Raw genomic sequence first — 54,615 nt, forward strand, 5'->3', positions numbered from 1 at the left:
GTCCCCGATGAGAATGCTGTCTTTCAGCTGCCTTGGACTATCGAGGCTACCGCTCAAGTCATCCATGATACTTACGACAAGATGGGTAACCCTATCGAATTGTCACCTCGAAATCTGCTGAAGAAAGTCTTGAAACTCTATGAAGATAAGGGCTGGAAGCCTGTCGTTGCGCCTGAGATGGAGTTTTATCTCACTCGTCGTAACGAAGATCCGGATCAGCCACTTATCCCACCGGTTGGACGCTCCGGACGTCAAGAGTCGGGCAGACAATCATTCTCGATAGATGCGGCAAATGAGTACGATCCTCTGTTTGAAGATATGTACGATTGGTGTGAAGTGCAGGGATTGGATATCGATACGTTAATCCATGAAGAGGGCACTGCCCAGATGGAGATTAACTTCAGCCACGGCGATGCACTCTCTATGGCGGATCAGGTATTCGTTTTCAAGCGTACGCTCAAAGAAGCCGCACTTAAGCATGGTGTCTGTGCCACCTTTATGGCTAAGCCTGTCGCAGATGAGCCGGGCAGCGCGATGCACCTGCATCAGAGTATTGTCGATGTGAAGTCAGGGCAGAATATCTTCTCGATGAAAGACGGCACTAAGAGTCCGCTCTTCTTCAGTTATATCGGTGGATTACAGAAATTTATCCCGGAACTCTTGCCTCTGTTAGCCCCGAATGTGAACTCATTCAGACGTTTCCTACCCGGCACATCGGCACCGATTAACCTCGAGTGGGGTGAAGAGAACCGTACCTGTGGCCTGCGTATTCCAGAGTCTTCACCGCAGAACCTTCGTGTTGAAAACCGTATTGCCGGCGCCGATTCGAACAGTTATCTGTCGATCGCCTCGAGCCTGTTATGTGGCTATATCGGTATGGTCGAAGATGTAAAACCATCGACGCCGGTTCAGGGAAGAGCCAACGAGTCACGTCAGAGTATTAGTCTTCCTCTGACATTAGAGGAAGCGTTAGGCGTCATGTCTGAAAGCGCTGCGTGTCGAGAGTATCTGGGAGAAGCATTTACCATGGGTTATATCGCGGTGAAGCAGGCAGACCTTGCCAGCTATAAACGCGTGATCAGTTCATGGGAGCGAGAGTACCTGTTACTCACCGTCTAATTTTCAGAAGGAGCACGCTAGTCGTGCTCCTTTATATTGAAAGTTAAAGATTAAAGAGAGTGTGACTGAAGATTCAATTGGGGTTGGATCGCAGGTTGATAATTGGAGGAATTGTTAGATTTCGTATCGGGATGCTTGTTGCCATTTATACGAGTGTACAAGGATACGTTAGCTGTAGAGCAGTAGCACACTGCCGATGCGGTTTTAAGGTGTAGCATTGGTTAAAAATTAAAACTAAATCCGGATATTACCGGTAACACAATGACAGACAGCGGTGATGTGACTCACGGCTGCTACGCTAAATCAAGGAGATAGCATGAAGCTTTTAAAGAAGATGACGACAATAGCACTATTGGGTGCGGGTGTGTTGGCAAGCAGTAATCTAATGGCACAAGAGGAGGTTCGGGTCTATAACTGGTCCGATTATATCGCCGAAGATACCTTGGCTAATTTTGAAAAAGAGACCGGCATTCGTGTGGTTTATGATGTGTTTGACAGTAATGAGGTCGTGGAAGCTAAGTTACTCTCTGGCCGCTCCGGCTATGATATTGTCGTCCCCTCTAATAGCTTCCTGGCCAAGCAAATTAAAGCCGGTGCATTTCAGAAGCTGGACTCAAACCTTCTGCCTAACCATAAAAACCTGAATTCAGATCTGATGACACAGCTTCAAACTGCCGATCCGGGTAACCAATATGCCGTGCCATACCTTTGGGGAACAAATGGTATCGGTTATAACGAGGCGAAAGTGAAAGAGGTGTTGGGTGAAGATGCACCGGTCGACTCTTTAGAGCTTATCTTTAACCCTAAGTATGCTTCAAAGCTCTCTAAGTGTGGTCTGTCGTTCCTCGACTCCGCCGATGAGATGGTACCTATGGCGCTTATCTACTTAGGTCTGGATCCTAACAGCAGCAATAAAGCTGATTTTAAGCGTGCCGGTGAAGTGTTAGAAGCCATTCGTCCACATATCACCTATTTCCACTCATCGCGTTACATCACAGATCTTGCCAATGGCGATCTCTGTGTCGCGGTCGGTTATTCAGGCGATATCTTGCAGGCTGCAACCCGTGCAGAAGAAGCTGAAAACGGCCATGTTATCGGTTACTCAATACCAAAAGAGGGCGCAAACCTCTGGTTTGATATGTTGGCCATTCCAGCCGATGCCGCTAACGTGAGCAATGCTCATACCTTTATCAACTATCTGCTTCGTCCTGAGGTGATAGCCCCTATCTCGAACTATGTCTCTTATGCCAATCCTAATGCTGCGGCTCAAGAGTTGGTCGATGAAGAGATCCGTAACGACCCGGGTATCTATCCGACTGATGAGGTATTGAAGCGTCTTTATGTGGGTGAGGTTCGTGCCTTAAAGGCACAACGTGCACTGACTCGAGTATGGACTAAGGTCAAGTCAGGTTACTAACACTCCTCGAGGGGCAAGTCACTCTTGCCTCTGTTTCACCTTTCAACACGTTTAAATTGCCGTAGGTGCCTGTAGATGAGGCGCCTTTTGTGGAGAAGTTATATGGCTAGTACCTCGGGCGTCACCAATAAACCAACAACAAAGACGCAAGGAAAAGTCCTGCTTAAGATTGAGCGGGTCAGTAAATTATTCGATGAAGTTCGCGCCGTCGATGATGTTTCATTAAACATCAATCAGGGGGAGATCTTTGCGTTATTAGGCGGTTCAGGCTCCGGTAAGTCGACACTGCTGCGCATATTGGCTGGATTTGAGAAGCCCTCAGAGGGCCGTATCTATCTGGACGGTGAAGATATTACCGATATGCCACCCCACAAACGTCCAATCAACATGATGTTTCAATCCTATGCCCTGTTCCCCCATATGTCGGTGGAACAAAATATCGCATTTGGTTTAAAACAGGATAAATTGCCTAAGGATGAGATAGCCGCCCGTGTTAAAGAGATGCTTAAGCTGGTGCATATGGAGCAGTATGCCAAGCGTAAGCCGGCTCAGCTCTCCGGTGGTCAACGTCAACGTGTCGCCTTAGCCCGTTCGCTGGCGAAGCGCCCTAAGTTACTCTTGCTCGATGAGCCGATGGGGGCATTGGATAAGAAGCTGCGAACTCAGATGCAGTTAGAAGTGGTCGATATTCTTGAAGCGGTGGGGGTAACCTGTGTGATGGTGACGCACGATCAAGAAGAGGCGATGACCATGGCCGAACGCATCTCCATCATGAACGAGGGCTGGATAGCCCAAACCGGCTCTCCTATGGATATCTATGAGAGTCCGTCATCTCGAATGGTGGCCGAATTTATCGGGTCTGTTAACCTGTTCGAAGGTGAGATTGTTGTCGATGAAGCGGATCATGCCATCATCGAGTCCCCAAGATTGGAACAGCAATTCTATATTGGTCACGGCGTATCGACCAACGTGGAAGATAAGAAGGTCTGGTTAGCCGTGAGACCCGAAAAAGCCCGCATCAGTCGTGAGCAGCCGCAACATGAATATAACTGGTGCAGTGGTGAGGTTGAGGATATTGCCTACCTTGGCGGCATCTCTGTCTATTATATCCGCCTCGCTAACGATCAGGTTATTCAGTCGGTGATGACTAACCGGGATAGGCGCTCCGATCCCCCCACATGGAAAGATAAGGTCTTCATCAGTTGGGAGGCCACCAGCGGTGTGGTCCTCAGATCATAGGAGGACATATCATGAAAAAACCACTGAAGTTTAGATTGCCAAAAGGCCAATGCTGGACGATAGGAGTGCCCTATTTCTGGTTATTACTCTTCTTCGCCCTGCCATTCGCTATCGTTCTGAAAATTAGTTTTTCGACGGCCGCCATCTCCATTCCGCCCTATGAGTCACTGTTCAATTACGCCGATGAATCTCTGCAGATCCTGCTGAACATAGGTAATTACCTGCTCATTTTCGATGACAGCCTCTACATCTATGCTTATCTGGGCTCATTGAAAATGGCCTGCATAACGACCTTAGGTTGCCTCTTGATTGGCTACCCTATGGCTTATGCGATTGCCAGGGCGCCGAAACAACAGCAAACCTTGCTGATCCTCTTGGTGATGTTGCCCTCCTGGACCTCTTTTCTTATTCGGGTTTACGCCTGGATGGGGATCTTGAGCAATAACGGCTTGATCAATAATTTACTGCTCTGGCTGGGGGTTATCTCCGAGCCCATTCAGATGCTGAACACTAATTTTGCGGTCTATATCGGCATCATCTACAGCTACCTTCCGTTTATGATCTTGCCTCTGTATGCCACCCTTTCTCAGCTCGATGGCAGCCTGTTAGAGGCGGCATCGGATCTGGGATCGAGAAGTATGAATACGTTTTGGAAGGTCACCCTTCCCCTGTCTAAAGGGGGCGTGATTGCCGGCTCTATGTTGGTCTTTATTCCTGTGGTCGGTGAGTTTGTTATTCCTGAACTGCTCGGCGGTCCGGATTCCCTGATGATAGGTAAGGTGTTATGGCAGGAGTTCTTCAATAACCGGGATTGGCCGGTCGCATCTGCGCTCGCCATTGTGATGTTGGGTCTGTTGATTATTCCGATAACCTTGTTTCACCGTTATCAGTCCAGAAGTATGGAGAAAGACGCATGAGTAGCCTAAAGGATAAGTTAAGTTTTTCTACCATCATGCTTTGGGCTGGAATGTTCTTCCTCTACATTCCTATGTTTATCTTAATATTCTACTCCTTTAACGAGTCGAAATTGGTGACCGTGTGGGGCGGGTTCTCCGCTAAATGGTACGGTGAGCTGTTTCGTGATCAGCAGATATTAGATGCGGTGTGGACCAGTTTACGGGTGGCATTTTTTGCCTCATGTATGGCTGTGGTACTCGGGACTATGGCGGCATTTGTGATGACGCGCTTCTCCCGCTCATGGGGCAAGACGACACTGTCGAGCATGATCACTGCGCCACTGGTTATGCCTGAGGTGATCACGGGTTTGTCACTGCTGTTGCTGTTTGTGCATATGGCCGACACCTTTGGTTGGCCGGCCGAGCGAGGGATGTTGACGGTATGGCTTGCCCATTCGACCTTCTGTGCCGCTTACGTAGCTGTGGTGGTATCGGCGCGTCTTCGGGAGCTGGATCAATCCATCGAAGAAGCGGCTCAAGATCTGGGGGCGACCCCGCTTAAGACGTTTTTCTATATCACGGTACCTATGATCTCTCCCTCTTTGATGGCGGGCTGGTTACTGTCATTTAGCCTCTCATTGGATGACTTAGTGATAGCCAGCTTTACATCGGGACCGGGTGCGACGACGTTACCTATGGTGGTGTTCTCCTCCGTTCGTATGGGGGTTTCACCTAAGATTAATGCCTTGGCGACGCTGATTATTTTAACCGTTTCCCTGATTGCATTTATCTCCTGGTACTTCGCTCGTCGAAGTGACAAGAAGAGCCTTCCGCCAGCCATGTAACGGGCTTAGAGGGTGAGAAAGAAGTTCAATAAGAGTAAAGATGTGTGTCGTCATGTGAACAGTCAGTGGTTCGACACACTTATCCATATAACTTGGTCTCAATAGCAAAGCCTCAGGTAAGAAGATAGAGGCAGACTGTATGGCCAAACAGATAAGAAGGTAGGGCAGAGAAATGAGCAGTGTACCTCACGCAGAATCCTATTATGCAGCTTCTGCAAACGATAAAGTTGAACGTCCTCAATTAGCAGACAATATTGAGGCCGATATTTGTATCATAGGCGCCGGTTATACCGGGTTATCGACGGCGATACACCTGTTAGAGCTTGGCTTTAGTGTCACAGTCTTGGAAGCCGCACGTATTGGCTGGGGCGCATCGGGCCGCAACGGCGGTCAGATAGTGAATAGCTTCAGCCGTGATATTGACTCGATTGAAAAAACCGTCGGTAAAGAGAACGGCAAGTTGTTTGGCGAGATGGCTTTTGAAGGCTCGCGCATCATCAAAGGGTTGATCCACAAATATAATATTCAATGCGATCTTAAAGATGGTGGTGTATTTGCCGCGATAAACCCCAAGCAGATGGGCCATCTCGAGGCACAAAAAACGCTGTGGGAGAAGCATGGCCATATGGGGCACCTGGAGCTGCTCGACGGCAAAGGGATCCGTTCCGTCGTCGACTCTGAGCGCTATGTCGGTGGTTTGCTCGACAAGAGTGGTGGACATATTCACCCGTTAAATCTTGCCTTAGGGGAAGCGCATGCGGTCGAGTCACTGGGCGGCAAGATATTTGAAGATTCGGCGGTGATTAAGGTCGAGCAGGGTGATAGCCCGGTGGTACACACGGCTAAAGGCTCGGTTAAGGCTAAGTTTGTGGTAGTGGCGGGTAATGCCTATCTGAATGGATTAATGCCACAGCTGCAGGCTAAGTCTATGCCTTGTGGCACTCAGGTGGTGACCACTGAGCCACTCAGTGATGAGTTGGCGGCGAGCTTGTTACCTCAAGATTATTGTGTCGAGGATTGTAACTATCTACTCGATTATTTCAGGCTGTCGGGTGATAAGCGCCTCATCTATGGTGGTGGCGTGGTATATGGTGCGCGGGATCCGGCCGATATTGAGGCCATAATCCGCCCTAAGATGTTGGAGACCTTCCCTCAGCTTAAAGATGTGAAGATAGACTACACCTGGACGGGGAACTTCCTGCTGACTCTGTCACGCCTGCCACAGGTAGGGCGTATTGGAGATAACGTCTACTACTCACAGGGCTGCAGTGGACATGGCGTGACCTATACTCATCTGGCAGGAAAGATATTGGCCGAGGCGATACATGGACAGGCGACCCGGTTCGATGCCTTTGCCAGTCTGCCTCACTATCCATTCCCCGGCGGCCATATGTTCAAGATCCCTTTCAGTGCCGTAGGTGCCTGGTACTACACCATGAGGGATAAACTGGGGATCTGATAAATACCGACCATGTCAAAATCAATCTGCCTCGAGCCTCTGTCGAGGCAGATCCTTCCATCAAAAAATCAAAAGCTTGCTAATTCATTTAATAAAATAGGCTTAGTGATGGCACTCGTCCTCAAGCCTGCTATTTTTAATATTATTGTATATAACTTCTCTCATTTTTTCGTATGCCATTTTGCCTGAACTTATCTGGCTTGAATAAAGCACCCTCTTGGAGAAACCGATGAAACATCTGCCCATCAGTACCAAGTTACTCTGGATCACCTCAGCGCTGTTTCTGGCAATTGTGACTATTTTATCCGTCACCTTGTGGTGGGCCTTGAGTGACAAAAATGCTGAGATTGCCAGCGAGGTGCAGGACGTGCTTCATCAAGAGACCAGAGCGAAACTGGAAGCCAGAGCCGGTGAGTATGGTGAGATGATTGCGGGGTTTATTAATGAAGCTTACCGCATTCCATACTCGTTTGCGGCAACAATAGAGCAGTCCTCGGGTACCGAGCATTTAACTCGGGAAGGGCTGGAGGTTAGTGTCGCTGCCGTGCTACAGAAGAACAGTCAGTTGTCATCCATGTATGCGCAATTTGAAGCCAATGGCTTCGATGGCAATGACGCTCAATATCTCTCGGGAGCGAGTCACAGTGTGGCGGGCGCAGGCAGTTTAGAGCTGTATTTCGTACGTAACGACGATGGCAGTGTCTCTCAGGAAGCCGTCGATGATGCCGCTGAGAAATATGTCACGACACTGAATGAGTTCGGCATTCGCGAAGCCGAATGGTATCTGTGCGCTAAGGACAGTAAGCGTCCCTGTTTAATGGAACCTTATCTGTATGAAGTGACACCGGGCCATAACGCCTTGATGACATCACTGACGGTACCGGTTCTGAAAAATGGTCAATTTATCGGGTTAGTGGGTATCGACCTTAACCTGCCGATATTTCAAAAATTGATAAAAGAGCTATCGGATGAGCTGTATCAGGGCAAGGCTAAGGTGACACTACTGAGCAGCAAGGGGTTAATCGTTGCGGCGAGTCACTATGACAAGAAAGCCAGACCGATTAAGGAGGCGATGAAGGCCGATTTAGCCGAGCAGTTGCAGAGTCTCCACAAGGGGGAGAGATATTTTGAAAATATGGATGAGATCGCGGTCGCCTATCCCATCGATATTCCGCTGTCTGGCAGTACCTGGTCGCTGGTGATCGAGGTACCCAGAGAGGAGGCATTTAAGACCGCCATGGCGCTCGATAACAAGATGCAGGCGATGGCCCAATCACTGGGAAGTCTACAGCTCACATTAGGCGCGATCGTGTCTGTTATCGCCGTTTTCAGTATCTGGCTGGTGATCCGCAGCATCATATCACCACTGAGGATGATCCAATCCAGAGTCGAAAACCTGGCCAGTGCCGAGGGGGATCTGACCCAATCTATCGAAGTCGAATCCCACGCCGAATTGATAGCCTTAGGCAAAGGGTTTAATGCATTTCTCACTAAACTCAGATTGTTAATCGTCGAGCTCAAACAGCTTGCAAGCCAATCACAACAGGAAAGCCTAACCGTGGCTAACATTGCGCAGCAAACCCGGGACAGTGTTAATGGTCAATACGGTGAGATTGAAAGTGTGGTGACTGCGGTGAATCAGATGAGCGCTACGGCACTGGAAGTGGCTAAAGCCTCGGAGCAGACCGCGACGGAAACCGATGCGATGTCGCGGAATGTGAAGCAGAGTGAGCATAGCTTAATTACTGCGATGGACTATGTGACCACTATGTCTGATGAGTCTATAGAGGCAAAAGATGCAGTTGGCCGAGTCTCAACAAGCAGCGATAATATCAGCTCTATTGTTGATGTGATCCGTTCTATTGCAGAGCAGACCAATCTACTCGCGCTCAATGCAGCCATCGAAGCTGCCAGAGCCGGCGAACAGGGGCGGGGCTTCGCGGTTGTGGCCGATGAGGTGAGGGCTCTGGCGTCAAAGACACAGACATCGACAGACGATATTACTCAGTTGATTAGTTCGCTGCAGATGGAGGTCAGCAGTGCCTCCGATGTGATAGACAGTGGTGCAGTAAAAGCCCAGCAGGCCGTGGCTCAAACAGAGGAGGCGCTGGCTTCGATCAACGCCATGGTTGCACAGATAGATGAGGTCTCGAGCCAGGTTACCCATATCGCCACAGCGGCGGAGGAGCAAAGTGCCGTCACCGAAGAGGTGAATAAGAATATAACCGGGATCTCTGATTCCGCTTCTGAACTCGCCAGGCTTGCCGGTGAAGCGCTGGATAGCAGTACTAATCTGGCCGGTTTAGTGAAGTCACAGCATGAGCAGCTGGGTCGATTGAAGACTTAAGCTTGATTCTGTACAAGGCTGGAAAATAACAAAAAAACCTTCTTTGTTGGTGATTATGATGTACATTAAATGTACAGGAAAACTTTACTCTCATTAAACAAGTCTGTCATTAACTAAGTCTGTCATTAACCAAGGTTGTTACTTTGAAAAAAACAGATACTTCCCACTACCGACACTTTCTCAAAGTGGTTGACTGCCAACAAGCCTGCCCTGCCCACACGCCGGTGCCCGAATATATTCGTCTTATCGCCGACAGAAAATACACCCAAGCCTATATGCTCAACTGGGAGTCAAATGTCTTTCCCGGCATTTTGGGACGGGTCTGTGATCGTCCCTGTGAGCCTGCATGCCGCCGAGGACGGGTCGAAGATGACCCGGTAGCCATCTGTCGCTTGAAGCGGGTTGCGGCCGATTATAAGGGGGATATACAGGCTCTGTTGCCGGAGATCCCCAGAACTAAGAATGGTAAACATATCGCCCTGATAGGCGCTGGTCCCGCCTCACTAACGGTCGCCCGGGATCTACTGCCGCTGGGTTACAAGATCACACTATTCGAACGTGATCTCCAGGCTGGTGGCATGATGCGAAGTCAAATTCCGGCGTTTCGCCTACCGGAAACTGTTCTCGATGAAGAGCTGGATTTGATTCTGCAAATGGGACTCAAGGTTCGTTTTGGTGTTGCCATAAATAGCATGAAAGCCATGCTTGAGGAGATATTTGATGTGGTCTTTGTGGGGACCGGGGCGCCGAAAGGTAGGGATGTCAGGATCCCGGGTCGCCAGGAGGCAAAGGATCATCTGACTCTGGGGATTGACTGGTTAGCCAGTGTTGCCTTTGGTCATACCCGAAGTATCGGTGAGCGGGTTATCGTTCTGGGGGGCGGCAACACAGCCATGGACTGTTGTAGAACCGCTAAACGCCTGGGAGGCAAACAGGTAAAGGTGGTGGTACGTTCGACCTTCGAAGCGATGAAGGCTTCCCCCTGGGAGAAAAGCGATGCTGCCGGGGAAAACATTGAGATCATCCCAAATCACACGCCCATAGAGTTCGTCATGGAAAAGGGGAAGTTTAAGGGCGTGCTGTTCGAGGAGCTGAAGTCCAGTTATGACGAGAAGGGCAAGCGTACGTTAACTCCAACGGGTAATACTGTGATGATGGAGTGCGATGAAGTATTGATCGCCATAGGCCAGGATACCGCCTTCCCCTGGATAGAGCGTGACATTGGCATCGAGTTCAATGAATGGCAACAGCCGGTGCTCGATGAGACCTCATTGCAATCGAGCTTACCAACGGTATTTTTTGGTGGCGATGCCGCCTTTGGTCCAAAGAATATAATTACCGCAGTGGCTCACGGTCACAAGGCTGCCATCTCTATCGATCTGCTATGCCATGGTAAAGACCCGGTCTTAGAAAGACCTGTCACTGATTTCAACCTTGTCAGCCAGAAGATGGGTATTCATGAGTGGAGTTACCATAATAAGATAAAGCTGGACTCACGCTATCCTGTGCCGCGTCTCGATTGGCAGGAGGCGATAGAGAAACTGACGAGTGAGGTCGAATTAGGCTATGACGAGAAGCTTGCCCTTGACGAAGCTCATCGTTGTTTTAACTGTGATGTTCATACCATCTTCAGTGAAGATATCTGCATCGAATGCTCCGCCTGTGAAGATGTCTGCCCGGTGGACTGCATTAACTTTATCCCGGCTCAGGCCGAGGAGACAGAGGTAAGAGATCCTATCGTCGTGAACAGGCTTAGGGTCAGTGATATAAATCCTGAGCAGGAACTTTTTGTATCAGCCCCCCTGAAGACGGGCCATTTGATGATCAAGGACGAAGATGTGTGTCTTCACTGCGGTTTGTGTGCCGAGCGTTGTCCTACCGGCGCCTGGGATATGAAAAAGTTTATCTTAAACAATGCGAAGGCCGCGATCGAATGACTGGGTGTGAGTCAATCTGCGGGGGATGTGCCGAGCGTTGCTGCCTCAAGAGGTGCCAGGGAGATGAAAAAGTTAATCTTGAATAATGTAAAGGCTACGATCAAATGACCCAATGTCAATCAATCAATGAATTTGTGGTGCGCTTTGCCAATACCAACGGTACCGGTTCTGCCAGTGCTAACAACATGTTCGCCAAGGCCATCATGCGAATGGGGCTCCCGGTAAGCGCTAAGAATATATTTCCATCCAATATTCAGGGTATGCCCACCTGGTTTGAGGTGAGGATCAGTGAGAAAGGCTATCTGGGGCGTCGCGGCGGAGCGCCAGAGATGGTGGTGGCCATGAATGCTCAGACCTTGAGTGAAGATATCGACTCGGTACGAGCCGGAGGCTATCTGCTGTATGACTCCAGCTGTATGTTACCTAAGCGTCTGGAACGGGAGGATATTATCTTTTTGGGGATGCCTATCTCCGAGATCTGTCGCACCGAGTACAGCGATCAACGTCAGCGACAGCTATTTAAGAATGTGATCTATGTGGGAGCCATGGCTGCTCTGCTTGGCCTCGATTTTCAGGTACTCAGGCAGCTGGTGTCGGAACAGTTTAAGGGAAAAGATAAGCTTATCCGTCCAAATCTGTATGCCCTGGAGCTTGGCTTTCAATTTGCGGCTAAACAGTTTAGCTGTCCGTTAGCCATACACCTTGAACGTCGGGATCTGGTGGGCGACAAAATTATGGTCGACGGTAACACCGCCTGCGCCTTAGGGGCGGTTTATGGTGGTGCTACTGTGGTTGGCTGGTACCCGATCACTCCCTCTACCTCGGTTATTGAGAAGTTTTCATCTTACTGTCAGCGATTGCGTATCGATCCCGCCAGCGGGCAAAAAAACTACGCCATAGTCCAGGCCGAAGATGAGCCCGCAGCCATAGGTATTGCCATGGGAGCCGGCTGGAGTGGCGCGCGGGCCTTTACCGCCACCAGTGGCCCCGGGATTTCACTGATGACCGAGTTTTTAGGCTTGGCCTATTTTGCCGAAGTCCCTCTGGTGCTTATCGATGTACAAAGGGCGGGGCCTTCGACCGGCATGCCAACCCGTACCCAGCAGTCGGATATGCTCACCTGCGCCTACGCCTCTCATGGCGATAGTAAGCAGGTACTCTTAATTCCATCGTCGCCATATGAATGCTTTGAATTTAGTGCCTTAGCCTTCGATCTGGCCGACCGATTACAAACGCCAATCATATTGATGACAGACCTCGATACCGGTATGAATCATCACATGAGCCGGCCTTTCGGGTGGGATGACGCCCATAAGTACGACTTGGGTAAGGTACTCGATGCCCAAGAACTGGACGAGATCACCGATTTTGCTCGTTATGCCGACATCGATGGCGATGGGATCTGTTATCGCACCCTGCCGGGGACCCACCCTAAGAAAGGTGCCTTCTTTACCCGTGGCACCTCACGTAATGAACACGCTGCATATTCAGAGAAGGCAGAAGATTACATCAATAATATGGAACGTTTGAATCATAAATTTGCCACCGCAGCCACACTTCTACCTGAGCCTGTTATTCAACTTAACGCTAAGTCAGCATCGGTGGGGTTAATTTTTTACGGCTCGACTCTGGAAGCGATTCCTGAGGCTGTAGCACTACTGATGGAGCAGGGCGTGAAGGCCAACACCATGCGTGTAAGAGGATTTCCTTTTGGTGCGCAGGTTCTCGACTTTATCGATAGCCATGATCAGGTGTTTGTTATCGAACAGAACAGAGACGGACAGCTCAGGACACTACTGTGCAATGAGTTGACGATAGACCCGGCGGCTATGACACCGGTACTCCATTACGATGGCTTAGCCATCACGGGTGAGTTTATTGCCGATTCGGTGCAAGAACAGTTATCGGCGCAAACCAATCGAGTAGCCGGCTAATGGAAAGGGATAGGGTATCGGAATAACTGAAATGGAAAGGGATAAAGTATGAGTTTTCAAAAGCCCCAGTTCAGACATCCACGTCTGGAGGTGAACGATCTAGGTTTAACTCACAGGGATTATGAGGGATCCTTGTCGACCCTATGTGCCGGATGTGGACACGACGCGATCACCGCCGCGGTGACTCAGGCCTGCGCCGAGTTATCACTCCCGCCTCATCGCATTGCAAAAATATCCGGTATTGGCTGCTCCTCCAAGGCGCCTAACTACTTTCTCAATCACGCTCATGGTTTTAATACCGTACATGGCCGCATGCCGTCGGTGGCAACGGGGGCGAATATGGCCAACAGAGACCTTATCTATCTGGGCATGTCGGGCGACGGAGACAGTGCCTCAATCGGCTTTGGTCAGTTTGCCCATGTGGTTCGCAGAAGACTCAATATGCTCTATATGGTCGCCAATAATGGAGTCTATGGTTTGACTAAGGGTCAGCTTGCTGCGACGGCGGAGCAGGGGATGAAAAATAAGGCCGGAGAGGCCTGTCTGTTTACCGATATCGACCTGTGCGTCAGTGCGCTGCAGTTTGGTGCCACCTTTGTCGCTCGCAGCTTTTCAGGTGATAAGGCTCAACTCGTGCCTCTTATCAAGGCGGCGATAAGCCATAAGGGCTTTGCCTTTATCGATATCATCTCCCCTTGCGTTACCTTCAATAACACCCCTGAGTCGACGCGCTCCTATGACTACGTCCACGACCATATAGTCACGGCGGCGATAGCCGATTTTGTGCCGGTGAAACAGGAGATCCGCTGTGAGAATGGTGATGCAGATAGCGAAGATATCTGTTTGCATGACGGCTCAATATTACGCCTCTCTCGAATTCAGCCGGATTATGATGCCCATGACCGTTTACACGCCATGGCCAGAATTGAACAGGTGAAGGCCGAAGGAAAGATATTAACGGGGTTAATGTATATAGATCCGGAAGCCGATGATTATCATGAAATTAACCAGACTACCGATACTCCCCTCAATGCCCTGAAGCAGGAGACACTCTGCCCGGGCAATCATGTTCTGCAGACGATAAATGAGAGCTTCAGATAAGAGGGAGCTGGAGAGCAGAGAAAGCCTTTAGCTTAAAGTGAGCGTCATTAGCTAAAGTGACAGGTTATAAGCTTGCGTTAGAGATAAGCCCACAGTCGGTGGGCTTATCTCATTACTGAGCATCGATTAATTTTCAATGGCATCTATTTTTTAACGGCAACCTTTTGCTTGATGCTTCCTTTAACGGGGCGGGCTATAATCGTTCGGATGACTAAGCCGAATGAAAAATTCTCACTGCTGTTCCAGGGCAGTAGTGAAACGAAGCGCGCCATGGCGCAGTAGCCAAAGACTACCTGAGCCCATGTGCCTATTGCCGGGATCCAATATATCCATCCAAGCCCCTCGACCTGCGCTAGCAACAGAAGCGACAGATACCAAAATCGAACCTGTATCGGAAATGCGGTAACACTTCGTTTCATAATGACAAAGTGAAGCAGATGAACCAAGGTAAGGGCTATGGCAAGCACAAAACCTATGGGGTCAGCGACAACTCCGTAGGTAAGCAGTGCAGCCGTTATCAGCCAATACCGCCAGCCGGTATCATTTAACTCAATCATGAACATCTGTAACTTCTCCATTAAATCCGTTGTTAGATAAGGTTTTTCTTATGGATGGTGATGTTACATTAGTTTTATCTTTTGAATAGTGGGTTATGTCACTAAAATTAGAATCTTAGCAATGCAAAAGAGCGGGAGGGGGGCCTGAATTGGATGGGGTAACTTTAAACAAGGGTGGCTTTGTAGGATCTATTGTATTTTATTTAGGCTGATTGAAATTAGAGCTTCAAAATATGGTGCTACCTTTGCTGATTGTATCAAAGGTGAAGAACACTGGTATTTTGTGATGCTCAACAAAGTAATGTAGCTCTTTCGTTAGCGCCATAATCAACGGGTTATTCTTCGCTATGAATGACCATGCAGCCATTTGTCTCGTCTAAGTTTGATTATGACGGCTTAATCACAGGCGTTAACTTCTCAATTTCTTGTCGCTTCACGGTTAAGATTCGATAGCGTCTATTTAGCTCCCATATCTCGCTGTCCTTGACTTTATTGCTTTTGATTGCATTGTCGAGCCGATGTTCAAGACGAGCTTTCGTTAGCGTCAGCGTTGCCAGTTTTTCAAAACACTCTTCGAGTTGGGACTCAAGTAAGGCCCGTGAAGCTTCGATGGTTGCAATGTTAGAAAGCTCTATCTCATTGTTCGGTTTGCGAGAGAATATCCACACCAACCAGTTTAGGTTGAACACTATAAATATTGCTGCAATGGCTTCTATGCTCATGTGTTTGCTTCTCGTCTTTTTTCTAAATGAAATTTTAGCTTGTTACAGTGCTGAAATTTATACAGTTTTACGTGTGATGCCTGTTGCTCAGTTGGGTTAGAGTCTATCTGCAATTTTCTTACATTTTTTGAGTGACAGTTTCCATGCTTTCTTCTTGGCTTTATCAAGCGCCTTTAGGTATCCGCCGTCACCAATTTGATCGATATGAATGCTGTTGGCCTCGGCCTTAAGCCTTCCAGCTTTGAGTTTATATCCAGGCTTATTGCCTAAACGCTTGGCGCAAACTTCGTACTTTCCGGCGAATGATGCCGCTACCTTCTCATCAAAGCCTGCTGTAGTACTCAATGATGCCATTCCAATAACAGCGACTAATAATTTTCTCATTTGGTGCTCCAACTCTTGATTTCTATGTTATTCCAGCGTGATTTCTCTCTTTAGGAAGGAGTAATGACTAGAAAATTCAATCTGGTGTTTACCTATGGGCTGAGCAATATAGACAGATATTGCAGCAAGAACTGTCCGCTATGAGACACTTGATGTATATTAGATATATCTTAGTGATAACACCGCATGATTAACTAACAGTGGTGTAGCAGAAGGGCATAAGCATTTGATTGACTCCAAATTGGCAAGCAAACTCCACTGGGCAACAGAACTGTCGTCAGACTTAACCAATAAACTCCTTTCTATTGCTCAGTTCAAAAATAAGATGAAACCGAGTGACTTGGATGACTCAAGTATTGCTCATCAAGGGATCAGCTTTATCTTAGAGGGCACAGTAACCATCTGCATGCAGACTCCTAACTTAAAAACGGTCAATAACATCGTTATGGGTCAAGGTGATTGGTTTGGCAGTTATGATATTGAAAGCGCGAGTTACACCCCATTTTTTCTAAACGAAATAGTCCCGCTCAGCCTTATCCATTTTAAAAACTCAGATATGCAGCTCTTGGCTAAGGACAATGTGGAGATGTATAAGTGGTTTCATTCGCATTCCTTCGCTGCAAAAGCTAAATGGCTACAATCTCAATTAATGATGAGCGAAAACATACTTTCAAGAGTTGTATACCTGCTTCTCGAACTTGCTGCACATATACCGTTTTTGATTGGTGAAACACCTAGGTTTTTTGTGTCACAACAGCAGCTTAGCAGGATAACGGGTATTGCACGTCAAAGAGTAAATGAATCAATAAAGCAATTAGAAAGGGAACATCTAGTTCATCTAGATCGTGGTTGTATCTACTTAAACGATATTTCGGGTCTCGGAAATAAGCTGGCAAATGTTGACCTGAGCATCAGAGACCCAAGAAAGTTAATCCATCGGTAAATCAATGATGTTTAAATGGTTTATCAAAAGGGAAGTGTTTCTCCTGGCTTGCTGTCTCATGTATCCCGTCGTAATGATTGTCAAATCAGAAAACAGTATTGGACTAATTATTAGGTGGTTGTTTGTCTGAAGTTATTCAAACTAAAACGCCAAGCCTTCAATGACTGAACTGTTCGCCTTTGAGTTTATTGCAGGCAGGGCAACCCATATCCCACTCAGGTTCTTCCATTAGTTAATTCACTACACCGTTTTTTATATTCTCTATGGTCTTTTGAACAACGATTGAATTGGCATCAGCTAGAAAACTAATGCCAATCAGTTCAAGTCAATTATATAAAAATGACTTGCGTAGCAGACTTAGGCCTATATAGGTGCCTTTCCCCTCAATTGTCCTGTAGCGGACATCCAGTGCTGAAATGAAGTGCTAGTGTCTCTGCACTTTTTACGTGAATTTAATAAAGCTTCAAATACTCAGGTTTATTTAATTGTTGAGTAAAATATTGCGATTAAATTCGAAGCAAAGTGAGCGCAGACCGCAGAGTTAATGATTGACTGTGCAATGAGCATGGGGATATCTGCACACTGTGCTAATGAATGATCCAACCTCCAGGGAGAAGCTACAGCTAATCCAGCGTACTACTCATCCTTCGACAACTAGGACTAAGCTATGACCCTAGAAGAATTAGAACGTGAATGCATGCCTCCCGAAAAGCGGGACGAAGACGAGACGCACGCGCAGCAAGATAAACCCCTTACTAACCCAGAGGAGTTAGAATAATGTTTGGCACGTTCAAGAAGCTGGCTTTAAATACCGAAGTGTACGCACTATTAGCAGCTAACGGCCTACGTGCCGCGGACCAACGCACCATAGTAGACTTCTCGCTGCGCCATAAGATATTGCCGACTGTAAGCTCAGTACCAGGAGCAACCAAGCGGGGCAAAGCCATAGCCGTCATCTACCTATCAGCATTTATGATGCACGCTGCTGAACCCAATCACACGAGCCTATCATTCGGCAGCATGATGCACGCTGCAATGGGTGACCACTTGAAGGTGGCGTCCATCGAAGAACGCGAAGCCCTAGCCGCGCCACTTGCCCTGTTCTTGGGGCCGATGTTAGATCCCGAGGTATCGATGTCCTTAGACCAATTACGAATCCACGTACTCGAATCATTTGCCTAGCATCTATGACCCAGCACATATGGCACCAGGTGCCATTCACTACTGTAGCATGCACCCGCTGCCGCACGAGGATTGTTACAAACTGCCCAACCTGTAATGGTACGCGCCTAATGAAACGGATCACACCGCGTGCAGGAATGATCCCAGATACCTCATTAAGCTGGTATCAGCTTCTATGCCTGAATGGTTACTGTTGAAATTCCACCAGCAAGAAAAGTGGCTAGATCTACTTGCAAAATTAAATTACGAGAAGGCTTTTTCATCCTAGTTCTTCCTAGTTATTGATATACGAAATATCAGCCTACATTTAACTAGCGCAATCCAGTTCAGTCCAGCGCTGTCGTGTAATTGTCTGCTCAGCAGGCAGGGTCAAAGTCCCCACAGCTCCTAGCCTTAAATATTGATCCAAGCATGCATATTTGCCATACAGTTCAAACTATCTTGTGGTAACTACAGACATCTTGCAACTCTATCATCCGCAGTATCGACGCCGCATACAATGCCGCATTACTCTCGCATTTATACAGCTGGTCGACCGCATTTATGTACAGGCCATAATATCTCTCAGTAAATTCCTTACTTGTGACTTGTTCCCCCAATACTGAAAAATCTTTAGTGTTCGAGAATGCGCTGATTCTGCCCTCGATGGTCTTCTTCAAAAATGTCAATCAACAAGAGTTCCTGGTGCTGAACTCGGAATAGTTATTAATGATAATAACAATATGATTGCGATAGATCTTTGTTGGCCAAGGCGTAAAGTTGCGGTATTAATCAACATGAATAATGCACAAGTCTTGAGGAGTCATGGCTGGAATGTATTTACCGCATTTGATGCGCTAAACAATTTTGAAGCGTTCCAGAGCAAAGTTAGATAAACAATTTGAGTGGAGTTAGTTTGTGACTTCGTATTTTAAGTTCCTGACTTCAGTTATTAATTACAACACTCATTCCCCATACGATACCAGCTAAACTATCCATGCATGCGAAAGCAACTGTTGTCTTTGGACGACACTAACTATTCGCATGTGATGGTCAAAGTGGCTTGGTCGCTTCAGTCCATAGGCAAGTAAGGCTTAGAGGAAAACTCTGTGTCGTCAAATTAGATAAATGATATCTTTCAGATCTAGTGTTCACTTTCAAAATCGGAGTGGGTTTGATAAGGGAAAGTGGGATTTATCTCGCTGGACATTGCCAATCTAAAGCAAACCGTCTTCAATGAGTGGCGTCCCGCCCTGGATATAAGGGAGCAAGGCGGGACGGTTGAGCTAGAACTTGTAATACTCGGAAAACGACTTCATGTCATCTGTGCCAAGTTTTCCCCAAGTCAGCTATCAGTCTGAAAACCATAAAAGCAGCAGATAGAAACTTGGATAAGTTCTGCTCAACATTAACTAAAATGAATACGATACTTCAGCAAAAACGATGCCGCCTTCAGCCTTAACTCCCCCCCAGTTTTCTCGATGTTTATACGAAAGGCTGGCAAGCATGGCTGAAGGAAGTTTGTAGTCGATACAAGCTATAGCTTGGTAGCCGTAATCTTTATAACCGATGCTTTGATGCTCAGAGCTTCGGTCGAACTGGCCTTCGTAGTAAAACTTTGCTGTCAATGATTTTGACAGTGGCATTTTGAGTTGAAGCACTGCTGCATATCCTGAGAATCCCGCAAACGATGCACCGGCATTCGGGCCTTCGTGCATTGAGCCATAGGCATACATGGCTCCTAAACCTGCAGTTCCTTTAACCGGTCCCAGGTTCACATCATACGAACCACCCAGGTAAAGGTTCTCTTCGAATGTAGCCTTATTGCCAACAGTGAATGACTGCACCCATGCATTGAATGGTGTGTTCCCTAGGCTGTAATCAAGTTTTAACCAAGCTTTAGTTGTCACATATCCATCACCGACTCCGGCTTCTGCAGTGTCTGTCGGGTTTTCAAACTTTAACCAGCCAATCATTGAACCCCAATCAGCAACGGTTACGTTAGTAAACCTAAAATACTCTTGGTCTTGTTGAGTCGGGTTATCATCGCCCATGTCTCCGATCATGTATTCATAACCGATACCGACAGAGTTATTTTGTACTATCACTTCAGCCTGAGAAGACGCAGAGAAGCAAGCAAGTGCAGCCGGTACAGCGATTTTTAGAATTTTATTCATCATTTTACCTTATAAAAAGGGCTCGAAAGCCCCTACTGCATTATGTTGTTATTGTCCGAACTGACTTGTTAGGTTCACTAGGCTTGCGCGGTAGTGAGGAGTGTTTGGCTTGTCTGACAGCACATCAATCTCAACTTTGACCTTGCCATCTTTGCGGCCAATCTCATTGATCTTACCGATGGTGCGCTCTCCACGGCTATAAAGATGGATTGAGCCACCGAAACCAAAGTAGGTATCACGGTCTGCCATGTACTCTACGTTTGATGTAATAGGGCTGTACCAGTCATACCCGCGCTCTTTACCATATTCCCAGACCTGCTCAATGGTCATGTTTTCTTCGTCAATCTTGTACTCAACGAAACGGCTGTACTTCATAGTGCCGATAGCTGGCTGAGTGTTACCACGGCCATCACCGTTATCAAATACAGTCAGGTTGCCGTTAGAGTTGTTCAACCAAGCTGTGTGCTGTGTGTAGGTAAAGTCGAAGTCACCCTCACAAACACCTTTCTCGGTACACTCGATCTTATTACCATTTGAATCCACAGGAGTTAGAACCTTCTTAGCAAGCTCCTTGTTCCAGCCTTCGCGTGGAGCCTGAATCCAGACAACTTCCTTATCACGGTTAATCTTTGCGACACCCTGGTGACGTAGCGATACAATGATTCCATCGCCCTTAGGGTCGTACTCAATAGAGTTGATATGAGCCCAGTTACGACCAGCGCCGACACCAGGAATATCGCCATAAGGTGCGTCAATGTCCATCTTGGCGGTCTCACCCATATGATCTATATCTACGTTCAAGCAGACTGCGCCCATGTCTAGCGCTTCTAGTAGAGCATCACGGTAAGGGTCAAGAATCGCAGCGATATTCCACACATCAACTAAGTTGCCATCTTGATCCATCTCTAATATGTGGTCACGGACGGTATGGACTGTGTCACCAACAGAGTTAACATAGTTGGCCTTAGCAGCACGAACTAGTGTATGGCCATTAGGCATGACATTATGTTCGTGAGACGCATCGACATAGCCACGGGGTAGGCGCTTGCCGTTGATCTGCCCAAGAAGGTTGAATGTTCCGTAGCTCTGGCCTTGGACGTATGTGTAACTTCCGTTGCCAGTATCCTGGAAGCCCATCAAGTACCCACGCTTCATAATATCAATAGTAGACGCATCATAAGTCGCGTCCTGGTTTAGCCACCAACGGATTTCACCTTCGGTATCTACAACGTAGGTTAGAGGGGGATTCTCGAATGGTAAGGCCCCCATAGCTGGAGAACCTTCGAAAATCCCCGCATCTTTACCCTTTTGTCCAGACCAATGGAGGTCAGAGCCCTGCTGATTAAACGTGTGAGTGTTCACAAGGTATAAACGGTCTTCGAAACCTTTAGCTACCTTCTTTACCTGAACCTCTTGAAGTTGCGTAATGTTACGGTTGTCGATGTAGTTATTAACGATAGATCCAGTGAGTGCGCTGTATGTCTCAGAGACCTTTTTACCGTTTATTTTGTAGCTAACTTCAACGACATTCTTGTAATCGGCGTATAGACCAAATACAGGGATACCGTCATGAGTGTTAAGGGTCTTCTGTCCCACTGGGTATTTAATATCTATACCGTTGCGGCCTTTACCTTTAACTGTGACAACTACATCAGTCGGGTGTTTGCTGCGGAGGTCAATCAGCGCTGTTAGAGGTGAGTTACCATAGGGGTTCACTAGCATTGCGCCAAGCTCACCGGCTGCAGGAGCTGGCTTAAATCCAGCGGCAGATGCGCCTAGTGATACTGCGGCTATTGCTGTTGCTATAACTGTTCTTTTAAGCATTTTTATCATCCTATTTTTTGGTTTTTATATGGCGTTTAAACACCAATTTGTGTTAACTAAATACCGGTTACGCGACAATCTTCTGCGTCTTCGATATCGATGTAATCAGTTGAATGGACTGTCACGATCCTGCAGGCTAGCCTGCCTGTGTCGCTTTTAACTGGTGATGCAGATAAAGCATCACCGCTAATAAGTACATCGTTAGAGCCTGGCGTAGATTCACACCCTGTCAGTAACGCCGCGAACGCGACTATTGCGATAAGCTTTTTCATTACTTCCTCTCTCTTAAAGTCTTAGTGATAAAAGCAACGGTTAGCGGCAAAGCACAGGCTATAAATACCGTGTAAGAGATGATGCAGTATTGAGCCATGTTGAGACCGAAGAACGTCCAGTCATCCTCGCCACAAATACCAGATGGAGCGAATTCGAAAGGTAGCCACTCATGAAGCGGCAAACCTAGCGGAAATGTGGGTTCTAAAGAGCAAGCATTAGCACCCTGACCAGATTGAAATAGGTCAAGCCCAGAGTCTGCGGCGTGTGAGGCTACATGCTGACCAGATAAAATTATTGCCTTGTCCATGCCATAGACGATTCCGTACCAAGCGAGTGCTATGCCTAAAGCTTTAACCACTTTGTTTTTAGGCGAGATGATCATCATCACGCCGGCTATCAAGATGCAGAACTGGCTGAATCGGATATAGACACAGTTTTCACATGGGTCCATCTCAAGGTACACCTGAAAAAATCCCATTGCAGAGCCAAGCATGAACACACATACACCGGCCATAATCGCCCAGACTGTGCGGCTTTCTTGCGTTGCTTCTAGTGTTAGTAGTGGATATGCCTTTAAGTCTGCAAACCACTGCTTAAGTTTATTAATCATGGTTAGTCCTAAAGGTATTTCTTAACGGTTTCGTCAAGGTTGGCCAATGAAGTAATAGTGCTGGTATCAATCATCTTGTTACCGCTAACGACAATGGCTGGTATGCCCTTTTTCTTGGCAATGGTTAGAGCAATAGTACGGTCATAGGCGAGCTTGTCTTGAGCCTCAGAAGAGTTAAGCGCATTCCTGAACTCCAATTGAGATATGCCAGCAGCTTTAAGCCCGATAGCAGCTAAATCACCTTTGACTGCAGTTGAGCCCTTAACGTTTTTCAGCTTCTTGTCATGCACTGCGGAGTACATGGCCAGCTTGGCTTTTTTGTACTTCTTGTGGCTAAGAGTTTGTGCGGCGGCTAAAACCTCGCAGGCCTCTATACCTAGTTCACCTTTGTTCTCTAAGCAGATTGCCTGGAACTTTGTACCGGCAGGAAGGTTCTTGATTAAGTTCGGAGTTACGGCTTTCTCGTACTTGTAACAGAACGGGCAGTAAACGGAGTAGACCTTCTGTACTGTGTTATCCAGTACTGGAGTATCGATTTTTATTACTTCTGCGGCTGAAGCTGTGAACGTCATAAATAAAGCCGTTGCAAGAGTTGTTAGTGATGCTTTCATATTGTCCTCAATGTGATAATTAACAGGAGGGTTAATTCCTGCTAACAATCATATTTTTTGATGAGATTCTTTTCTGTGATGTAATTTACTGCTGAAGGGAAAATTTTAATCTATAAAAAAGTGACAGCCGTCACCCAGTGAAAATCCTACATCTCAATTGCTAATATCAAGTTGAAACCTGTCACACTTCCGTCTTGTTTCCTTGAAATATACTGAGCAATCGTTCATTTATTAAATAAGAGTTTGATTGGGGAGAGCGAAATGCATAACCATTTAAAAACAAAATCAGTAACAAGAGACAATATTTTGGCTGAAGCTAAAGTGCTAATTATAGAGGAGGGGGTGTGCTCGTTCAGGCTGTCTCAGATACCACCAAGAGCCAAGTGTTCACCAAAAACATTTTATAGTCATTTCAGCTCTCGAGAAGATATTGTTGCAGCCCTTTTTATTGAGCATGTTAATGATATTCTTGTAAAAACAGATTTGTTAATGGACATGGATGGCTTGAGTAATAAAGAGAAAGTAATCTATACACTTATGTACGATATCGTTAAGTGCTGGTCGGCAAAAGAAGGAGATGTTTGCATTAACTTTTTAGGTGTAAACCCTCACGTATACGGAGTATCGAGTCCAGAATACGAGGGGAATATTAATGTGGTTTTCATTGAGTTAAAAGCAAGGGTTCAAGAGCTTTGGAGGAGGGCAATTAATAGCGGGGAACTATTATCTAGCAATGATGAGATAATAGATTGTATTTTTTCTCTGCGGACCATAGAGCGGGGAAGCATCGTAATCGGTCAGAATAAATTTTTACGCCAACACGGGCACGATAATAGGGTTGAAACCGTATTTGATTTACTGTGTATGGCCGCTAACACACTTAGATGGACGAGTAAGCAGCCAATGTCATTCAATAAAATGCTCAAAACGATCACCCCTTTAGTTGAGACAGCCACAGGAACAACTTTTAAACACTGCAGATTAAATTATGAAACGCTCAATGAGCCCATTGAGCTTTGAATAATTAATGTAATATTTACTACTACAGTCTCTGGTTCTAATTTTTAATAGACTAACTTTGTCGTTTTTTTATTCTCATTATTCTGCCAACCTATACCCACTCAGGTCCCTCCATTAGTTAATGCACTGCACAGTTTTTCAGACCCTTGATGGTCTTCTTAAAAACGATTGAATCAGCATCCGCTAGAAAATTAATACTAATCAATTTAAGTCACTTAGGTAAATATGGCTTGCGTAGCAGACATTGGTCAATATAGATGTAATTTAACCTAAATTGTCCGGTAGCGGACATTCGATACTGAAATTAAGTGCTAATGTCTCTGTGTTTTTTACGTGATTTAATAACTGGTTTAATACTCAGCCTTATTTAGCCATTGAATGAAATTTTGTGATTCATCCTCCCTAAAATAACCAGGTATAAAACTGGTTTGAAATGTAAAGGCTGTATAAGTTCATCCTTTCTATCCACTTTAATCTAGTCGATCAACTCCCCCCTTACATGGGAACAATATTATGACCGAAGCACAATTGAAGTTAATAGCGGATTATTTAGAGATGGACTTAAGCAAGGTGCAAGCCGCACACGAAGTTGTAGAGAACGGGGCAACCAAATATGCCGCAGAGAAGAAGTTCGGTGTGCCACCTAATACGCTAGGTCGCCACGTGACCAAGTACAAAACGTGCATGAAGTTCTTTGACGCACTGTGTGCCACTTACTAGTGAGAGCGTAGAAATGAAACGATTAATAATTACCGCCGTTCTAGTTTGTGTGCCGCAGCTCGCGTTGGCCGAAAAGGTGTCGTGTACGGTCGTAGGTGAGTCGGCCAAGATTCTCCACAACTTCCCCGCATTCACCATAGACAAGTCAAAGGGCACGGTGCATAGCCAGTATTCATCATGGGTGGGTGAGGGTGATGATTCCACCATTGTGCGCAACGAGGCCACTGGTCGGGTAATACGCACGGAAAACAGCGAGCATAGGACTCAGATCAACGTCAAATTTGACGCACCAGCTGAGAAGTTCCCTAGGCAGACAGTGGAGCTTGTGATCATGCCTATCTACCGTGTGGATGGCGCGAACTTTCGAGTGACTGAGGTGACATACAGAGTAGAACCATCTGACGTCGAGTATGTGTCACATGTTTACCAAGCCAACTTAAATTGCTTTAAAACTTATTAAACGGCCGCGCGTAAACTAGAACGTGACCCGATGGGCAAAACCTTCAAACTTGCCAAAGGCCACTTAGGAAACTACGTGGTCTTTTTATCACCTGAACCACCGCTTTTTCGAAAAGTGTGGTGACAGAATGGCGACAACTATCCCCGCGCCTAAACGAAAAAACCGCACACCAAGCTAAGTGCTTGATGCGCTGTCATAAATTGGTGGCCCCTCCCAGACTCGAACTGGGGACCTGACGATTATTATGCTGAACAAGAAGCATATTGGTTACAGGAATTAAAAAGTAGCAAGTTTACAGGCTTAGTGGATATTCGCAATTTAAGGCGCCAATGTCGTGAATTGCTGCTGGCCGAGGCGAGTGACACCTCGGTAAACCCCGCTATTTATATCAATCTCGGAGCACTATACGAACGGATAAACAACACCCGATACGTTGACTTTCACAGCTGGCAGAAGGAGCGTACTCAACGGGTCGCTAGCGCAGGTAAGAGAGCTCAGGGAGGCTGGCATGAGGAATTGGGCCTGCGCGCCTATTTTGATTTCTGGATCCACGGTCGACATCTGAGCTGGAAGGAGGCTGAGGCAAGATATTCTGAGATCATCCCACCTATTGCAGAGATCAAGCAAGCCCGCACTCTGACCAATGCATTGTTGGTGCAACGTAAGTTTTATCGCCAGTATGATGCCAGAGTGCCTGATTGAACTAGCATCGGGTAAGCCTCTTATTTATACGCCTTGATTGCCAATAAAAATGGCTGCAATGTTGCGGTCCTCCATCAGGTGAGTCTGGCTGGCGAAATTCATATCCGAGTTCCACCAGCAAAAAGAGGTGCGCTTAGGTTTTAGTGCCGTGATGAGTTCAGCTGGCGATATTCATTGTCCTAAATTGAATGTACTCTTGAATGGAAACTGAAATGTTATCTCAATTCTGTTGGCTATGTAGTTGATTAGCTGGAACTCGATCAGCAAAGACTATGCCTGAATGTTTTGGATAAACAACTCAATATCTATCAATTTTTGGTTTTATGGGGATGTACAGTGCGCTAGATGCCTGAGGGAACGGAATATTCATGAGGAGTTCATTTACGATCTACATCTGGTCGCCTACTGCAGTTATAAACGGTCAGGTAGTGGTGAAGTGAAAAATAAGATGAAACATATTAGGAGCATTGAGTCCCTTCCTTAATAGCCTTGTTGTGACGCGAATGTAATTTCACTCATGTAAGAGCATGGAAATGATGCAAGCACTGCGCTGCTGTAGGTAATAACAGTCGACATCGCTTGTACTGAAGAACACATGAGTAGCGTTGCTGCCATCGCAGAACGTAGGAAAGTCTTAGTCGCCATGATTTATAATCTCTGTTATTTGCAACGATACATTTCAAATGCACCAGTGATACGTCGACCACCTTCTTGGCTTACTACCTTGTAGTGCGTGCCCCCTTGCATGAATGTTTCATTCGATAGGTATTTGCGGATATTATTCGGATGCTGGGACTCAAAGGCATTGGTGCCAATCATCACACACGCCATAGATGTCGATGGTGGCAGGGGGAATACAGCCTCAGCACCAACGACATAGCGGATCTTAGATGTGCAACCTGATACGAGTAGGACTGCTGCGACTGCGAATAATAGTTTCTTGTTCATGGTGGTCTATGTTAAGTGTTAATCGGTCATCAGACCATTTGTGAAGTAGAACTAGGTCAATACTGATCGCCAAGTTCTACTTAGTGTTTCGGAGTGGTACTTCAATAGCCCATCCGCTGTTAGGGCCTTTGCCCCTTCGTAGGACAGTGACGAAAGCTCCAATCTCTTTAGTAGTCAGCCGCACCGATCAGATCGCCATCGCACTCATACAAGATGATGCCACTCCTCTCGCCTACGGTCTCAAGGGGTCATCGAAGTTAATTCGTGCCCTTTAGGCTGAGCAATATAGACAGATATTGCAGCAAGAACTGTCCGCTATGAGACACTTGATGTATATCCGCTATGAGACACTTGATGTATATTAGATATATCTTAGTGATAACACCGCATGATTAACTAACAGTGGTGTAGCAGAAAGGCATAAGCATTTGATTGACTCCAAATTGGCAAGCAAACTCCACTGGGCAACAGAACTGTCGTCAGACTTAACCAATAAACTCCTTTCTATTGCTCAGTTCAAAAATAAGATGAAACCGAGTGACTTGGATGACTCAAGTATTGCTCATCAAGGGATCAGCTTTATCTTAGAGGGCACAGTAACCATCTGCATGCAGACTCCTAACTTAAAAACGGTCAATAACATCGTTATGGGTCAAGGTGATTGGTTTGGCAGTTATGATATTGAAAGCGCGAGTTACACCCCATTTTTTCTAAACGAAATAGTCCCGCTCAGCCTTATCCATTTTAAAAACTCAGATATGCAGCTCTTGGCTAAGGACAATGTGGAGATGTATAAGTGGTTTCATTCGCATTCCTTCGCTGCAAAAGCTAAATGGCTACAATCTCAATTAATGATGAGCGAAAACATACTTTCAAGAGTTGTATACCTGCTTCTCGAACTTGCTGCACATATACCGTTTTTGATTGGTGAAACACCTAGGTTTTTTGTGTCACAACAGCAGCTTAGCAGGATAACGGGTATTGCACGTCAAAGAGTAAATGAATCAATAAAGCAATTAGAAAGGGAACATCTAGTTCATCTAGATCGTGGTTGTATCTACTTAAACGATATTTCGGGTCTCGGAAATAAACTGGCAAATGTTGACCTCAGCATCAGAGACCCAAGAAAGTTAATCCATCGGTAAATCAATGATGTAGTAGATAAGGGCATTTTTCCAACTTGCCGTTTTATATCTAGCCGCAATGACAGTCACCTTATAAAACAGTATTGGAATCTGTGGTTATTAGGTGAGGGGGGCAATGTGGGTCATGGATGGACTATTTATTGAACTTAGACGAGACCGCTCCTTTCCTAGGGCGGTAAAACCTAGACCCGGAATATGCCAGAAAAAATGCCGATAAGCTTAACTTATCGACATTTCCACTTTCGTGGGCTTTTTATTGCTTCATAACAGAGAAGTTAACGACTTATGAGTTATCCACCTCAGGTAGGCTCGCGGGAGCTGAATTTAGCTGTCGCTCTTTGTTCAAAAGCTTAGCCGCTACCCTGCGTAGGTCTTGCTCTGCTGAGTATAAACAGGGCAATAGTACGAGTGTGACAAGCGTACCAAACATGATGCCCCATAACATGGCCATGATCATTGGCGTCATAAAGGGGTTTGCTCCACCTAGTTCATACGCAGCTGGTGCCAGACCTGCGATAGTTGTGATTGAGGTGATCATGATAGGTCGTAAGCGCGTTGCCGCGCCATAGGCAAGCTGTTGATCACTGAGAGCTTTGGTTGATAACTCTTTTCGCTTACGGTTCAGGCTGTGCAGCATTACCGTTGAGTCATTAACTAGCACTCCCGTTAGACCTATGATACCGATTAACGCCAGCATGCTCAGGTCTAAGTTCTGTAGGGCAAAGCCGATAAATACGCCGGTAATACCAAACGGAATTACAGACATGATTAAGAAGGGCTGAGTAAAAGAGTGGAATAACAATACGAATAACAGGAACAAGCACAGCATAGATATGAGCGCCGCCGTTTCTAATCCGCCCATCGCCGCTTTTTCTTGCTCTAATTCGCCGCCGAAGAAGAGTCTCACCTTGTTATTCTCAATGAGCAAACTGCTGCTTTTTACATACTGAGCAATTTCATCATTTATTTGGCTTGTGCTTATCTTGTCGCGAGCGATAGAGGCATAAATGGTTATCGTCCTATCGCCTAAGTAGTGCTTAATAGAGGCCTCGCCTGGCTCGATTTTAAACACTGCCAAACTTCTTAAAGGCACACTCTTGCCAGCAGGGGTCATGATGCCAAGCTCCATCAGAGTCGCTAACTTGCCTTGATCTTGGGGCTGGAATTGCAGGCGATAATCAATTTTTTCACCGACCAGTTGCAGCTCATCAATGATCACTCCATCGAAGCCGATTCGTACCGCTTGAGTGACATCGGCAACGGTTAGGCGTTTATCTGCCAAGGCTTCGTGGTTTAGCGACAATCGGACAATATCTTTACCGGGTTTGTAGCTGGTCCAGTTATCTAACACCGCTGGGTGTTGCATAAGGAAGTCGCTGAGGCTATCGGCAACAATATAGCGTTGCTCGTCATTTCCTATCACCTCAATTTCGACAGGTTGACCCTGAACGGGTGAGTCATCCATAGGTTTAATGCTGAGTTCCTTAAACCCTTCCATCTCTTTCACGTCTTGACGCAGCTGAGCAATGATATCGTTGGAGTTGGATTTACGCTCCCCCTGGAGCTTCATATAGACTGTCAATAGCGCCCAGGCGGGGTTTCTCCCTTCGGTTGCACCATATAGATCCATATCATGGTGACCAATCTGCGCGGTTATATTGAGTAGGTCATAATCGGGAATACGAGTTCGCAGGTGAGACTCCAAAAATGCAATTTTTTCACGAGTTTCATTGAAAGAGGCCCCCTCCGGCAACTCCACTTTCACCCAAAATGCATCAATATCGGTTTCAGGGTAGAGATTAAAACGGATCATCTGTGAAGACACCGAGATAATCACCGCGGTTGCAAGGATGAAAATTGAAATCGTGAGGTAGCGACGCGCCACCGCTTTTTCAATAAATACCCGGTATCTGTTTTGAAGGTTAGTAACCCATTTTTTTTCTTTAGGTTTTGAGTCTCCTCCATGTGCCAGATGGGCGGGTAATAGTGTCTGACACTCGAAGAGCGAAGCAAATAAGATTAAGGTGACCATCATGGGTAATGCCCACATCAGTTTCCCTTCAATGCCCCCGAGAGCTGCCAGTGGAAGGAAGACCAATATGGTTGTCAGGGTGCTGACTAAAACGGGGAGAGAGACACTCGAGGCCCCTGCAGCGGCGGCTTCTTGCCAACTTAGGCCTAGTTCCCGTTTTGCAAAAATGGCTTCTCCAGTCACAATTGCGTCATCGACTAACATGCCCAGCATCAGAATCATGGCGTACAAAGTCAACATATCGATGTTGAGTCCAAACACCGGCATGAGTGCAAAGGTGATACAGAAAGCCACGGGAAGGCCCAACGATACCCATAAGGCTAAGCGGAACTGGAAAAAGATAAACAGTACAGCTAAGACTAAAAAGAACCCCATGACAGCATTGTTTTTAAGGACCTTAAGCATATCTTTGGTGAATCTGGAGATATCATTTACCATGGTGAGCTGCATACCGTCGGGTAAGGTCTTACGGATATCTTCGACATAATCTTTAACGGCGTTGGTGGCGATCATACCGTCAATTTGTGATTTTTTTCTCGGTAGTAGTGAGATCCCAGAACTGCCATCGCAGCGTGCTTCAATATCCCAATCTGAATAATCAAGAATGACGGTGGCAATGTCGCTGACTCTGACGTAGTTGCCTAAGCCGTTAGCACGAACGATGACATCTTCTACGTCTTTGGGGTCTTCAAACTGCCCGACGGTCAGTACTTTTTTATCTGCACCGAAAGACTCGATGGAGCCACCGGAATCGCGCAGGTTACGGCTCTGTATTGCGTTGATAATTTCGTTGTAACTAATCCCCAGACGATAGAGTTTCTCAGGATGAATAAATAGTTTCATCTCACGGTTACGGTATCCAACTAAATCAACGCCAGCTATACCGTCTACATCTCTTAAGCCTCGTTCGAGTTTTTTAGCCGTTTGGCGCAGGGTTTGCTCAGGTACCTCACCAGATAAACAAAGTTCAATGACCGGTACGCTTGAAGATGACAGCTCCTCAACCAATGGCTTAGTCGGCAAGTCTGCGGGGAGCTTAGATGAAGCTCTATCCACCGCTTTTTGAATGTCTGCAGTAATTTTACTATGGTCTTTTTCATCTTGGTCGAGATGGGCGACGACGACTGACATCCCCTCCATACTATTGGAAACCAGTTTATTGATACCATCAACATTTAATAACTCCTCTTCAATAGCAACGGTTACGGACAGTTCCATATCTTCGGAGCTAGCGCCGGGGCGAAAGGTGGTAATGTTTACAATGCCTAAATCAAACTTAGGCATTGTATCGACACGCATGGTGTTCATGCCGATGAAACCACCAACAATGGCCAGCAGCATTATTACGTTAACGACTAGCGGCCGGTTAACAAAAAAAGCATAAAAACGATGCATTAGTTATCGCTCCCGGGTTGAACTTCGACCGCCTTGTCAGGTGAAGACGGTAACTCATCACTACTCATTAATTCAGAAATTTCAACGGCTTTAACGGTTTTCCCATCGACGACATTATCTAAGCCTGAAATGATCACTCTGTCACCAACTTCAAAACCATCTAATATTGGTAACCCGCCTTCACTTAGGGAAGCCGCTATTACAGGCTCAACCAGTACCGCTTTATTATCTACAACCTTGAATGCGACATGTTTGCGGTTTCTGTCAACCACAGCAGATTGTGGCAGCAGTAATGCGTCTCCTACCGAGAGGCCTTGCATTGTAGTAATTGCGGTCATGCCCGCTTTTAATAAACCATCATTATTTCCTACGGTGAGCTTAACGGCAAAATTCCCGGTCATTGAATCCGCTTCGCCACCCTTGCTTTCGATATGTGCTAAATATTCCCTTCCTCTGACTCCGGGAGTTGTAACGATACTTTGGGCACCAATCTGTATTGCATTAATCTCTTGCTCAGTCACGTAGGTGAGCACTCGCATCGTATCGGTTACTTGTATGGTGACAAATGGAGAACCTGCAACCAAAATTTCACCCACTTCTACATTTTTGGCTATGACTAGCCCGGAAACAGGGCTAACGATATGGGCTCTGCTGAGACTGCTTTTAGCTAAATTTAAACTTACAGTCGCACTTTCGAATTGCGCCTGAGCAGCTTCCAATGCCGAGCGAAAGGTCTCCACTGTTTCCACGCTAACCAATTTCTGGGTAAACAGCTCTTCACGTCGTTGTGAGAGGAATTTTGCTTCCTTGAGCTTGATGCTTGCCGTTTGCAGTTGAGCTTGGGCTTGATTGACATGCATCTGTAGCTGCTCAATATCGAGTGCTAACATCTGTTGTCCTGCGACGACCTGTTGCCCCTCTTTAAATTCAACCTTTCTTACTTTGGAGGTAAATTCAGTTGATAAGGTTACGGATTCAGCCGCTTCCAGCACCCCAAAGGCACGGATATTTTGTTGAAATGTCTGCTGCTTAAGCGTTTGCACCTGTACTTGTGTTATTTTTGCTGGCTCGTTAACGACGGGAGTTTCGACTTCGGACCCACAAGCGGATAGGAAGATAAATAATAGGGCTGTATATGCTGGTTTTTTTATCGTTTTAAACATTGACGTCTCCCGTAGAGCTCGGTGTCCGGTATTTTTGATTTAACCTGTAACTCGTGAAACGAATGACAGTTAGCGAGTAGGAGTCATAACTATAAACCTCAAGCTGCTTATTATCATTTGATTAACCTAGCGTTTACTCCGCGTTTACCTGGATTTTGTGGGAAGCGTGATATAGATCAATGTTTAGTATCTCAACAGATTGTTTATTTTGGAAAAACATTAGTTTTAGTACTAATTTTCAGTTCTGGTTCTCGTGCTTGAGTTATGAGGTTCGAAGCCGCTTCAGCGATTCAGTGCAGGCTTGTGTTGATAACAGGTATTGGCTGGTGGGCTAACATTGGAATAGTTTCAGCTAGCATTGTCACATCTGTCTATTCATGGACAATATTGAACACATGGAATGTGGCATAACTGTTTCAGACACAAAAAAGCCTGCACGAGGCAGGCTTTTTCGTTTGAAACTATTGGCTCGTGTAACAGGCCCTTCCCATCCTCGAACTGCAAGGATGATGAACTTGATCCGCACCGCCTTATCATAAATGGCACTCCAAATATGATGGAATGGCTGCCTCGTTAATGTTCCGACTCAAAAAGCTTAAGTTTAACTGGTATCTCACCTTACTGAGCCTACATAGCATCCAGCAGCAAAAGAACCACAGTCACGATAACTAACAGCAAAAACAGAGTGACCGCAATTGGCCAACGCTGCAAAAAGTATTCACCGGCGTCGAACGCGTTTTGCCATCCCCGCTTTTGCCTGAGACCACCCCACCTGACAAACCATGATGCGCGCAGTCCAGGCAAAGTCTCGTTTCCCGTCCGCCTTCCCCAACGAATGAAGGCATCAGACCAGCGTTCAACTGCCAGTTCAATCCGGTTCTCCTTCCTCGGCCCGGACGCTTCCCCCCCAGCCTTGGACCATTCGAGCCCGGCGGTCATCAACGCCAGCCCCCATCCCACAGTGGTAACAAAGAGATGGGCCGAGTCGCCATACTGGTTCCATAGGGCAGGTTCGAGCAAACCCGTCCCCAAGCCCATAATAAAGCTTCCCGTCGCAATGAAGACAACACAGACAAGTCGCTGTTTCCATTGAACCCATAAAACCGACCGTATGGCATAAAGGATTGTAGCCGCGCCGATAGCCAGCAGCACGGCCCCCGCCATAGGCGCGGCGAGCTCACCCAGCGGCAACCAACGCAGGCCACCAAGCAAGCCTGTGGCGACGGGACCGAGCCACAACAGCAGCGCCATCGCCGGCCGAACCGAGCCATATGCCAGAGATAGCCATAGGTGTAATGGCCATAACCCTACTTTTAAGGCGATGCCGACAATCACTATCGACAGATAGAAAGATGATGAGCTTGATAGCGTCATTGCCTTAGCCAGGGTGGCGAAGTCTAGATGTTCCGTTGTAGCAGCCGCCATGATCATGGCCTCGAACAGCAGGATGTCCGCCAGGATCAGCAGTACCAAGTATATCCGCCCGGCGCGGCGCGTCGTCTCATCACCATGGGCAAGCAAGAGGCCAATACACGAGTAGCCCATCAGGGTCGTAAAGCCGAAGAAGACGGTCATATCCGTCGCCAGAACCGCGCCAATCTGCCCCACCAAAAATAACAGCAATAAGCTGGTCTGGGGGTTACAGGCATCGCGTTTGGTGGGAACAGGCAAAAATGCGGCCCCAACGCCCCACACCACCACCGACATCGCCAGCCACCAGCGGGATACCGCGTCGATACCCAGCCCGGCGCTCTGCCAAAACCAGGGTAGTTCAATAGCAAGATCCACAGGAATAAACACGAGCGCAGCCGCTGGCAACAGCGCCATATGGACCGGCCAGGGCAGACGAGTATGCAGTGCAGGGAACGCCAACAGCAGCGGCAAGCCAGGTGCCGATAAAAGCAGGAATGCACTCACTATGGCGTTCATTGCGCGAATCCTCGACTCACAATTAAACGAGCCCATTCCAATAGGTTGAACGGCGCAGACGCCAGTAGCCCCAGAGCCAATGTCAACAGCGCGGTAACTAGGGGGGGGACAAGTAACGTCCAGGCAGTTTCCTTGCGTCCAAAAGATCGTTCGGCTGGCCAGCTATCGGGAGGCGTCTTGAACCAGGCGGTATACAATATCGGCAGAAAGTAGGCGGCGTTGAGCACACTGCTCGCCGCAAGAATATATATCACCCAGCCTTGCCCGGCGTCCAATGCCCCCAGCCCGAGATACCATTTGCTGAAAAAACCTGCCAGCGGCGGCGCACCTATCATGCCGAAGGCGCCAATGGTGAATGCCGCCATGGTCCACGGCATCCGTCGTCCGACCCCGTTCATCTCGCTGATCTTGTGAATTCCCAGGGTCTCGGCGAGGTTACCAGCGCACAAAAAAAGGGTGATTTTCTGTACTCCCTGATGCACCAGATGGATCAGGCCACCCAGAGTCGCGATGGGACTGGCAAGCGCTATGCCTAGCACGATATAGGACACCTGGCTGACCGTCGAAAACGCGAGCCGACGTTTCAGTTCGTCCTGAAACAAGGCGCGCAGCGAGCCGTAAATTATGGTCGCGGCAGCCAGCATCGCCAAGGGCAATGTCAGCCCCAAACTGTTGGAAAACTCAATGCCATACACATAGTAAACGACCCGCACTATGCCGAATGCGCCCGCCTTCACCACGGCCACGGCGTGTAGCAGTGCACTCACGGGGGCCGGGGCAACCATGGCCTGAGGTAGCCAGCCATGCAGGGGGATCAAAGCCGCTTTTACGCCCAGCCCGGCAATCAACATGGCGAAGATTATCATCAGTGTTGGGTGCAAAGAGGCATCAAGCCCGGACAGGAAACCGCGTTCTGTGAACTCCAGAGTGCCGGCAAGCGTATAGAGCCACACGGTTGACAGCAGCAGCAAAGCCCCCCCCGCGATCGTATAGGCCAGGTAACTTTTGCCGGCCTTGCGTGCCTCCTCGGTTCCTCTATGTACGATCAGCGGATATGTACACAGGGTCAACAGTTCATAAAACAGCAGGAAGGTAATCAAATTGCCCGCCAGGGCGACACCGGTTGTGGCAGTGACACACAGGCTGAAGAAGCCGAAAAAGCGACTGCGGTAAGGTGAGCCCTCCAGATATCCAACGGCATAAACGGTAGTGATCAGCCACAGTCCGGCAGAAAGCGTCACGAAAAGCATCGACAGTGGCCCGGAGCGCAGTACCAAATCGAGCCCAGGCAAGAGAACTAGGCGAGTCTCGAAATGATAGCCATGTAATATGCCCCAAAACATGCCCCCGACCAGCACAATCTTAAGTAGCGCACCGGCCAGATTAAGCGTTGTGCGGGTGACTACACGATTCTCGGGCAAACAGAAAATCATCAGCCCCGGCAAGAGAGAGCTAGCGACGATCAACAAGGGCAGAGCCGTATTCCAATTCATCCGCTATGTCCTGTGCCAAAGGGGGAACCAATCTCCATAATTGCCAACGGCCAGGAAGTGAACAGGCCCAAAAGGACAGCCACCAATGCCAACACCAGAGCGCTCCACTCCATTGTGGTCGGCAGCGTTCCAGCTTGGCGCGTAGGCTCGTCCTGGGTAAAGACGTGTCCAATGACCTTGAACACATAGGCCGCGGCCAGTAATCCACCGAGGATAAGAATAATTCCCCACCACCACTGTCCCGATTCTATTGATGCCTGCAGTAATAACCACTTGGCGATGAATCCCCCGCTGGGAGGTAGCCCCATAATACTGATACCCGCCAGGGTAAATGCCGTCAACGTCAGCGGCAGACGTTGGGTTATCGAAGAGAGTTCCGCGATGCGATCATGTCCTCCCAAAACCAGAATATTGCCCGCCGCCATGAACATCGCCGCCTTGGCCATGGCATGGGACAACAACATATATAGCGCTCCCTTCCAGGCAAGGCTGGTTCCCAGCGGAAAAGCCAGGAACAGATAACCCAGCTGCGATACCGTCGAGTAGGCAATGAGCAATTTAAGCCGTGTCTGGCGCAGTGCCTGAATCCCGCCCCAAAGGACGGCCGCCGCACCAAGCAACCCCAGCAACTGAGCGAATGAGGTACCGACCATTGGAAAGATCTCCAGCCACATGCGCAGTAGAATATAGAAGGAAGCCTTGACCACCAATGCGGACAACAGTGCACTCACAGGCGTAGGAGCACAGGCATGAGCTGCCGGTAACCAGAAATGCATAGGGAAAAGCGCAGTCTTGAGAAGCAGGCCGGTACTTATTAATCCCACCGCAGCCCACACTGCAGGCGACGGTTCCGCCCGTTGCGCCAGTATTGCAATATCCAGACTGCCAAAACTGTGATAAAGAAAGGCTACACCCAGCAGATAGAACAAAGAGCCCAACAGGCTGATCAGCAGATAACGCATGGCAGAGGTCAGGGCTTCCGCTCCATCGGCCAATGCCACAAGGGCCACAGCCGTCAATCCCAGCAATTCCAGTGTGACATAGAGATTGAAGATATCTGAGGATAGGAACAGTGCATTTAGTGCTCCACACAGGAACAACCATAGCGGCCAAAAATGGTTCGCTTTATCGGGACTGAAATAACCGCAGGAATAGACGCTGATACCCAGTCCCACCAGCGCTGCCACCACCAGCATCAGCAGACTCAGTCCATCCGCGTAAAGATCGATACCCAAGGGTGCGCCCCAGCCACCAATGGCGTAGCGCTGCGCCCCCTCCTCTTCCAGTTGCCAACCCAGCCCCCACACACAAGCGACAACAGCCAGCGAAGTAAGCAGACCCAGTGATTTAGATATTGCCGGGAACAGGAAGCAAGCCATGCCCCCCGTTAAAGGTAAGATGATCAGCACCACAATCCACGGAACGTCCCCCAATATTAACTCCATAGGCAGCAATCTCAGCCGTTTCCAGTGATCAGTCCCGGCCCCTGTCGGGAAGTTCATTTTTTCCGGTTGCCCTATTTACCTTCAGCATCAAGATGAGAGCCAATGCTGTAGCAGACACCGAAACCACGATGCCGGTAATCACCATGGCATGCGGCACAGGGTCTGGCAAGACCTCCTCATTACGGGAAGACAGTGCCACCAGCACCAGAAATACGCCTGTACTCATCACATTGACAGCCAGTATCTTGCGCAGCAAATGAGCGTGAACGATCAAGGCGTTCAAGCCCAGAACGAACAAGCTCACACCAAGGAGCGCATAGAGGTAAACATAGCTCATTTGTCTGCTCCCCCCGGTAGGCTACCCAGAAACATGGCCGCCAGCGTAGCACCGATAGACAGCGTAGCCGCCGCTTCGATCATCAATATCAGCTCTCTGGCCACAGGAGACGGATACTGTAAGAATTCACCTCCTATCAGAAGTAAACCCGTACCGGCCACGACAAACATGCCCAAGCCCAAGATTAAAAGGAATCTCAACGGCAGTCCTGAGCATCTGTTGCCGATACGCCATCCGCAAAGCAGCAGCAATACACCCGCAGCCCCCAGCAGAGAACCGGCTTGAAAGGCTCCCCCCGGCGCGTCGGCGCCCACCCACAACAGATAACCGGCCACAAGAATCAGCACTGGAACCAGCTGACGTGACATGATGTCAAGAACCAGCCCCGGGCTTGATTCGCGATAATCAGGTATGCCGCCGAGTGACCACACGCCAAGCAGAGCCACCAGCAACACTCCCATCTCCAGCAAAGTATCGTAGCCGCGAAAGTTGAGCAGCACCGCAGTCACTGGATTAGACACGCCAGCAACCTCCATGTTGTCGACCAGCATTTCTGGCAGACCTTCCACAGGTTCAGGCATAGATAATACGGTATAACCTAGACCCAGACAGAGCATCAGCAACAATGGCAACAACCAACGACTCCTCTCCATATCATCTCTCCTGGTTTACCGTAGGGACAGTCTATCTTTCAAGCTTAAATTTCGTCCAATTTCAATGCTCTTACGTGCACGCCGCGAGCAATGTAGTCTCACGGCTTAAACAACTGGCTCGTAACACAACAATAAGAATATTGAGATGAACTGAAGGCTGCGATTATTGGTCGTTTTTAGTTCGAACTCATTAAGGTGATCAAGCATTTTTTGCTTACCTTTATTTTGGTTCCTCATTTGAATCATGTTGAATGTGTGACTGAACTTCCTCGCCGTCAGATGCTCCTATACTGATATCTTCGAGTCGCGCAAACGCGGCCAGCAACAGGGCACCAGTCAGGCCCGCACCAATGGCCGCTTCAGCCAGAGCGACATCCGGCGCATTGAGCCGCACCCAAGCTAATGCCATCAGCAGCCCAAAGCTGATAAATAGCACAATTGCCTTGAAAATATCCGGGCTTGCGAGTGCCAGCCAGGCCAGGCTGAATAAGCTCACTCCCAACAGGCCATCTAACACCCAGTTAAGTATGGTCAACGCTTCCACGGCTTGATACCTCGCAGCAAAGCACGCCTTGCAATCAAATGGGAAATGCTGGCGCTGGCGAGCATCACCAATACCCAAATCAGCAGTAGCTTGCCCACGGTAAACCAGTTTTGCACTTGAACGGCCAGCCCTGCGACCACCAGCCCCAAGCCCACGTTGTCAGCTTTGGTCAAGGCATGCAGGCGTGTATAGACATCAGGAAACCGCAATAGGCCCAGGGTGCCCGCCAGGAAGAACACGCCCCCGGCGATTAGCAAGGCGGAGGAGAGGAGATCAATTGGCGTCATGCTTTGTCTCTCTAACCCGCCAGGCACGCCGGATAAAAGCTACCGCAGTTACCGCCGCAAGCAAGGCGAATACCAGTGCCACATCACGTAGGGCCGGTTTGTCCGTCGCCTGAGCCAGCAATAACATTGCAGCCACTGATGTGGTGCCGAACAACTGTGCCGTCAACATGCGATCCGCGGCGGTGGGACCGCGCAACACCCGCCACATTCCGACAATGAGGTTCAGCAAGAGGAACAACGCCAGTGTGAAATATAGGGTTTGCATACGGATTTAATCGTCCAATATAACCGGCGTTTTAAAGCCTGGTGGTTTGATCGCGAGTACGGAGCAATCGATCTGATTCAGGATTGATTCCGCGGTATTGCCCATGATAAAGCCCGGTACACCTGTACGGGCTACCGTTCCCATGACAACAAGATCTGCGTCGATATGCCTCGCCAGCGCCGGTATTTCTTTACGAGCCCCTCCCTTTACCAGATGCGTTCGGGGTTTAAGATAATACAAAGTATCCTGCCCCATATTGGCACTCACCTCGCACATCAGATCATCCAGATTTGCCTCATGTTGTCGCCTAACTTGCTCGACACAGGCGTTGACTTCTCTTTCCGACGTACTCATGAATGCCCCATGGCGCATGGATCCCTCTCCTAACACATTCCATGCATGCACGATATGCAGCTCGGCAGCCTCGGCCAGAGCCAGAAAACTGGCCATTTCGAGTACCTGACGGTTAAGTGCATGTCGTGATTCCATCTCTTGCTGTAGGTGGGTGTCATCGACATCTACTGCGGCCAAGATGACCCGGTGGGCCTTTGGGGCCTGCGACTTGATTAACCAAACCGGACATGGACACTTGCGCAAGACATGCATATCGTCACTGCCAAATAACCGTTCTAACCAATCCTGATATTCAGGTACTTTGATCACCAGATCGCGGCCGTTGCGCAGAACCTCACGTATGATCTCCAGGAAAGGCGTGCCAACCAATACCTTAGTTTCGATCTTAATCCGCTTAGCGAACGGCTCGACGAATGCCTCCAGCCGTTGTTTGTGGATACTGACCATCGCGGCCTGCAAATCGGCTAAGCCAGAGCCACCATCAGACATCCCAATACCCACAGTGACATATGGCGCCACGTCAACCACAGTTAAACAGGCCTGATTATTCTCGGCCAGTGTGACGGCACGTTCCAGAGCTGATTCGCAGATTTTCACCGGTTCCAATACGCAAAGTATGTCTTTAAACCTCTTCATTTTATTCGTCTCCTTTAGCATCCTGCAGGGATATATCGAACATTCTGGCAACTATTGTTTCTAACGTCATGAGTTCCGATAACACATTTTTTCGTGTGTCGAGTACATGAACTTTCAGACTGTTAGCTCCTAACTCGACACTCAATGTACCAGGTAGCAGGCTGACCGTATTAACCATGAATACCCGGGACATTCCCGGTGGCAGGCGTAAGGGGAAGTCAACTAGGTCCGGGGCTATGGGCATTTTGGGGTGAAATGCGCGCCACGCCACATCGGCACCGCCACGCAGCGAGTGCCAAATAAAAAACGGCACGAAGCGTACAGATCCAACCACCGAACAGGAAAAAGGAGGCACCAGTACCATACTTATCAACGTAGCAATGAGCACTACCGGCGTACCAACCAGCCATGAGTTTACTGACCCCTCAGTGAGCATCCACCACATAAAGGTAAAAGCAACCGCACGAAACCATACCCTCCGGAAATGAATATTCATCAAATTGTTAAACCAGCCCTTACTAGATAGTCGACTCATTCCGTAGCCCCAAGAACCACTTCGCTGTCTCATGGGACACATCCATATACGGCGTCAATATCAGGGTTACTCCCGCCTTATCCAAACCAGCGACATCACCCGATCTATGAGCCGCAAATTCACTAAATATGCCATGGAAAAAGCTCATTTATCAGTATTGTTACTCTCATCGCGCCGGCGCAACAGCTTATCGGTCTCCACTAAAGTGTAGATGATGATTCCGCAGATTAGTACTATGCCTGGATGGTTAGCGTTGGACTCCACCAGCAAAGAAAGCAACGGGCTCTACTTGCAAAGCTAAATTATGAGAAGGCTGCTTCAATCTAGTTATACCTAGTTATTGATATAAGCAATATCAGGCTACATTTAGCTAGCGCAATCTAGATCAGTCCAGCGCTGTCGTGCAATTGTCAGCTCAGCATGATTAACCTCTCCACACCCCTTGAGCGTTGAATATCAACACGTTTCCTTACTTATCACATCATCGTAAGTTCTTGTTGGTTCAATGTAGCTCACGCTGAGCAGGTTTCTATATTCATAACGGCTGTTATCTGACTAAGGTTGAAGGCAAGGCTGGTATACCTTCCAGGTACAAAGCTTTTAGCCCTAGTCGCTTAAAACCGCGCGCCAAAAAGAAAGGCTGTGAGTAACAGTAAGCAGAGACTAGGGGCAAAGGTTATCTGTGGGTTTTGTCTTCGAAGTTATCGGTATGACAGGTGCATACCAGTTCCGATGGTATGGTTGTGGGGGCGTATAGCCCGAGTGATACCTGGGAAAGTTGACTATCAGAATGTTCCCGGTTAGGTAGATGGCTTTTGGTTCACTCATATTCGCTTCTAATATCGTAGACGTTGGTCGTTACAGAAATACTAGGATTAATTATTATCCAAATTTCGGGATATACCACATTTGCTGGTGGTTGGCTGTTATAAAGCTAAGTTATTAGGTGATTTGCACTTTGTAAACGAGAGCATGCTGTAGGGGGTTTTGACTAACTACAGTAATTATTTCAGATAAGGCGAGTGAGTGTTTATTGGTGTGGAATGATAAGCAAATTTCAGACACAAACACCACATTTATCCATCCCTGGAATGCGGCATAAGTGTTCCAGACACAAAAAAGCCTGCACGAGGCAGGCTTTTTCGTTTAAAACTATGGTGGCCCCTCCCAGACTCGAACTGGGGACCTGACGATTATGAGTCTGAATTTTCACTAAACTCCAGTGAACCACAATGTACTTCAATACGCCATTCTTGATGTTTAACTATATGATTTTTAGTTGTTTAAATTTACTGCTCTTGTTCATTGTTATTCATTGCGTATCTTGGTTATACTCTTAATCTGCTACATATTTGCTACACAGGATTGAGTTATGGCTATTTTGTCAAAAATTAATGCGACCTCGATAAAGAGTTTAGCTGTTGAGGATAAGCGGCTCAACGATACCGAGATTAAAGGCTTTCATGCACGAATTTCAGCTAAAGGGGCTATCTCGTATTACCTCTTTTACCGTCACAATGGAAAGCAAGTAAATTACCTTTTGGGTAAGGGGAGTTCAATCACCCCAACTCAGGCTCGTGATATGGCAAAATCACAAGCTGGTAAAGTTGCATCGGGTATTAATGTTCAGTCAGACAAGAAAGTCGCCAAAGCAAAAGAGCTAGCCAAAAAGTTTAACAAGTTTTCAGTCTATGTCGAAGAGAAGTATCACCCTTGGCTCATCGCCAACAGCACTCGAACAGCAGATCAAATCAAAAGTGTCTTACTCAACAATTTTAAAGAACTCGCTGATATGCAGTTATCAGAGATTTCGGCATGGCACATTGAGCAATGGCGCTCTAAAGCCAAAAAGCTCAATAAAGCTGAAGCAACGATCAACTATAACGTGAACACGTTAAAAGGGGCTTTGAGTCGAGCTGTTGAGTGGGGAATCATAGACTCTCATGAATTAGGGAAAGTGAAGGCTTATAAGCTTGATAACAATAGAACTCGCTACCTAGACCCATTAGAAGAGAAAGCCCTGTTAAGCACACTGACTGAACGTGACAAGCTTATAAAGTCAAAGCGTTTGAGTGCTAATGAGCACAGGTTAAAGCGTGGTTATCCTCAGCAACCATCTCTTAGTCACCATGCTTATGCCGATCACATCGAGCCAATAGTCATCCTTGCGATGAATACAGGTATGCGAAGAGGGGAGATCTTATCGCTCAAGTGGTCGAATATAGATTTTTCAATAAAAGTGCTAACGATTAAAGGCGAATCAGCTAAGTCTGGTAAAACTAGGCATATCCCTCTAAACAACGCTGCTTTCAATGTACTGACCAAATGGCGTGAGCAAAACGCGTTTACAACTTTTGTATTTGAAGGCAGCGAAGGGAAGGCGCTAACCGATTTTAAAAAAGGTTTTTCTAAGGTAGTTGCTGATGCAGAGTTACAGGACTTTCATTTTCATGATTTAAGGCATCACTTTGCGAGCCAATTAGTGATGAAGAGTGTTGATTTAAATACGGTGAGAGAGTTACTTGGTCATGCTGATATGACGATGACTTTAAGGTATGCTCATTTAGCACCAGAACATAAAGCGGCAGCGGTAAACCTGATTGGTTAATACAAGTAAGGGAACGACTTGAAAGCATATTATCGATTATCAGAATTGAATGAAACTTGTGGACTGTCTGATGCGGATATTCAGTATTTAAACACAGATACCGAAGTATCATTTTGCCTATACTGCAAATCAACAGATGTGCTTATTGGCGGTTGGGTAAAGGGCAAGTTTAGCTGTTTCGGCCAAGCGAAGTATGCAGGGCTTATTTCAATGACCAAAAATCAGCAAACTGAGTTGTTTGAAAAAAGCAAAATATATGTCGGCAGTTCGACCATATTACAACAAAACAAAATTTCCCATTATTCCACCGACTACCCGTTCACTGTTGAAATGCCAAATACCGTTATTGAAAAGTGGTTAGCTACTCCTTTTGATAAGATCCCCTTCGAATTCATGCCTTTTTACTTTTACCCTCAAGAGCGTACAAGCATGTTAAAAGAGTTTGAAAACATGTGTAAGGGCGTAGCAAGTAGCATGGATACATCAACCCCCTATGAGCCACCAAAGCCTCTCAAGAAAGAGCTATTTCATCATAGCCATAGCTTTACGCTAGACGATGCCTGCATCACTTCAGAAGAGCTTAAGAAAGCTAATAGCTATTTTTCTCGCAATATTCTGAGCAATTTAGAAGATGATGAGCCAAAACAGCTCGTGAATTCAACTCAAAAAAATAGCCGCCCTATAGACCTTTTATTGCAGACGATGCTTAAGCAATACCCTGATGAACAAGCAAATCAGATTTGGAATAAGCTAGGTGAAGATATTTTGAATGAGCCTAGATTGTTTGATACTGATGAGATTATAGATGAAATTGGCAGTGATACTTTGTACTGGTATGACATAAAGTCAGATCTTAAACAGATGAAGAAAAAGAGCTTTTATAATTTAATTAGGGAATTGAAAAAAACTTAGTCCTAGCACTCCTAGAAGGACTCCTAGGACTCAAAACGCCTTTTATTGTCCTCCATGTACTTAGAAATACATGGAGGCATACATGCCAACAGCAATACCAACAGCAGAAACCAAACGCGCACTATCAGAAATAGAAACTGCCGAATATATCGGTATGAGTCGCTCTTTCCTACGTCAGTCACGTATGGAGGGAAATCGAGAAAATAGAACCCCAGCTCCACCATTTATCAAAATTGGTCGTGCAGTTCGTTACCTAAAGGAAGATTTAGACCAGTGGCTTGATAGCTTCTACCGCATGGATCACCTAGGTCAGAGTGACGTAGGGGGTAAACATGCCTGAGCTAACGAAAGAGCAGCAGCGTTTACTCATTTGGTTATCATTACCAAGTACTCATTTTGAAATCTGTCGTGAGCTTGGTTCCTCCTACCGAAAAATGAATGGCTTAGAGAGCTATGTGGATTGGTTAGGTGATCGATATAAATTCGATAAGAGAACACTTCAAAGGCTTATTGATACAGGTTTTGTTACCAGTGAGTTTCTCTATCCATTTGGAATCAAGTATGAGCGTTATTACGTGACCGAAGAGGGTCGAGCATGTATTCATGAGATTAGGTTTGGAGCCTCTTAGCGTGAATAGCTTTAGAGAAAAAATCATCGTAAAGGCGATGAATGATAATGATGACATTTTATCGCCTTATTTATCGCGTGTGGATAAAGCTGATGCTCGATTTATCACTGCAAAATTGTCAACATTCTCTAACTTGATTAAAAGCACGATATTAAAGGAGGCCTTCGATAAACCAACAGCCTATACGCGTAATCGGCATATTCTAGATACGTCTACCACGCTTTATAAATTACTGCCTAAAAAATTGGCTCATATGTTTTTTTGTTTTGATGATGACATTAATATCAAAGCAAAAGAATGTGCGGACTATTGCAGAAGAATTGCCATCGACCCGAAAGCAATCAACTTTATTCGCCTTCACCACAATATTCCTGTTAATGCTTTCAGTGATGCACCCATTAACGAGGATGTACCTGTTAACGAAGATGTACCTGTTAACGAAGATGTACCTGTTAACGAAGATGTACCTGTTAACGAAGATGTACCTGTTAACGAAGATGTACCTGTTAACGAAGATGTACCTGTTAACGAAGATGTACCTGTTAACGAAGATGTACCTGTTAACGAAGATGTACCTGTTAACGAAGATGTACCTGTTAACGAAGATGTACCCGTTAACGAGGATGTACCCGTTAACGAGGATGTACCCGTTTACGAGGATGTACCCGTTAACGAGGATGTACCCGTTAACGAGTATCCTGTCGTAGATACCGAATCTAACCGAGTTATTACCGAAACAAGTCCCGAATTTGACCGAACTATTACCGAAACCATTTCGGGAAGTGACCAAGCTAATCCCGAATTTGACCGAACTATTTCCGAAACCAGTTCGGGAAGTGACCTAGCTAATCCCGAATTTGACCGAACCATTTCCGAAACCTGTTCGGGAATTGACCTAGCTAATCCCGAATTAGACCGAACTAGTTCCGAAATGAGCTCGGGAAGTGGTCTAGCTAATCCCGAATTTGACCGAACCATTTCCGAAAGCAGTTCGGGAAGTGATCTCGTTAATCCCGAATCAAACCGAATGATTCCCGAAACCAACCCCGAAACAGACCGAGTAAGTTCGGTTACTTCAATTGGCGAGCTGACTACAGGCAAACAAAAAATAGCATATGAGTATTTATCTCGTTACGTAGCAACCTTCAATATTCAACCAATAAAGCCAAGTAAAGCAACTCAACTATCAGGATGTATCAAACGCTATACCGATAATCGATGGTGGCTGAGAAAGATTCGCAAGCTGATAACTCAAGCAAATGAAAAAGCGGCAATACACCTAAATTTTGTTAACAGCAAAAGGCAGGTTTACGCCAGTAACATAACGACTAAAAACCGAATTGCTCAACGGCTGAGAAATGATGAGTTAATGAGTTCTAGCTTTATCATTAACGAACTCGGTCAACGCTATTCTTTAAAGGAAGTATCTGACTTAAACGTATCTAACCCTAAGATAAGAAAAGATGAGCTGATTTGTCGTGCTAGAGGTTTTGAAAACCTAGCAAAAGAAGAAGGCCATGAGGCGTTGTTCATTACTGTTACTTGCCCTTCAAAGTATCATCGAGCCTTCTCTAAATCTGGTGCGCCTAATCCCAAGTGGCAAGGATTAATGCCCGATGAAGCAAATAAGTACTTAAACCACCAGTGGAAAAAAACACGTGCTGAATTCAATCGACAGAATATAAACCCGTATGGCTTTAGAGTGGTTGAACCGCAACATGACGGAACCCCTCATTGGCACATGTTGTTTTTTATTGAAGGCGAAAAGCTCGAAGCGATGCAGAGTATCATTCGTCATTACGCCTTAGAAGTCGATGGTGATGAAAAAGGCGCTTTAGAGAACCGTTGTGACTTTAAGAAAATAGATCCTGCTAAAGGCTCTGCTACGGGCTATATCTTGAAATACATCGTTAAAAATATTGATGGTGAAGGGTTAGGAGAAGATAAATTTGGTAATGACTCTCTTCTCGTTGCTCAGCGCATAGATGCTTGGGCGTCTTGTTGGTGTATTCGCCAGTTCCAGCAAATAGGTGGTGCTAGTGTCTCTGTGTGGCGTGAGCTTCGAAGAATCCGTATAAAGCTCTTTGCTACAGATACCGAAAACCAAAACTCAGTGTTAGAGCAAGCACGTTTTGCCGCAGATAATAGCGATTGGCAAGGCTACACTACGGCTATGGGCGGGATCTCGACCAAACTCAAAGATAGGCCGATTAAACTGCATTACGAACTGAATGTTGATGAAGAAACAGGGGAGTGCTTACAGAGTTATTATGATGGTGAACTGATCACTAAAGTTAAGGGCTTATGGTTTGCTGGGCGAACTATCGTTACCAGACTCTATCAATGGAGGATAGAAAAAGCATAGGCATTTTCAGGTTAGATGCAATGCCTGATGCCAATGAACAGTGAAGCCTTAGACTTGAATGGTGAAAGCTTCGAATAATACATATCAGGTACCCCTCAACAGCAGCTTAAGCAGAAACTAGGCTGTAGCTTGAATCAAATATATCCAGAAACCTCTCTTTAATCTTTTGCTAGTCGCCTGCCAGAATGGCAAAGATGCTTTTACTTGGAGTTCTGTAAATAACTGTACTAATCACAAAAATCACCCAATGTTTATAGTATGATGAATTTAAAGAAATATATCATATAATTCGAGAAGGGAAGCCATGACCATTTTAATTGATAAAATCAGGATTTCTGGATTTAGAGGGATTAAAAATATTGAATTAGATTTACCAAGAGTTGCGGTATTAATAGGCCTCAATAACGCTGGTAAAACCTCAGTAGTCAAAGCATTTCAGCTTGCTCTAGGTGATTATTCAAGACATCTAACGGAAGAGGATTTCTTTATCGGTGAAGATGACAATCCCATAGATGAAATTTTGATTGATATAAGGGTCGTCCCCGTTGATGATGATGGTAAGAAAACCTCATTCTTTGAGGAAGAATGGATAGATTTTTTTGGGGAGAAAGTCCAGGCTGATGCTCTTGAAAATCAATTTTCAGCAATTAGAACGATATGTACTCCCGATGCTATCAAAGGTGGATTTAACGTTTCTAGATATTCTTTAGAAAGTTGGCCAGATTTTACAGATTGGAGAGGTGTTAGAGTCAATCAGAAAAAACGAATTCGTTCTGCATTGCAATCGTTACCATACTTCTCCATTGATGCTCAGCGAGATCTTCATTCAGAATTAAGAGAGAAAAACTCTTTTGTCGGTAAAATATTATCTAATATTAAATACAACGAAACCGATAAAGAAGCATTAGAGGGAATCATTTCTGATTTAAATGATGAAGCAGTTAGCAAGAGTGAGCCTCTTCTAAAGTTAAAAGAGCATTTAGAGCAATTGAATCAATCTTTTTCCAACTCTGGGAAAGCTGAAATAACTCCTTTCCCTAAGAAGATAAGGGATTTATCAAAACAATTTACAGTACATTTTGGTGAAAATGACAGTAGTTTATTTTCAATGGAATATCACGGGATGGGGACACGAAGTTGGGCTTCTATGTTGACGGTTAAAGCGTTTACAGAATTAGCTTCTGAAAAGTATGATGAAGAATCCGAAGCTTACCACCCCATACTTGCCGCAGAAGAGCCTGAAGCGCATTTGCATCCGAATGCACAACGTACACTCTACAAGCAACTAGTTGAGTCTAAAGGACAAGTAATCATAACGACCCATTCACCTTATGTCGTAGCATTAGCGGAACAGAGCAATTTGAGATCATTATCAAATGGAGCGTCTGGAGTTTGTGTAAGACAGTTAAGTAATGACATTTCTCTTGAGGATAAACGAAAGCTTCAAAGAGAAGTAATACATTCTAGAGGAGAACTGCTGTTTTCGAGGGCTTTAATTTTGTCAGAAGGTGAGACAGAAGAACAAGCATTACCTATTTTATTTCAGAAATACTTTAACTCAGAACCTTTTTCTCTTGGAATTAACTTTATTGGAGTTGGTGGGTCAGGTGCTAAATACAAACCTTTTTTGAGGTTAGCCAGAGATTTTGACATTCCTGTATTTATTTTTAGTGATGGAGAAGCTCCCATTATAGCCAAGCTAAAAAGTGCTTATGAAGAGATTTTTGGTGAAGTTGATTTAACAAATAGTCCAAATATAACCATCTTGAATGGAACTGATTTCGAGGGGTACCTGTTAGCCAGTGGGTATGAAGAGCTGATTAAAAAATCTATAACAGAACTTGAAGGCGCTGCTAAAATTACTACTTGGATTAGAAAGAGGCAAGGTACTGCTTTAAAGCCTGTTCGAGCAGGTGTTCCTGATTGTGAAGCATGTAAGCAACCAATTTTAGAAGCCCCTATTAGAGACTACTTAAGCGCTGATGGAATGCAAAAAGCAATTTTAGAAATATTGGATTCTAAAAAGCCAATGTATGCTCAAGCTGTTGCACAGGCATTATGCGAATTACCAAATGAAAATTTACCACCAAAAATAATAGAGTTTTTTGAGAAAATTAAGGCGAGGGTCTAAGCTATGATGCCACTATCAAATAATCAGTCGCTTGTTGTAAAAGCGCCGCTTGATAAGAATATACAAGTCTTAGCCTCTGCTGGTTCAGGTAAAACTAGAGTATTGACAGAAAGAGTCCGATTTATACTAGAACAAACTAAAAAAGATAGAGTAATCGGACTCACTTTTACCAACAAAGCTGCTGAAGAAATGATAGAACGATTATCGGATTCAGAAGAAGCAGCTAGTAGAGCATGGATCTCAACAATTCATTCTTTATCTCAAAGCATAATCGAACAATATGGTCACACTATAGGGTTACCATCTGAACTAAATATTTATGACAGAGATAAAGATAGGATGGAGATATTTTTACAATCCTTGAGAGATGATGGAGTGAATATTGATGAATATTTGGATGTTCCTGACTCAAAAGAACACCGAAATAGACAATCTATTATGCAAAAATATATGGATGCCTTCTCTACTATAAAACGAGAGTTTCTAACAGAAGATGAGGCTTTAGTCAAATTTGGAGGGCAAGAGCGGATTTGGAAAATATATCAGGATTATCAATCTGCATTATTGAATAGTGGAGGGATTGATTATGATGATATTTTATTTTATGGGCATCAATTATTATTAAAGTACGACTGGATTTCAAATATCTATAGGACAAAATATAAACATGTATGTGTAGATGAAGCTCAAGACTTGAATAGGGCGCAATACGAATTTATTAAAGTCTTTTGTGGCCAATCAGTGAAAAGTCTGTTAATGGTTGGAGACCCTCACCAAATGATTTACGGGTTTAATAGCTCATCATCAAATTTCTTATGTAAAGAATTTATCAATGATTTTGAACCTTTAAAATTCGAGTTGAAAGAAAATTATAGAAGTACGAAAGCTGTAATTAGTGTTGCAAATAAATTAAAACCAAACTCTCAAGAAGAGCGTAGTGCCGCGCTTGTCGGTGGAGTAACCTTCAATAAATCTCAAGATGAATTCGAAGAAGCTCAATGGATTACTAATCAAATTAAGTTTTTACTTGAAATGAAAAATCATGATGAGATAGAAGGTGAGATATCGCTTGATAGAATGGTCGTGATTGCTAGAAACCGATTTGTTTTTCCAGCCTTAGAAGAAAAGCTAACTAATGAAAATATTAAGTACTTTTTAAAGAAAGGTGAACGTTTAGCTGAACCGAGTTCACTCTTTGGAAAAATATTAGATTATGGTTTGAGAGTAAAGCTGACACCAAAAGACTGGGTTGATGGTAAAAAGCTATGTAAGTTACTTAAAATATCACCACCTAAAGATTGGGGGGATGAAAGACAATTATATAACTGGTCTATGAATATTGATTACAATTCTAATATTCAATTCCCAGAACTTCAATCCGCTCTATTGAAAGAACTTGATAATCTAGATAATGAAGAGCCTAAAATAAGAAAGTTTGTTTCTACATTTGATCAAAAACTCAAGAGTTTAGCCTCGTTAAGTGATAATGATAATGATAAATTAGAATTGGAAATGAGTATTTCGGAATTGAATGACTTTAAAGAATTATGGCTTAGATTTAAAATGAAAGGTGTTGGTGGTTCATTAAAAGCATTTAGAAACGCCATGGCGTTAGGACAAGTAACAGAAAGCAGAAGCAATATTGGTGTTACTTTAAGTACAGTACACACCATGAAAGGTTTAGAAAAAGATATAGTATTTTTAATGGGTATGTGTGAAGGCGTATTTCCTGACTATAGAGCTAATTCAAACAGTGAAATTTCAGAAGAACGAAATAGTGCATTTGTAGCAGTAACAAGAGCAAAAAGATGGCTATATATTTCTTACCCAGAAAAAAGAACTATGCCATGGGGAGATGTAAAATGGCAGCAACCTTCAAGGTTTGTTAAAGAAATGCAATAATTTTACAGGTAATATATGCCATGACATAGATGAAAATTATTTGTTCATAAAGAGTAAAATGCTTATTTTTTACTCTTTTATTTACAATTAACGAAACAGCGAGTTGATGCATTGCCATTTGCTACAAATAGGCTACACGTTAAAGTAGGTACCAAGCCGAGGTCAGTCTAAATTTTTGTATTTAAATTGATTTTTAAATAGTACCCCCTCTTGTTAGGGGGTTATATTTTCAAAGAGGTTTTGAGTACTATGCTCGATTTTGGAAAACAACCCTTTAGTGTACGACTGGAAGCAGAGTTGTCTTTGGCTATTTGTGATGAGTTAACCCAAAACTTCGGTTTTGTTCATGGAGGCGTTTAAAGCTACTTAGCTGATAATTGTATAACATTTTCAGCTGCATTTACTTTAGGTATTTGTGAGTAATATTGTTTATATTGAGTTTAACGCATCTTGTAAAACAATCTATACTTTTACCTCCACTTATTTCCAACAAAGCATAAAAAACCACCTAAAGGTGGCTAATAGTTATTTCTCTACTGATTTGGCTATAGGTATACCTTCAGGCTTACTTTCAACTTTAGGTTTATTTATACCTTCAGGCTTACTTTCAACTTTAGGTTTATTTATACCTTCAGGCTTACTTTCAACTTTAGGTTTATTTATACCTTCAGGCTTACTTTCAAATTTAGGTTTATTTATACCTTCAGGCTTACTTTCAACTTTAGGTTTATTTATACCTTCAGGCCTACTTTCAACTTTAGGTTTATTTATACCTTCAGGCTTACTTTCAACTTTAGGTTTGTTTATACCTTCAGGCTTACTTTCAACTTTAGGTTTATTTATACCTTCAGGCTTACTTTCAACTTTAGGTTTATTTATACCTTCAGGCTTACTGTCAACTTTAGGTTTATTTATACGTTCAATACTATCCTTAAGCATAATGTTCTCATTCTCTAAGGTATTATATTGTTTTTCTAAACCACTGATGCGATCATTAATAGTATCGTTACTGGTGATTTTTTGCTCTAAAAAATAAAGCCTAATACCACTAAAAATAATGGCAATGACTGTAAGGCCAATAGCCCACCTTGCTGTTGTAACTGATTTGTCACTGTTACTTTTTAATGCTTCACTAACTAATTTTTGTGATTCACTAATTTCCATTTGAGCTTCTGTAGATTCTTTTTGAGAATTAAATCTTCTTTCATTATCATCATGTTCTTGAAGCTTTATTATAACTTCAAGACCTTTAGCATTGACGGTTAGTTTATGATAAGCAGGGTTACCATACTCATCACTATCTTCGTTAGCAATAAACGGTTCCCATTTAGGATCTTCATCCAAAGGTGTTAATGGACTAAAACGTTCATCTAGCCTTATGCAATCAACTACACCGTATGTAACTAACATTTTCCGCATCTCATTTGCACAAAAAATGATACCGGCATCATATGAAGGATCATTAGAGCCTTTTGGCTTGAGCAACATATAACTTTTTACAAATTTTTCTAAGTCTGAGCCTTCTGCATGTAAATTACCAAATATTACAGTATTGATAGTTACTGAGGATGAATTAATGATATGCATCAACGCTTTTTTCCATGCGTTAGGATAATTAGAATCTGTACTCATTGTTGATAGCCTTTTTGTTACACCAAAAGTTTTTATTAGACACATCATATAGATACGCTAACTTAGCTTCAACTAAATACTCCCCAAAATTCTTCCCATCAAAAAAACATCAGCGACCAACCTCAAATAGTTATCACGTTTTATATTACGAATCTCTATCTCTTTACCTTTAGCTAATGTTTGTTTTGTGTAGTTCTTCGCTTGTTTGGCTAGTTGCTTTTCATACTCACATTTACCACGTATTTCAGGTGTATCAATGGCATTAACTCTAACAGGTATGTTTTCACCAATTACCAAAGGGGTAATCGGCAATATTGACGGGAAATGTATCACCATCATAAACACTGATTACTTTATCAACTACAGCCCAATAATCTTTAACTGTTTTTATTTATAAAAATATAACAAGAAAATAAACAAGGACACGTAACAGTTGGCTATGTTTCGCTCCGCTACACAATTATAGCCAACCATTACTTAGCCTGTTATTTTAGCGTTACCGCATAACTGATTGTAACGACTCCGTCAGACCGTTAGGCGTGTTCAACTATCTAAGTCTCTCAGCAAGCTGCTCAGGCGCATCATATAGCTCTTTAGGAGGCTTAGTTGGTGATAGGTGTGGATCATCGACTGTATTATGATTAGAGAGGAGCAGTAGCTAAAGCGGGGCGAATAAGTGTGATGTATAGATGCGTATTCCGGCGATTGCGATCACTCATTTCGGTTTAATCCGATCACCTAAATCATCTTTTCTCTCTTCCCCTTATTTTTACCCTAAGTGATCGGATTGCGCCAGTTTTCTCATCGATTCACCACC

Annotated in this window: 47 protein-coding genes and 1 tRNA gene (1 of these 48 cut by a window edge); 24 read left to right on the top strand and 24 right to left on the bottom strand. The window is 45.5% G+C overall.

Translation table 11 applies throughout. From position 1 onward, the window contains the following. The 10 genes from EKG38_RS03310 to EKG38_RS03355 form a co-directional block, all read left to right on the top strand. On the top strand, positions 1-1,119 hold the 3' portion of the coding sequence (locus EKG38_RS03310; RefSeq protein ID WP_126518612.1) for a glutamine synthetase family protein. It extends 231 nt beyond the left edge of the window; only the last 1,119 of its 1,350 coding nucleotides appear in the window; its start codon lies beyond the left edge, outside the window; it ends in the stop codon at positions 1,117-1,119. 316 nt (positions 1,120-1,435) lie between these two features. Further along, the gene (locus EKG38_RS03315) at positions 1,436-2,536 is read left to right on the top strand and encodes a polyamine ABC transporter substrate-binding protein (RefSeq protein WP_126518614.1); all 1,101 of its coding nucleotides are present in this window, start codon (positions 1,436-1,438) and stop codon (positions 2,534-2,536) included. Positions 2,537-2,638: 102 nt separating this feature from the next. After that, entirely contained in the window at positions 2,639-3,775 is a 1,137-nt protein-coding gene (gene potA, locus EKG38_RS03320) for a polyamine ABC transporter ATP-binding protein (RefSeq protein ID WP_126518616.1), read from the top strand. Positions 3,776-3,786: 11 nt separating this feature from the next. Next, on the top strand, positions 3,787-4,692 hold the full coding sequence (locus EKG38_RS03325; RefSeq protein WP_126518618.1) for an ABC transporter permease subunit: 906 nt from the start codon (positions 3,787-3,789) through the stop codon (positions 4,690-4,692). Further along, complete coding sequence (locus EKG38_RS03330) at positions 4,689-5,516, top strand: ABC transporter permease subunit (protein WP_126518619.1); 828 nt, start codon at positions 4,689-4,691, stop codon at positions 5,514-5,516. The genes EKG38_RS03325 and EKG38_RS03330 overlap by 4 nt, the downstream gene beginning before the upstream one ends. A 172-nt stretch (positions 5,517-5,688) precedes the next feature. Beyond that, positions 5,689-6,975 (top strand): NAD(P)/FAD-dependent oxidoreductase, encoded by a 1,287-nt coding sequence (locus EKG38_RS03335; RefSeq protein WP_126518621.1) that lies wholly within the window; start codon positions 5,689-5,691, stop codon positions 6,973-6,975. A 229-nt stretch (positions 6,976-7,204) separates the two neighbouring features. Then, complete coding sequence (locus EKG38_RS03340) at positions 7,205-9,322, top strand: methyl-accepting chemotaxis protein (protein ID WP_126518623.1); 2,118 nt, start codon at positions 7,205-7,207, stop codon at positions 9,320-9,322. 143 nt (positions 9,323-9,465) lie between these two features. Further along, the gene (locus EKG38_RS03345) at positions 9,466-11,259 is read left to right on the top strand and encodes an FAD-dependent oxidoreductase (RefSeq protein ID WP_126518625.1); all 1,794 of its coding nucleotides are present in this window, start codon (positions 9,466-9,468) and stop codon (positions 11,257-11,259) included. A 104-nt stretch (positions 11,260-11,363) separates the two neighbouring features. Next, the gene (locus EKG38_RS03350; protein ID WP_126518627.1) at positions 11,364-13,193 is read left to right on the top strand and encodes a 2-oxoacid:acceptor oxidoreductase subunit alpha; all 1,830 of its coding nucleotides are present in this window, start codon (positions 11,364-11,366) and stop codon (positions 13,191-13,193) included. Between the two features lie 48 nt (positions 13,194-13,241). Next, positions 13,242-14,294 (top strand): 2-oxoacid:ferredoxin oxidoreductase subunit beta, encoded by a 1,053-nt coding sequence (locus EKG38_RS03355; protein ID WP_126518629.1) that lies wholly within the window; start codon positions 13,242-13,244, stop codon positions 14,292-14,294. 143 nt (positions 14,295-14,437) lie between these two features. Here EKG38_RS03355 and EKG38_RS03360 read toward each other — a convergent pair whose 3' ends face one another. From EKG38_RS03360 to EKG38_RS03370, 3 genes are all read right to left on the bottom strand, one after another. Then, positions 14,438-14,857, bottom strand: coding sequence for a hypothetical protein (locus tag EKG38_RS03360; protein WP_126518631.1), 420 nt, complete (start codon positions 14,855-14,857; stop codon positions 14,438-14,440). A gap of 380 nt (positions 14,858-15,237) precedes the next feature. Then, the gene (locus EKG38_RS03365) at positions 15,238-15,573 is read right to left on the bottom strand and encodes a hypothetical protein (RefSeq protein ID WP_126518633.1); all 336 of its coding nucleotides are present in this window, start codon (positions 15,571-15,573) and stop codon (positions 15,238-15,240) included. Between the two features lie 96 nt (positions 15,574-15,669). Further along, entirely contained in the window at positions 15,670-15,957 is a 288-nt protein-coding gene (locus EKG38_RS03370) for a hypothetical protein (RefSeq protein ID WP_126518635.1), read from the bottom strand. A 226-nt stretch (positions 15,958-16,183) separates the two neighbouring features. On the opposite strand from EKG38_RS03370, the gene EKG38_RS03375 reads away from it, so the two are divergent. Both EKG38_RS03375 and EKG38_RS03380 read left to right on the top strand, forming a co-directional pair. After that, positions 16,184-16,900, top strand: a complete 717-nt coding sequence (locus EKG38_RS03375; protein ID WP_126518637.1) for a Crp/Fnr family transcriptional regulator — start codon at positions 16,184-16,186, stop codon at positions 16,898-16,900. Positions 16,901-17,677: 777 nt separating this feature from the next. Next, a complete protein-coding gene (locus EKG38_RS03380; RefSeq protein WP_126518638.1) occupies positions 17,678-18,082 on the top strand; it encodes a hypothetical protein in 405 nt (134 codons plus the stop codon). A 1,391-nt stretch (positions 18,083-19,473) separates the two neighbouring features. On the opposite strand, the gene EKG38_RS03390 is transcribed toward EKG38_RS03380, so the two are convergent. Genes EKG38_RS03390 through EKG38_RS03410 form a run of 5 tightly spaced genes read right to left on the bottom strand, consistent with a single transcriptional unit; the run spans position 19,474 to position 23,556 of the window. Next, positions 19,474-20,238 carry an outer membrane protein OmpK gene (locus EKG38_RS03390; protein ID WP_246033061.1) on the bottom strand — a complete coding sequence of 255 codons (765 nt, stop codon included), beginning with the start codon at positions 20,236-20,238 and terminating at the stop codon, positions 19,474-19,476. A 48-nt stretch (positions 20,239-20,286) separates the two neighbouring features. After that, positions 20,287-22,062, bottom strand: coding sequence for an aryl-sulfate sulfotransferase (locus EKG38_RS03395; protein ID WP_126518642.1), 1,776 nt, complete (start codon positions 22,060-22,062; stop codon positions 20,287-20,289). Positions 22,063-22,118: 56 nt separating this feature from the next. Beyond that, positions 22,119-22,334 (bottom strand): hypothetical protein, encoded by a 216-nt coding sequence (locus tag EKG38_RS03400; protein WP_126518644.1) that lies wholly within the window; start codon positions 22,332-22,334, stop codon positions 22,119-22,121. Further along, on the bottom strand, positions 22,334-22,945 hold the full coding sequence (locus EKG38_RS03405) for a disulfide bond formation protein B (protein WP_126518646.1): 612 nt from the start codon (positions 22,943-22,945) through the stop codon (positions 22,334-22,336). The genes EKG38_RS03400 and EKG38_RS03405 overlap by 1 nt, the downstream gene beginning before the upstream one ends. An 8-nt stretch (positions 22,946-22,953) precedes the next feature. Further along, the gene (locus tag EKG38_RS03410) at positions 22,954-23,556 is read right to left on the bottom strand and encodes a thioredoxin domain-containing protein (RefSeq protein WP_126518648.1); all 603 of its coding nucleotides are present in this window, start codon (positions 23,554-23,556) and stop codon (positions 22,954-22,956) included. Positions 23,557-23,817: 261 nt separating this feature from the next. Between EKG38_RS03410 and EKG38_RS03415 the strand changes: the two genes are divergently transcribed. From EKG38_RS03415 to EKG38_RS03430, 4 genes are all read left to right on the top strand, one after another. Beyond that, positions 23,818-24,576, top strand: a complete 759-nt coding sequence (locus EKG38_RS03415; protein ID WP_126518650.1) for a TetR/AcrR family transcriptional regulator — start codon at positions 23,818-23,820, stop codon at positions 24,574-24,576. A gap of 513 nt (positions 24,577-25,089) precedes the next feature. Continuing rightward, positions 25,090-25,296, top strand: coding sequence for a hypothetical protein (locus tag EKG38_RS03420; protein ID WP_126518652.1), 207 nt, complete (start codon positions 25,090-25,092; stop codon positions 25,294-25,296). A 13-nt stretch (positions 25,297-25,309) separates the two neighbouring features. Then, a complete protein-coding gene (locus EKG38_RS03425; protein WP_126518654.1) occupies positions 25,310-25,756 on the top strand; it encodes a hypothetical protein in 447 nt (148 codons plus the stop codon). Between the two features lie 303 nt (positions 25,757-26,059). Then, complete coding sequence (locus tag EKG38_RS03430; protein WP_126518657.1) at positions 26,060-26,458, top strand: hypothetical protein; 399 nt, start codon at positions 26,060-26,062, stop codon at positions 26,456-26,458. 660 nt (positions 26,459-27,118) lie between these two features. On the opposite strand, the gene EKG38_RS03435 is transcribed toward EKG38_RS03430, so the two are convergent. Next, positions 27,119-27,406 (bottom strand): hypothetical protein, encoded by a 288-nt coding sequence (locus tag EKG38_RS03435; protein ID WP_126518659.1) that lies wholly within the window; start codon positions 27,404-27,406, stop codon positions 27,119-27,121. Between the two features lie 428 nt (positions 27,407-27,834). On the opposite strand from EKG38_RS03435, the gene EKG38_RS03440 reads away from it, so the two are divergent. Beyond that, entirely contained in the window at positions 27,835-28,551 is a 717-nt protein-coding gene (locus EKG38_RS03440; RefSeq protein WP_126518637.1) for a Crp/Fnr family transcriptional regulator, read from the top strand. A gap of 283 nt (positions 28,552-28,834) precedes the next feature. Here the strand turns inward: EKG38_RS03440 and EKG38_RS03445 are convergent, their stop codons facing one another. From EKG38_RS03445 to EKG38_RS24870, 13 genes are all read right to left on the bottom strand, one after another. Next, positions 28,835-31,978, bottom strand: a complete 3,144-nt coding sequence (locus EKG38_RS03445) for an efflux RND transporter permease subunit (protein ID WP_126518661.1) — start codon at positions 31,976-31,978, stop codon at positions 28,835-28,837. Then, positions 31,978-33,141, bottom strand: coding sequence for an efflux RND transporter periplasmic adaptor subunit (locus EKG38_RS03450; RefSeq protein ID WP_126518663.1), 1,164 nt, complete (start codon positions 33,139-33,141; stop codon positions 31,978-31,980). The genes EKG38_RS03445 and EKG38_RS03450 overlap by 1 nt, the downstream gene beginning before the upstream one ends. Before the next feature lie 627 nt (positions 33,142-33,768). Continuing rightward, positions 33,769-35,070: a proton-conducting transporter transmembrane domain-containing protein gene (locus EKG38_RS03455; RefSeq protein WP_126518665.1), complete on the bottom strand. Its 1,302-nt coding sequence runs from the start codon at positions 35,068-35,070 to the stop codon at positions 33,769-33,771. Continuing rightward, a complete protein-coding gene (locus EKG38_RS03460; RefSeq protein ID WP_126518667.1) occupies positions 35,067-36,563 on the bottom strand; it encodes a complex I subunit 5 family protein in 1,497 nt (498 codons plus the stop codon). Before EKG38_RS03460 ends, EKG38_RS03455 begins: the two co-directional genes overlap by 4 nt. Next, a complete protein-coding gene (locus tag EKG38_RS03465) occupies positions 36,560-37,996 on the bottom strand; it encodes a complex I subunit 5 family protein (RefSeq protein ID WP_246033062.1) in 1,437 nt (478 codons plus the stop codon). Before EKG38_RS03465 ends, EKG38_RS03460 begins: the two co-directional genes overlap by 4 nt. A gap of 40 nt (positions 37,997-38,036) precedes the next feature. After that, entirely contained in the window at positions 38,037-38,345 is a 309-nt protein-coding gene (locus EKG38_RS03470; protein WP_126518670.1) for an NADH-quinone oxidoreductase subunit K, read from the bottom strand. Further along, positions 38,342-38,998, bottom strand: a complete 657-nt coding sequence (locus EKG38_RS03475) for an MnhB domain-containing protein (protein ID WP_126518672.1) — start codon at positions 38,996-38,998, stop codon at positions 38,342-38,344. Before EKG38_RS03475 ends, EKG38_RS03470 begins: the two co-directional genes overlap by 4 nt. 220 nt (positions 38,999-39,218) lie before the next feature. Next, complete coding sequence (locus EKG38_RS03480) at positions 39,219-39,542, bottom strand: Na(+)/H(+) antiporter subunit B (protein WP_126518674.1); 324 nt, start codon at positions 39,540-39,542, stop codon at positions 39,219-39,221. Next, positions 39,530-39,829, bottom strand: coding sequence for a monovalent cation/H(+) antiporter subunit G (gene mnhG, locus EKG38_RS03485; protein WP_126518676.1), 300 nt, complete (start codon positions 39,827-39,829; stop codon positions 39,530-39,532). The genes EKG38_RS03480 and mnhG overlap by 13 nt, the downstream gene beginning before the upstream one ends. Further along, positions 39,816-40,037 (bottom strand): MrpF/PhaF family protein, encoded by a 222-nt coding sequence (locus EKG38_RS03490; RefSeq protein ID WP_439332636.1) that lies wholly within the window; start codon positions 40,035-40,037, stop codon positions 39,816-39,818. The genes mnhG and EKG38_RS03490 overlap by 14 nt, the downstream gene beginning before the upstream one ends. Before the next feature lie 63 nt (positions 40,038-40,100). Then, entirely contained in the window at positions 40,101-41,084 is a 984-nt protein-coding gene (locus tag EKG38_RS03495) for a universal stress protein (RefSeq protein WP_126518680.1), read from the bottom strand. A 1-nt stretch (position 41,085) separates the two neighbouring features. Continuing rightward, positions 41,086-41,652: a Na+/H+ antiporter subunit E gene (locus EKG38_RS03500; protein WP_246033064.1), complete on the bottom strand. Its 567-nt coding sequence runs from the start codon at positions 41,650-41,652 to the stop codon at positions 41,086-41,088. 1,122 nt (positions 41,653-42,774) lie between these two features. Further along, positions 42,775-42,848, bottom strand: a tRNA-OTHER gene (locus EKG38_RS24870). A 143-nt stretch (positions 42,849-42,991) separates the two neighbouring features. On the opposite strand from EKG38_RS24870, the gene EKG38_RS03505 reads away from it, so the two are divergent. From EKG38_RS03505 to EKG38_RS03535, 7 genes are all read left to right on the top strand, one after another. Next, on the top strand, positions 42,992-44,227 hold the full coding sequence (locus tag EKG38_RS03505; RefSeq protein WP_126518682.1) for a site-specific integrase: 1,236 nt from the start codon (positions 42,992-42,994) through the stop codon (positions 44,225-44,227). A gap of 18 nt (positions 44,228-44,245) precedes the next feature. Then, the gene (locus EKG38_RS03510) at positions 44,246-45,139 is read left to right on the top strand and encodes a hypothetical protein (RefSeq protein WP_126518684.1); all 894 of its coding nucleotides are present in this window, start codon (positions 44,246-44,248) and stop codon (positions 45,137-45,139) included. A gap of 82 nt (positions 45,140-45,221) precedes the next feature. Then, positions 45,222-45,479 carry a helix-turn-helix transcriptional regulator gene (locus EKG38_RS03515; protein ID WP_126518686.1) on the top strand — a complete coding sequence of 86 codons (258 nt, stop codon included), beginning with the start codon at positions 45,222-45,224 and terminating at the stop codon, positions 45,477-45,479. Beyond that, positions 45,472-45,768, top strand: a complete 297-nt coding sequence (locus EKG38_RS03520) for a hypothetical protein (protein ID WP_126518688.1) — start codon at positions 45,472-45,474, stop codon at positions 45,766-45,768. The genes EKG38_RS03515 and EKG38_RS03520 overlap by 8 nt, the downstream gene beginning before the upstream one ends. Before the next feature lies 1 nt (position 45,769). Further along, positions 45,770-48,133 (top strand): replication endonuclease, encoded by a 2,364-nt coding sequence (locus EKG38_RS03525; protein ID WP_185826762.1) that lies wholly within the window; start codon positions 45,770-45,772, stop codon positions 48,131-48,133. Between the two features lie 304 nt (positions 48,134-48,437). Continuing rightward, positions 48,438-50,264 (top strand): ATP-dependent nuclease, encoded by a 1,827-nt coding sequence (locus tag EKG38_RS03530; protein WP_126518692.1) that lies wholly within the window; start codon positions 48,438-48,440, stop codon positions 50,262-50,264. Between the two features lie 3 nt (positions 50,265-50,267). Continuing rightward, positions 50,268-52,166 (top strand): ATP-dependent helicase, encoded by a 1,899-nt coding sequence (locus tag EKG38_RS03535; RefSeq protein ID WP_126518694.1) that lies wholly within the window; start codon positions 50,268-50,270, stop codon positions 52,164-52,166. 525 nt (positions 52,167-52,691) lie between these two features. Here EKG38_RS03535 and EKG38_RS03545 read toward each other — a convergent pair. Both EKG38_RS03545 and EKG38_RS03550 read right to left on the bottom strand, forming a co-directional pair. Next, complete coding sequence (locus EKG38_RS03545) at positions 52,692-53,798, bottom strand: hypothetical protein (RefSeq protein ID WP_126518696.1); 1,107 nt, start codon at positions 53,796-53,798, stop codon at positions 52,692-52,694. Between the two features lie 72 nt (positions 53,799-53,870). Beyond that, the gene (locus tag EKG38_RS03550; RefSeq protein ID WP_246033065.1) at positions 53,871-54,137 is read right to left on the bottom strand and encodes a thermonuclease family protein; all 267 of its coding nucleotides are present in this window, start codon (positions 54,135-54,137) and stop codon (positions 53,871-53,873) included. Between the last annotated feature and the right edge of the window lie 478 nt (positions 54,138-54,615).

It is taken from the genome of Shewanella canadensis, from assembly GCF_003966225.1.
In the GTDB taxonomy this organism is placed as follows: Bacteria; Pseudomonadota; Gammaproteobacteria; order Enterobacterales; family Shewanellaceae; genus Shewanella; species Shewanella canadensis.

Bases quoted from the DNA above. Each gene is read 5' to 3' on its own strand.
- EKG38_RS03315 (WP_126518614.1), top strand. From the start codon at position 1,436: ATGAAGCTTTTAAAGAAGATGACGACAATAGCACTATTGGGTGCGGGT.
- potA (WP_126518616.1), top strand. From the start codon at position 2,639: ATGGCTAGTACCTCGGGCGTCACCAATAAACCAACAACAAAGACGCAA.
- EKG38_RS03325 (WP_126518618.1), top strand. From the start codon at position 3,787: ATGAAAAAACCACTGAAGTTTAGATTGCCAAAAGGCCAATGCTGGACG.
- EKG38_RS03330 (WP_126518619.1), top strand. From the start codon at position 4,689: ATGAGTAGCCTAAAGGATAAGTTAAGTTTTTCTACCATCATGCTTTGG.
- EKG38_RS03335 (WP_126518621.1), top strand. From the start codon at position 5,689: ATGAGCAGTGTACCTCACGCAGAATCCTATTATGCAGCTTCTGCAAAC.
- EKG38_RS03340 (WP_126518623.1), top strand. From the start codon at position 7,205: ATGAAACATCTGCCCATCAGTACCAAGTTACTCTGGATCACCTCAGCG.
- EKG38_RS03350 (WP_126518627.1), top strand. From the start codon at position 11,364: ATGACCCAATGTCAATCAATCAATGAATTTGTGGTGCGCTTTGCCAAT.
- EKG38_RS03355 (WP_126518629.1), top strand. From the start codon at position 13,242: ATGAGTTTTCAAAAGCCCCAGTTCAGACATCCACGTCTGGAGGTGAAC.
- EKG38_RS03360 (WP_126518631.1), bottom strand. From the start codon at position 14,857: ATGTTCATGATTGAGTTAAATGATACCGGCTGGCGGTATTGGCTGATA.
- EKG38_RS03365 (WP_126518633.1), bottom strand. From the start codon at position 15,573: ATGAGCATAGAAGCCATTGCAGCAATATTTATAGTGTTCAACCTAAAC.
- EKG38_RS03370 (WP_126518635.1), bottom strand. From the start codon at position 15,957: ATGAGAAAATTATTAGTCGCTGTTATTGGAATGGCATCATTGAGTACT.
- EKG38_RS03380 (WP_126518638.1), top strand. From the start codon at position 17,678: ATGTTTGGCACGTTCAAGAAGCTGGCTTTAAATACCGAAGTGTACGCA.
- EKG38_RS03390 (WP_246033061.1), bottom strand. From the start codon at position 20,238: ATGAATAAAATTCTAAAAATCGCTGTACCGGCTGCACTTGCTTGCTTC.
- EKG38_RS03395 (WP_126518642.1), bottom strand. From the start codon at position 22,062: ATGCTTAAAAGAACAGTTATAGCAACAGCAATAGCCGCAGTATCACTA.
- EKG38_RS03400 (WP_126518644.1), bottom strand. From the start codon at position 22,334: ATGAAAAAGCTTATCGCAATAGTCGCGTTCGCGGCGTTACTGACAGGG.
- EKG38_RS03405 (WP_126518646.1), bottom strand. From the start codon at position 22,945: ATGATTAATAAACTTAAGCAGTGGTTTGCAGACTTAAAGGCATATCCA.
- EKG38_RS03410 (WP_126518648.1), bottom strand. From the start codon at position 23,556: ATGAAAGCATCACTAACAACTCTTGCAACGGCTTTATTTATGACGTTC.
- EKG38_RS03415 (WP_126518650.1), top strand. From the start codon at position 23,818: ATGCATAACCATTTAAAAACAAAATCAGTAACAAGAGACAATATTTTG.
- EKG38_RS03420 (WP_126518652.1), top strand. From the start codon at position 25,090: ATGACCGAAGCACAATTGAAGTTAATAGCGGATTATTTAGAGATGGAC.
- EKG38_RS03425 (WP_126518654.1), top strand. From the start codon at position 25,310: ATGAAACGATTAATAATTACCGCCGTTCTAGTTTGTGTGCCGCAGCTC.
- EKG38_RS03435 (WP_126518659.1), bottom strand. From the start codon at position 27,406: ATGAACAAGAAACTATTATTCGCAGTCGCAGCAGTCCTACTCGTATCA.
- EKG38_RS03445 (WP_126518661.1), bottom strand. From the start codon at position 31,978: ATGCATCGTTTTTATGCTTTTTTTGTTAACCGGCCGCTAGTCGTTAAC.
- EKG38_RS03450 (WP_126518663.1), bottom strand. From the start codon at position 33,141: ATGTTTAAAACGATAAAAAAACCAGCATATACAGCCCTATTATTTATC.
- EKG38_RS03455 (WP_126518665.1), bottom strand. From the start codon at position 35,070: ATGAACGCCATAGTGAGTGCATTCCTGCTTTTATCGGCACCTGGCTTG.
- EKG38_RS03460 (WP_126518667.1), bottom strand. From the start codon at position 36,563: ATGAATTGGAATACGGCTCTGCCCTTGTTGATCGTCGCTAGCTCTCTC.
- EKG38_RS03470 (WP_126518670.1), bottom strand. From the start codon at position 38,345: ATGAGCTATGTTTACCTCTATGCGCTCCTTGGTGTGAGCTTGTTCGTT.
- EKG38_RS03475 (WP_126518672.1), bottom strand. From the start codon at position 38,998: ATGGAGAGGAGTCGTTGGTTGTTGCCATTGTTGCTGATGCTCTGTCTG.
- mnhG (WP_126518676.1), bottom strand. From the start codon at position 39,829: ATGACGCCAATTGATCTCCTCTCCTCCGCCTTGCTAATCGCCGGGGGC.
- EKG38_RS03490 (WP_439332636.1), bottom strand. From the start codon at position 40,037: ATGTGGCGGGTGTTGCGCGGTCCCACCGCCGCGGATCGCATGTTGACG.
- EKG38_RS03495 (WP_126518680.1), bottom strand. From the start codon at position 41,084: ATGAAGAGGTTTAAAGACATACTTTGCGTATTGGAACCGGTGAAAATC.
- EKG38_RS03500 (WP_246033064.1), bottom strand. From the start codon at position 41,652: ATGAGACAGCGAAGTGGTTCTTGGGGCTACGGAATGAGTCGACTATCT.
- EKG38_RS03505 (WP_126518682.1), top strand. From the start codon at position 42,992: ATGGCTATTTTGTCAAAAATTAATGCGACCTCGATAAAGAGTTTAGCT.
- EKG38_RS03515 (WP_126518686.1), top strand. From the start codon at position 45,222: ATGCCAACAGCAATACCAACAGCAGAAACCAAACGCGCACTATCAGAA.
- EKG38_RS03520 (WP_126518688.1), top strand. From the start codon at position 45,472: ATGCCTGAGCTAACGAAAGAGCAGCAGCGTTTACTCATTTGGTTATCA.
- EKG38_RS03530 (WP_126518692.1), top strand. From the start codon at position 48,438: ATGACCATTTTAATTGATAAAATCAGGATTTCTGGATTTAGAGGGATT.
- EKG38_RS03535 (WP_126518694.1), top strand. From the start codon at position 50,268: ATGATGCCACTATCAAATAATCAGTCGCTTGTTGTAAAAGCGCCGCTT.
- EKG38_RS03545 (WP_126518696.1), bottom strand. From the start codon at position 53,798: ATGAGTACAGATTCTAATTATCCTAACGCATGGAAAAAAGCGTTGATG.
- EKG38_RS03550 (WP_246033065.1), bottom strand. From the start codon at position 54,137: ATGATGGTGATACATTTCCCGTCAATATTGCCGATTACCCCTTTGGTA.